47 protein-coding genes (2 of these 47 only partly in view) are annotated in these 57671 nt (G+C 62.8%); 20 read left to right on the forward strand and 27 right to left on the reverse strand.

From position 1 onward, the window contains the following. Positions 1-1850, reverse strand: partial view of a thiamine pyrophosphate-binding protein gene (locus tag DXT74_RS18870; protein WP_194426752.1) — the 5' portion only. It extends 64 nt beyond the left edge of the window; the window shows 1850 of its 1914 coding nt (coding positions 1-1850); its start codon is at positions 1848-1850; its stop codon lies beyond the left edge, outside the window. Between the two features lie 498 nt (positions 1851-2348). Between DXT74_RS18870 and folE the strand changes: the two genes are divergently transcribed. The 4 genes from folE to DXT74_RS18890 all read left to right on the forward strand — a co-directional run bounded on the left by folE (position 2349) and on the right by DXT74_RS18890 (position 6940). Next, positions 2349-3044 (forward strand): GTP cyclohydrolase I, encoded by a 696-nt coding sequence (gene folE / locus DXT74_RS18875; RefSeq protein ID WP_043633935.1) that lies wholly within the window; start codon positions 2349-2351, stop codon positions 3042-3044. 447 nt (positions 3045-3491) lie between these two features. Next, positions 3492-3917, forward strand: a complete 426-nt coding sequence (locus tag DXT74_RS18880) for a BLUF domain-containing protein (protein ID WP_043633938.1) — start codon at positions 3492-3494, stop codon at positions 3915-3917. A gap of 730 nt (positions 3918-4647) precedes the next feature. Next, positions 4648-5811, forward strand: coding sequence for a fimbrial protein (locus tag DXT74_RS18885; RefSeq protein ID WP_194426753.1), 1164 nt, complete (start codon positions 4648-4650; stop codon positions 5809-5811). Between the two features lie 424 nt (positions 5812-6235). Further along, positions 6236-6940 carry a fimbrial protein gene (locus DXT74_RS18890; protein WP_194426754.1) on the forward strand — a complete coding sequence of 235 codons (705 nt, stop codon included), beginning with the start codon at positions 6236-6238 and terminating at the stop codon, positions 6938-6940. A 283-nt stretch (positions 6941-7223) separates the two neighbouring features. Here DXT74_RS18890 and astB read toward each other — a convergent pair whose 3' ends face one another. From astB to DXT74_RS18920, 6 genes are all read right to left on the reverse strand, one after another. Continuing rightward, on the reverse strand, positions 7224-8570 hold the full coding sequence (gene astB / locus DXT74_RS18895; protein ID WP_194426755.1) for an N-succinylarginine dihydrolase: 1347 nt from the start codon (positions 8568-8570) through the stop codon (positions 7224-7226). Next, positions 8567-10027: a succinylglutamate-semialdehyde dehydrogenase gene (gene astD, locus DXT74_RS18900; RefSeq protein WP_194426756.1), complete on the reverse strand. Its 1461-nt coding sequence runs from the start codon at positions 10025-10027 to the stop codon at positions 8567-8569. Before astD ends, astB begins: the two co-directional genes overlap by 4 nt. Beyond that, a complete protein-coding gene (astA, locus tag DXT74_RS18905) occupies positions 10027-11061 on the reverse strand; it encodes an arginine N-succinyltransferase (RefSeq protein WP_043633954.1) in 1035 nt (344 codons plus the stop codon). The genes astD and astA overlap by 1 nt, the downstream gene beginning before the upstream one ends. Next, a complete protein-coding gene (gene aruF / locus DXT74_RS18910) occupies positions 11058-12089 on the reverse strand; it encodes an arginine/ornithine succinyltransferase subunit alpha (protein ID WP_043633958.1) in 1032 nt (343 codons plus the stop codon). The genes astA and aruF overlap by 4 nt, the downstream gene beginning before the upstream one ends. 162 nt (positions 12090-12251) lie before the next feature. Then, a complete protein-coding gene (locus DXT74_RS18915; protein WP_194426757.1) occupies positions 12252-13466 on the reverse strand; it encodes an aspartate aminotransferase family protein in 1215 nt (404 codons plus the stop codon). A gap of 383 nt (positions 13467-13849) precedes the next feature. Then, complete coding sequence (locus DXT74_RS18920) at positions 13850-16471, reverse strand: family 20 glycosylhydrolase (RefSeq protein WP_194426758.1); 2622 nt, start codon at positions 16469-16471, stop codon at positions 13850-13852. Between the two features lie 297 nt (positions 16472-16768). Between DXT74_RS18920 and DXT74_RS18925 the strand changes: the two genes are divergently transcribed. Beyond that, complete coding sequence (locus DXT74_RS18925) at positions 16769-17437, forward strand: DUF3313 domain-containing protein (RefSeq protein ID WP_043633966.1); 669 nt, start codon at positions 16769-16771, stop codon at positions 17435-17437. A 61-nt stretch (positions 17438-17498) separates the two neighbouring features. Here the strand turns inward: DXT74_RS18925 and DXT74_RS18930 are convergent, their stop codons facing one another. From DXT74_RS18930 to rimP, 8 genes are all read right to left on the reverse strand, one after another. Further along, the gene (locus tag DXT74_RS18930; protein WP_194426759.1) at positions 17499-18038 is read right to left on the reverse strand and encodes an STM3941 family protein; all 540 of its coding nucleotides are present in this window, start codon (positions 18036-18038) and stop codon (positions 17499-17501) included. An 85-nt stretch (positions 18039-18123) separates the two neighbouring features. Next, positions 18124-20268 carry a polyribonucleotide nucleotidyltransferase gene (gene pnp, locus DXT74_RS18935; protein WP_194426760.1) on the reverse strand — a complete coding sequence of 715 codons (2145 nt, stop codon included), beginning with the start codon at positions 20266-20268 and terminating at the stop codon, positions 18124-18126. 193 nt (positions 20269-20461) lie between these two features. Next, the gene (gene rpsO / locus DXT74_RS18940; protein WP_194426761.1) at positions 20462-20731 is read right to left on the reverse strand and encodes a 30S ribosomal protein S15; all 270 of its coding nucleotides are present in this window, start codon (positions 20729-20731) and stop codon (positions 20462-20464) included. 120 nt (positions 20732-20851) lie between these two features. Beyond that, positions 20852-21775: a tRNA pseudouridine(55) synthase TruB gene (gene truB, locus DXT74_RS18945; RefSeq protein WP_194426762.1), complete on the reverse strand. Its 924-nt coding sequence runs from the start codon at positions 21773-21775 to the stop codon at positions 20852-20854. Beyond that, complete coding sequence (gene rbfA, locus DXT74_RS18950; RefSeq protein ID WP_081556312.1) at positions 21772-22191, reverse strand: 30S ribosome-binding factor RbfA; 420 nt, start codon at positions 22189-22191, stop codon at positions 21772-21774. The genes truB and rbfA overlap by 4 nt, the downstream gene beginning before the upstream one ends. A 169-nt stretch (positions 22192-22360) precedes the next feature. After that, complete coding sequence (infB, locus tag DXT74_RS18955) at positions 22361-25288, reverse strand: translation initiation factor IF-2 (RefSeq protein WP_043633986.1); 2928 nt, start codon at positions 25286-25288, stop codon at positions 22361-22363. A gap of 39 nt (positions 25289-25327) precedes the next feature. Then, positions 25328-26806, reverse strand: coding sequence for a transcription termination factor NusA (gene nusA, locus DXT74_RS18960; RefSeq protein ID WP_114152467.1), 1479 nt, complete (start codon positions 26804-26806; stop codon positions 25328-25330). A gap of 52 nt (positions 26807-26858) precedes the next feature. Then, positions 26859-27284 carry a ribosome maturation factor RimP gene (rimP, locus tag DXT74_RS18965; protein WP_043633992.1) on the reverse strand — a complete coding sequence of 142 codons (426 nt, stop codon included), beginning with the start codon at positions 27282-27284 and terminating at the stop codon, positions 26859-26861. Between the two features lie 313 nt (positions 27285-27597). Between rimP and DXT74_RS18970 the strand changes: the two genes are divergently transcribed. The 7 genes from DXT74_RS18970 to DXT74_RS19000 all read left to right on the forward strand — a co-directional run bounded on the left by DXT74_RS18970 (position 27598) and on the right by DXT74_RS19000 (position 35963). Continuing rightward, on the forward strand, positions 27598-29280 hold the full coding sequence (locus tag DXT74_RS18970) for a long-chain-fatty-acid--CoA ligase (RefSeq protein ID WP_114152468.1): 1683 nt from the start codon (positions 27598-27600) through the stop codon (positions 29278-29280). A 131-nt stretch (positions 29281-29411) separates the two neighbouring features. After that, a complete protein-coding gene (locus DXT74_RS18975; protein ID WP_231138223.1) occupies positions 29412-30539 on the forward strand; it encodes a PilT/PilU family type 4a pilus ATPase in 1128 nt (375 codons plus the stop codon). A 7-nt stretch (positions 30540-30546) separates the two neighbouring features. Then, entirely contained in the window at positions 30547-30897 is a 351-nt protein-coding gene (locus DXT74_RS18980; protein WP_081556308.1) for an arsenate reductase, read from the forward strand. Then, on the forward strand, positions 30894-32027 hold the full coding sequence (gene dapE / locus DXT74_RS18985) for a succinyl-diaminopimelate desuccinylase (protein WP_194426763.1): 1134 nt from the start codon (positions 30894-30896) through the stop codon (positions 32025-32027). Before DXT74_RS18980 ends, dapE begins: the two co-directional genes overlap by 4 nt. A 147-nt stretch (positions 32028-32174) precedes the next feature. After that, on the forward strand, positions 32175-32804 hold the full coding sequence (locus DXT74_RS18990) for a MarC family protein (RefSeq protein ID WP_043634009.1): 630 nt from the start codon (positions 32175-32177) through the stop codon (positions 32802-32804). Positions 32805-33092: 288 nt separating this feature from the next. After that, on the forward strand, positions 33093-34454 hold the full coding sequence (ccoG, locus tag DXT74_RS18995) for a cytochrome c oxidase accessory protein CcoG (RefSeq protein ID WP_114152515.1): 1362 nt from the start codon (positions 33093-33095) through the stop codon (positions 34452-34454). A gap of 114 nt (positions 34455-34568) precedes the next feature. After that, entirely contained in the window at positions 34569-35963 is a 1395-nt protein-coding gene (locus DXT74_RS19000; RefSeq protein WP_194426764.1) for a PLP-dependent aminotransferase family protein, read from the forward strand. Here the strand turns inward: DXT74_RS19000 and DXT74_RS19005 are convergent. From DXT74_RS19005 to DXT74_RS19030, 6 genes are all read right to left on the reverse strand, one after another. Beyond that, positions 35960-36352, reverse strand: a complete 393-nt coding sequence (locus DXT74_RS19005; protein WP_194426765.1) for a hypothetical protein — start codon at positions 36350-36352, stop codon at positions 35960-35962. The genes DXT74_RS19000 and DXT74_RS19005 overlap by 4 nt on opposite strands. Positions 36353-36400: 48 nt before the next feature. After that, positions 36401-37534: a branched-chain amino acid ABC transporter substrate-binding protein gene (locus DXT74_RS19010; RefSeq protein ID WP_043634023.1), complete on the reverse strand. Its 1134-nt coding sequence runs from the start codon at positions 37532-37534 to the stop codon at positions 36401-36403. Positions 37535-37609: 75 nt separating this feature from the next. Continuing rightward, positions 37610-39091 (reverse strand): aldehyde dehydrogenase, encoded by a 1482-nt coding sequence (locus tag DXT74_RS19015; protein WP_194426766.1) that lies wholly within the window; start codon positions 39089-39091, stop codon positions 37610-37612. Between the two features lie 12 nt (positions 39092-39103). Continuing rightward, on the reverse strand, positions 39104-39979 hold the full coding sequence (locus tag DXT74_RS19020) for a dihydrodipicolinate synthase family protein (protein ID WP_194426767.1): 876 nt from the start codon (positions 39977-39979) through the stop codon (positions 39104-39106). A gap of 74 nt (positions 39980-40053) precedes the next feature. After that, a complete protein-coding gene (locus DXT74_RS19025) occupies positions 40054-41298 on the reverse strand; it encodes an FAD-binding oxidoreductase (RefSeq protein WP_194426768.1) in 1245 nt (414 codons plus the stop codon). Positions 41299-41300: 2 nt separating this feature from the next. Further along, complete coding sequence (locus DXT74_RS19030; protein ID WP_043634037.1) at positions 41301-42302, reverse strand: 4-hydroxyproline epimerase; 1002 nt, start codon at positions 42300-42302, stop codon at positions 41301-41303. A gap of 373 nt (positions 42303-42675) precedes the next feature. Here DXT74_RS19030 and DXT74_RS19035 point away from each other — a divergent pair, with 373 nt between their 5' ends. From DXT74_RS19035 to hcnC, 4 genes are all read left to right on the forward strand, one after another. Then, positions 42676-43371 carry a GntR family transcriptional regulator gene (locus DXT74_RS19035; protein ID WP_043634040.1) on the forward strand — a complete coding sequence of 232 codons (696 nt, stop codon included), beginning with the start codon at positions 42676-42678 and terminating at the stop codon, positions 43369-43371. 538 nt (positions 43372-43909) lie between these two features. Continuing rightward, positions 43910-44188 (forward strand): (2Fe-2S)-binding protein, encoded by a 279-nt coding sequence (locus tag DXT74_RS19040; RefSeq protein ID WP_275888038.1) that lies wholly within the window; start codon positions 43910-43912, stop codon positions 44186-44188. Continuing rightward, positions 44185-45582: an NAD(P)/FAD-dependent oxidoreductase gene (locus tag DXT74_RS19045; RefSeq protein ID WP_043634046.1), complete on the forward strand. Its 1398-nt coding sequence runs from the start codon at positions 44185-44187 to the stop codon at positions 45580-45582. Before DXT74_RS19040 ends, DXT74_RS19045 begins: the two co-directional genes overlap by 4 nt. A gap of 2 nt (positions 45583-45584) precedes the next feature. Then, positions 45585-46856 (forward strand): cyanide-forming glycine dehydrogenase subunit HcnC, encoded by a 1272-nt coding sequence (hcnC, locus tag DXT74_RS19050; RefSeq protein ID WP_043634049.1) that lies wholly within the window; start codon positions 45585-45587, stop codon positions 46854-46856. Positions 46857-47109: 253 nt separating this feature from the next. Here the strand turns inward: hcnC and recR are convergent, their stop codons facing one another. From recR to hrcA, 6 genes are all read right to left on the reverse strand, one after another. Further along, positions 47110-47712 (reverse strand): recombination mediator RecR, encoded by a 603-nt coding sequence (gene recR, locus DXT74_RS19055; protein ID WP_043591737.1) that lies wholly within the window; start codon positions 47710-47712, stop codon positions 47110-47112. A gap of 5 nt (positions 47713-47717) precedes the next feature. Further along, entirely contained in the window at positions 47718-48173 is a 456-nt protein-coding gene (locus DXT74_RS19060; RefSeq protein WP_194426769.1) for a hypothetical protein, read from the reverse strand. Between the two features lie 70 nt (positions 48174-48243). Continuing rightward, entirely contained in the window at positions 48244-48582 is a 339-nt protein-coding gene (locus DXT74_RS19065) for a YbaB/EbfC family nucleoid-associated protein (RefSeq protein WP_019100549.1), read from the reverse strand. Positions 48583-48589: 7 nt separating this feature from the next. After that, on the reverse strand, positions 48590-50500 hold the full coding sequence (gene dnaX / locus DXT74_RS19070; RefSeq protein WP_194426770.1) for a DNA polymerase III subunit gamma/tau: 1911 nt from the start codon (positions 50498-50500) through the stop codon (positions 48590-48592). A 73-nt stretch (positions 50501-50573) separates the two neighbouring features. Next, a complete protein-coding gene (mltB, locus tag DXT74_RS19075) occupies positions 50574-51584 on the reverse strand; it encodes a lytic murein transglycosylase B (protein ID WP_043634060.1) in 1011 nt (336 codons plus the stop codon). Between the two features lie 240 nt (positions 51585-51824). Beyond that, complete coding sequence (gene hrcA / locus DXT74_RS19080) at positions 51825-52847, reverse strand: heat-inducible transcriptional repressor HrcA (protein ID WP_043634063.1); 1023 nt, start codon at positions 52845-52847, stop codon at positions 51825-51827. A gap of 309 nt (positions 52848-53156) precedes the next feature. Between hrcA and recA the strand changes: the two genes are divergently transcribed. The 4 genes from recA to alaS form a co-directional block, all read left to right on the forward strand. After that, positions 53157-54209 carry a recombinase RecA gene (gene recA / locus DXT74_RS19085; RefSeq protein WP_043634066.1) on the forward strand — a complete coding sequence of 351 codons (1053 nt, stop codon included), beginning with the start codon at positions 53157-53159 and terminating at the stop codon, positions 54207-54209. A gap of 8 nt (positions 54210-54217) precedes the next feature. Further along, a complete protein-coding gene (recX, locus tag DXT74_RS19090) occupies positions 54218-54673 on the forward strand; it encodes a recombination regulator RecX (RefSeq protein WP_043634069.1) in 456 nt (151 codons plus the stop codon). 2 nt (positions 54674-54675) lie between these two features. Beyond that, positions 54676-55134: an SRPBCC domain-containing protein gene (locus DXT74_RS19095; RefSeq protein WP_194426771.1), complete on the forward strand. Its 459-nt coding sequence runs from the start codon at positions 54676-54678 to the stop codon at positions 55132-55134. A 76-nt stretch (positions 55135-55210) separates the two neighbouring features. Beyond that, positions 55211-57671 carry the 5' portion of an alanine--tRNA ligase gene (alaS, locus tag DXT74_RS19100; RefSeq protein WP_194426772.1) on the forward strand. 173 nt of this gene lie beyond the right edge of the window, so 2461 of the gene's 2634 nt are visible here — the first part of the coding sequence; its start codon is at positions 55211-55213; the stop codon falls past the right edge of the window.

Below are 57671 nucleotides of genomic sequence, written 5' to 3' on the forward strand. Positions count from 1 at the left end.
GGAGTGTGGAAGCAATCAAGCCGCGGCTGGTTGCGGTAGCGGGCGTTGGCCTGCTGCGGCGTGGGCGGCGGCTGGTCCAGGCCCACGGTCTGCATGTCCAGCACATAGGCGCGGCCGGCCAGTGCGTGATCCAGCCCGCGCCGCACCGCGGCGCGCACCGCCTCCGGATGCGCCACCACTTCGCCCTCCATGCCGCCAAAGGCTTTGGCCAGGGCGACGAAGTCCGGCTTGGGCCGGTGGATGCGCAGGTATTCCGGATCCTGGGTGCGCGCATGCCAACCGTAGCCGGCCGCGTCGCCGTACATCGCCTCCACTTGTTGCAGCCCCATTTGCAGGGTGTGGTATTCGTGGTTGTTGGTGATGATGTAGAGCACGCCCAGCTGGCGGTGCTGCGCGGTCCACCAGGTTTGCGGGTAGAACAGCGAGGAGCCGTCGCCAGTGGCCGCCACCACGAAACGGGTGTCGATGCCTTGGCATCCTTGCTCCTCCAGCTTGATGCCCAGGGTGGCGGGCATGGACCAGCCCAAGGAGCCGCCGCCCACGCAGTAGTAGCTGATAGGCGCGGCGGCCTCTTCGGTGAACGGCAACAGGTACTGGAACGGCGCCGGGTCCGACACCGCTTCGTGCACGTAGACGAACTGCTTTTCCAGCCCGCGTTCGCGGATTTCCAGGCGCAAGGCGTCGGCGATCACCACCGCCCAGATTTCTTGCTGCCGCATCGCCTCGCCCAGATACCTATCCCATTGCTCACGCCGCGCTTCGGCCTTTTGCCGCAAAAGCTCATTGCGTTGCCGCGCGGCCGCCGACGGCTGATCGCCGATCTCCCGGTTCAGCAGCGGCAAAGTGGCCTTGATGTCGCCGAACAAGGCGCACTCGCCGTAGTAGTTCTTGCCGATGTCCCAACTGTTGTTGCTCAGGTAAACCTGACGCACCGAGGGTGGAATCAAGGGGCCGTCGCTGTACTTGAACACGGTGACCTGGGCCTGATTGCTGAAACCGCACAAAAAAGCCACGTCATGACCGGCAAAAACCTTCTGCAAGTCTTTTTGCCCGCCGGGCAGTTCGCCTTGCCAGTGGTAATCTCCATTGGGGAAGTTGGCCAGGCTGCTGAAGGTTTGCAGCGACACCGGCGCGCCGATCAACTCCGCCAGCGCCTGCAGTTCCGGCCAGGCCTCCGCGTAACCCGCGGCGTCGCCCACCACGATCAGCGGGTTCAGCGCCTCGCGCAGCATGGCGGCCGCTTGGCGGATGGCGTCGGCGTCGGCGGTGAAGTGCGGGGAGATGCGGGTAATGCCGGGCAGGCGGTCGCCGTCGCCGATGCGCCTCATGGTGAACTCCCAGGGAATGGCGACGAACACCGGCCCGTTGGGCGGCGCCATCGCCTCCTTGAAGGCGCGCTGCAACACCATGGGCAGCTCTTGCTCGGTGCGCACCTCATGCGCCCACTTGGTGTACTGCCGGGCCAGGTCCACCAGGTTGGAGGCCAACAAAGGCTCTTGGGTGACCAGCTCGTTCTGCTGCTGGCAACACAGAATCACCAGCGGCGCCTGCGAACGCCAGGCGTTGAACAGATTGCCGATGCCGTGGGCTATGCCCGGGGTGACATGCACCACCACGACGCCGGGCTTGCCGGTCATCCGCGCCGACCCCATCGCCGCGCCCATGGCGATGTTCTCATGCAGGCACTCGATGTACTCCACCTGGTTTTCCGGGTAGGACGTACCGTCGATGATGGGGATTTCATTGGTGCCCGGCACGCCGAAAATGCGATGGATGCCCAACTCGCTCAATGCGTCGAACACATAGTCCCGGGCCCAGCGTTGCTGGCCGTTGCCTTGTTGACTATTCATACCGCCCCACCCCTCTTCATAAGTTGTCGTCGTTATGTGAGTGGTAATCCAGGCGGGCGGAAATTCAATCCGAATAATCTCTGTGTCGAAAACACCAATGCACACGAAGGGAGCCGCGGCCTTCACCCTCGTCTCCTGCGCGGCCAAGGCTTGCGCCGCCACGGCAAGGTCTCGCCGCCCCATGTCCATCCCCGTCCAAAAGGACAGCAAGATCATGTACAGCCGGCCTCCATCATTGACTTTGCATACCAGCCAAATTAAGGACTTTTCACGTCAAGCCCTGATGGGCTAAGGGTTTCTACTAGGCTCATCGGCTGCGGATACGCTCCGGCGCTTGTGCTAACATGGAGCGTTCCTGTCGCATCGGCCAGGCTCCAACCACGCCGCCCTGCGGGGAAGCGCCCACCGCCTGCCCCGTCCCAAATCATGCGCAATGGATAGAGCCGCCGGCCATGGCGGCGCCAAAATGATAAATAAGCATCCGAGACTGCCAACACAATGAACAAGACCAATACCGTTGACCATCTGCCGGTCTCACAGCGCATCCGCAGCCGCCTGCAGCAAGCCGGCGTCCGTTTTCACGCCAACGACAATATCGCCGCCTATATCGAAGACGGCGAGCTGGACCAGTTGCAAACCGAGGTTCAGGAAAAACTGAAAGCGGTGCTGGAAAGCCTGGTGATCGACACTGAACACGACCACAACACCCAGGACACCGCCAAGCGCGTGGCCAAGATGTTCATCAAGGAAGTCTTCCGCGGCCGCTATGTGGCGATGCCGGCCAGCACCGAATTTCCCAATGTGGAGCAGTTGAACGAGCTGATGATCGTGGGCCCCATCACGGTGCGCAGCGCCTGCTCCCACCACCTGTGCCCCATCATCGGCCGCGTCTGGGTGGGCGTGATGCCCAATGAACATTCCAACCTGATCGGCCTCTCAAAATACGCGCGGCTGATAGATTGGGTGATGACCCGCCCGCAGATCCAGGAAGAAGCGGTATCGCAGATTGCCGACCTGCTGATGAAAAAACTGCAGCCGGACGGCCTGGCCATCGTGATGGAAGCAGACCACTTCTGCATGCACTGGCGCGGAGTGAAAGACAGCAACAGCAAGATGACCAATAGCGTGATGCGCGGCTCCTTCCTGAGCGATGCCAATCTGCGCCGCGAATTCCTGTCCTTGATGCACAAATAAAGCGCCTGTTCAAAGCTTCGAGGGCAGCAGCGAGGCAAGAGCTTGCGGCCGCATCCAGAAACGCTCAGTTTTACGATGCACAATAGACCTTGAACCGATTCCGTGAGTCAGTTCAAGGTCTTTTTTAGTGCCTTGCAACCTTGCGTAGATACATAGGAAACCGCGTATCTACATTGCATTTCAATGAGCGCATGTAAGATCGTGAACAGGCTCTAAGAACCTGTTCACGGTCTGCTGCGCTGCGGCGATACGGCGTTAAAAACAAGCTCAAAATGCTCATGTACCGTGTGTACACTCCGCTTTTTCGCTCGTTTTCGCCTAGTCTCGCTCTTGCTCGCGAGATCGTGAACAGGCTCTAAGGCCAGCGGCAAGACGCCGCGCACCAGCTAAGATGAAAGCGGGGCCTCGCCAGTCTGGCGCGGCGTCTTTCCATCGAAGGGGCACATCATGCTGGTACGCCTGACTTATTGCAGCCGCGCGCACAAATCCATAGACAGCGATCTGGTGGACGACATCATGATCGCCGCTCGCAAATACAATCCGGCTCAGGGCATCACCGGGGTGCTGTGCTACAGCAAGGACGTGTTCGTTCAATCTCTGGAGGGTGGCCGCGCCGAGGTCAACCTGCTGTACCAGAAACTGGCCCACGACCCGCGCCATCAATGTCTGACCCTGCTGGATTATCAGGAAGTGGAGCAACGCCGCTTCGCCAATTGGAGCATGGCGGAGGTGATGATGGAAAAACTCAACGCCTCGCTGCTGCTGCGCTATTCCGCCCAGGCTAGGCTGGACCCGTTCAACCTGCCCGGCGCCAGCACCGCCCTGCTGCTGGAAGCGCTGGCCGAAGCCGGCAGCACCCAGATCCGCCACTAAGAGCCGCTAACAAAACTTCGCAGAGAACCTGAGCCAAGGCGCGCCGACGCAGGCAGTACCAGTTGTACGGCAAGGAGGCGCAACGCAGGATCAGGGGTTTTGTTAGCGGGTCTAAGCAGCGCTTACGATCTGTCGGGGGCCGTGTGACGCGGCATAGTGAGGGCGTCTTCGAAATGCTCATACACCACGTGCACACTCCAAGCTCTCAGAACCTGTTCAAAGTCTGCTGCGCTTCGTGAAGCCTTGCAGGGTGAGTACAAGCTCAAAATGCTCATGCCCCCCTCAAGCCTTGCGCTTTTTCGCTCGTTTTCGCCTTGTCTCGCCCTAGTTCACGAGATCGTAAACACATTCATCAGTCACGCGACGGGAACGGCCGGCGTCGGCTCGTCTTGGCTCAGATCCTCTGCGAGCTTTTGTTAGCCGCTCTAAACACCTCGGGCTCCGGGGCCCGAGCGCCGGTCCATTGACTGAATGAGCCGCTCCATGGCCATTTTGCCCCTTCCGCTGTTTTCGCTGTGTTTCGCCCTGAATCGCAAAAATTTTAGCCGGCTCTTAAGGCGCTATTTTTAAGTAGATTCCTAATGAGCTTTACGTAAATTCTTACAGAATTTAGCACCATGCCGCCCATAGAATCTCCTTGCGCTTTTAAAACGACGTCCTCCCATCCTCCATTGCCCATATAGGTAAAGGTAAGAACATCCGGACTTACCACCTCGGTGTATTCCTATGTATGGAATCGCTTTTTGGAAAACTCACTGCCGGTAACAGTTTTTTCTTTTCAGAGTTTTCTTATATTCCAATGAAAATGACGATAAAAACCATTTTGGCATCCACGCTTGCCACAAGCTGGCTGGCGCTAAGCGGAATCACCCACGCGGGCGTTTGTACGAATGCCAGTTTTAGTATTCCCACCTTCCACTTTAGCAAGACGTATCACAACGCAGCGGAAAACCCGGCGGCGGGCACTCTGCTACCAAACGTCCACAGTTGGCAGCTTGATAAATACAGCGCCACTTGTTTTTGCTCTACTAGCAAAACCCCTCGCCGGACCTATTTTTTCACCCGAATCTGGCTAGAATCAGCCGGCGGGGAGACGATCAACGGCAAAGATATCCAGTTTTTTAGGATTAATCCCTATGTTGAAGTGGGAGTAGAGCTATTTTTGGGCGGGGCGGTTCAACGTTATATGCCGCTGCCCTGGTGGAACCCCCTCACCAATGATGAGGCTCAAGGAGAAGACTCCTGCACATACAATACCGCGGTGAGCAGCTATATGGTGGATCGCCATAACCTGGATACCGGCACCCGCGGACGGGTGCACCTGCGAATCAGCAAGCCTTTTTCCGGGACCGTCAACGTGCCGGCTTTCGTTGTATTCCAGCTTCTGGGCGCGACGGACAGTTCCGCCGAATATAACGCTTTCCCACTGGAAAATTTAGTCATGAGCCTGAACGTCTCGATGCCACAAAGCTGCACGCTGGCGGCCGGACAAGTGGCCAGCATCGACTTTGGCGCGCTGCCGCCCGAGGCGCTGGCCACGCCCGGCGGCGCTGATAAAAACGCGGTCAAACGCACGTTCCAAATCCAGTGCAATAATATTGCTTCCGGGGCCGCCGTCCAGCTATCGCTGGAAGGCCAGCCTCAAGGGCAGGACCCGCGCTACCTGGCCACCTCGCATTCAGCGGTGGGCATCGCCATGGAAAGCAGCGGCAAGCTGGTGCCGCCCACGCCGCCGGGCGCCACTCCGGCCGGCTCTCAACACATCCCCATCGCGCTGGACTATCAAAGCCAGCAAGCGCAGTTCCAATTACTGGCCTGGCCGGTGAAGATGACAACGCGGCCCTCGCCGGCGCCGTTCCAGGGCTCCGCCACCTTGAGGTTTGATTTTGAGTAAGCACGATACGCGAGAAAACACGGCCAGGAGTGCCGGAACCCTCGCTTATCAGCCAAGCGGCAGGCGGACAGGCGCCTTGCCCCGCCTGGCGGGGGCCATGCGCCCTACCGCGCTGTTGCTGTGCGGATGCCTGAACCTATGGCTGGCGTCCTCGGTGAACGCGGGGCCTTGGGAGACGTATAATAATGCGTGCCATAACCTAAAAGACGCACTGGGCACTAATATTACCTGGGTTGAGGTGGAATCCATCCGGCCTTTTGCCTCGGTGCCAGTGAACGGGGTGCTGGGCCGCGCCAAAATCAGAGGCCCCTCCCTCACTTGCTCAGGCCCGCTTCCCCCACCTGTCGCCAATTTCGCCTTGCAAATACGCCCTGGCACCGGGGAGGCTGGTACGGTTTGCGGAACGGGGTTGGATGGCGTGGGCGTGCGCTTCATCGACACAGATGGCCGAGCCATTTTGTGCAGCGGCTGGGGGGAGTTCCGGCGTTTTAGCGATGTGCAAGCAGGCCAAGTCTTACAGCTTGATGTCCCAGGGGCAATGGAGTTCATCCGCACCAAAGCCATGAGTTCGCTCAAGCCAGGGCGTTATCCCATCAAGCTTTCCCCCTTTTTTGTGATAGATTCTTACTGGCCGGGCTTCACGAGCAGCACAGTGTGGTCCTTCAACCCGCAAGTCGACCCCAACTCACCTCCGCTTATCCTCTCCCAGTGCAGTTTAGCCGGCGTGACCACTACGGTGGACTTCAAGACGCTAACCCTGGCTCAAATCCTATCCAGTCAGCAGGAGAAGCCTTTTACCGTGAGCATAGGCGGCTGCGGAGATCAGACCGCGGCAGAGGTGATCAATCAATACGGCAGCTTCAGTTTTAGCTCCGCCACCATCCTGGCGGACGGCAGCTTGGGCAATGAGAGCTGTGCGGATTGCGCAACGGGGGTGGCGATTGAGGTGCTAAAGCAGGACGGCGCCAAAGTGGATTTGAACCGTCTGTACAAATTAAGTCAGGGCCAATTCACCGTCAACGGCGAAACCGTTACCCATTTTTTCCGCGCCCGCTTGAAAGCCACGCCCAGCACGCTCTCTAGCGGCGCGATCAAGAGCGTGCTGGTGGTGGTTTTGACGCAGGAGTGACGGTTTGACGTTTCCGCCCGCTTAGAGCCTGTTCACGATCTCGCGAGCAAGAGCGAGACAAGGCGAAAACGAGCGAAAAAGCGGAATGTACACGTGGTACATGAGCATTTTGAGCTTGTACTCACCGTGCAACGCTTCACGACGCGCAGCAGATCGTGAACAGGTTCTTAGAGTGGCTAACAAAACTCCGTTTTACGGCTGAGGCAAGGCGCGCCGACGCAGACAGTACATTGAGTACGGCAAGGTCGGGATAACGCAGCATCAGGGGTTTTGTTAGCCGCTCTTAGCCCAGCTGGAAGGGATACACCGAGCCCAGACCCAGAATGCCGCTCAACTCGTCCAAGGCGGTGCGGCTTTCGATCAGCAGCTGCGGATCGGCCAAGTCATCGCTGCTCAGGCGGTCGCGGTAGTGGCGATCCACCCAAGCGTTGAGCGTGGCGAACAGCGCGTCGCTCATCAGCACCCTGGGGTTGACCGCGGCAATCTCCGCAGCGGACAGCGCCACGCGCAGCCGCAGGCAGGCGGGGCCGCCGCCGTTCTGCATGCTTTGCTTGAGGTCGAACACCTTCACCTCGTCGATGGGGCCGCCGCTGGCGACCAGCTTGCCGAGGTAAGCCCAGACGCGCCGCTGATTGCGGCACTCCTCCGGCACCACGATGATCATTTTGCCGTCCGGCTTGGACAGCAGTTGGCTGTTGAACAGATAGCTCTTCACCGCCTCCTCTACGCTGACCTCCGCCGCCGGCACCTCCACCGACACGAAGCTGCCGCCGGCGGCGGCCAGCTTGGCGCTCAGCTCGGCCAGCACCTTGTGCTGATCGAGGAAGGATTTCTCGTGGTGGAACAGCACCTGGCGGTTGCCCACCGAGATCACGTCGTTGTGGAACACGCCGGCGTCTATGGTGTCCGGGTCCTGCTGCGCGTAGACCACGCGCTCCGCGCTCAGGCCATGCAGCCGCGCCACCGCCTGGCAGGCTTCCAGAGTCTGCCGCGCCGGGAATTTGGCAGGCTTGGGATAGCGGGCGTCGAAAGCCGCCGCGCCGAACACGAAGAACTCCACGCCCGGGCCGTCGTACTCGGCGCAGAAGCGGGTATGGTTGGCCGCGCCCTCGTCGCCGAAGTGCATCTGCGCCGGCAGCGCCGGATGCACGGCGAAGCGGGCTTCGTCGGCGAACATCGCCCGCAGCAGCCGGCCGGTGGTTGGGTGCTCGATCGAACGGTGGAATTTATTGTTCAAATTGGCCGGGGTGAAATGCACGCGGCCGTCGGCGGTATCGCCGGACGGGCTCACCGTGGCGGCGTTGGCCGTCCACATGCAGGAGGCCGAGCTGGCCGCGGCCAGGATGGCCGGCGCTTCCTTGGCGGCGCGCGCCACCACTTCGGCGTCGCTGCCCGCAAAGCCCAGCAGGCGCAGGCTGGCCACGTCCGGACGCTCGTGCGGGGCCAACACGCCCTGCTTGAAACCCAGGTCGTGCAAAGCCTTCATCTTGGCCAGGCCCTGCTTGGCGGCCAGCTTGGGATTGGACGCGGCGCTGACATTACTGGTGGACGCCACATTGCCGAAGGACAGGCCGCTGTAATTATGCGTCGGGCCCACCAGACCGTCGAAATTCACTTCATAGGCGTTCACAGCGTGATCCCCGGCGAAAGTTGAGCCGGCACGGCCAGGCTGTCGCATTCCAGCGAGGCCACCGGATAGGCGCAGTAATCCGCGGCGTAATAGGCGCTGGCGCGATGGTTGCCGGAGGCGCCCACGCCGCCAAAGGGCGCGGCGCTGGACGCGCCGGTCAAGGGCTTGTTCCAGTTCACCACGCCAGCGCGGCTTTCCAGCAGGTAGCGCTCGTACAGCTCGCGCTCGTCCGACAACACGCCGCCGGCCAGGCCGAAGCGGGTGTCGTTGGCGATGGCGATGGCCTCATCGAAATCGGCGTAGCGTATCACTTGCAGCAGCGGGCCGAAGTATTCCTCATCCGGACGCGCGGCGGCGGTGGTGTCGATGATGCCCGGGCTCAGCAGCGCCGCGTCCGGCGTCAGCCGGCGCATTTCCAGCAACGCCTTGCCGCCGGCGGCCAGCATCGCGGCCTGGGCTTGCAGCAGCGCCTCGGCGGCGGCGCTGGAGATCACCGCGCCCATGAAGGGCGCCGGCTCGGCGTCGTATTTGCCGACGCGCAGCTTGGCCGCCACCTCCACCAGCCGCGCCAGCAGCGCATCGCCCCATGCGCCTTGCGGCACCAGCAGCCGGCGCGCGCAAGTGCAGCGCTGGCCGGCGGAAACGAAGGCGGACTGGACGATGTGGTGGACGGCGGCATCAATATCCTGAACGCCTTCCACGATCAACGGGTTGTTTCCGCCCATTTCCAAGGCCAGGATCTTGTCCGGATGGCCGGCGAAGTTCTTGTGCAGCAGCGCGCCGGTGGCGGAGCTGCCGGTAAAGAACAGGCCGTCGATGCCGGCATGGCCGGCCAGAGCCGCGCCGGTATCGCGCGCGCCTTGCAGCAGCGCGATCACGCCCGCCGGCAGGCCGGCTTCGGCCCACAGCCGCACCGTTTCCTGCGCCGTCCACGGCGTCAGTTCCGACGGCTTGAAAATCACCGCGTTGCCGGCCAAGAGCGCCGGCACGATATGGCCGTTGGGCAGGTGACCGGGAAAGTTGTAGGGGCCGAACACCGCCACCACGCCGTGCGGCTTGTGGCGCAGCACAGCCTGGGCGTCGCCCATGGCGGCGGCGCGTTCGCCGGTGCGCTCGTGATAGGACTTCAGCGAGATGTCCACCTTGTTGACCATGGTGGTCACTTCGGTCAGCGCCTCCCACAACGGCTTGCCGGTTTCCTGGGCGATGACGCGGGCCAGCGCGTCCTTGTTGGCGCTCAGGAGTTCGCCGAAACGCTTGGCCACCGCCACGCGCGCGTCCAGCGGCGTGCGCGCCCAGTGCTTGAACGCGGCCCGGCCTGCGGCCACGGCGGCGTCCACCTGGGCGGCGTCGGCGGCGCGCCCCTGCCACAGCGGGCTATTGTCGGCCGGGTTGGTTTTGCTCAGCGCCGCGCCGGCGCCTTCTTGCCATTGTCCATTGATGAATAAGCTGCTCACTATGCATTCTCCTTGGGATAGAGCGCGACGCAACGCAGATGGCCGCCCTCTTCCACATTCAGCGCCTGCGCCTGTTCCGGCGTCAGCAGGATTTCATGGGTGGGCGCCAGCGTCTCGGCCAGGATGGCGCGGAAGCCGGCCAGCGAGTCGTTGGACACCAGGTAGAAGTTCTTGTCGCCTTCCGGCAGCGGGTCCGCCAGCCGCGCGGCGGCCACCGCGCTTTCCTTCACCGCGCGGATTTCGCTGGTATAGGCCTGCACCGTCGGGCCGGCGTCGAAGATGTCGACATAGCCTTCGTAGCGGAAGCCTTCGGACTCCAGCATCGCCACCGCCGGACGGGTGTTTTCGTGAGTCTGTCCGATCACCGCCTGCGCCTCCGGCGGCAGGAAGTCGATGTAGACCGGGTGCTTGGGCATCAGCTCGGCGACGAAGGCTTTCTGGCCGACGCCGGTCAGATAGTCGGCGTGAGCGAAGTCGATGGAGAAGAAATGACGGCCCAGGCCTTCCCAGAACGGCGAGCGGCCGGCTTCGTCGGACACGCCGCGCATCTCGGCCACCACCAGCTTGCCGAACAGCTGCGGGAACTGAGCCAAGAACAGGAAGCGGCTCTTGGACAACAGGCCGCCGTTGCGGTTGGCGCGGTAATCCGGGTGCAGGAACAGCGTGCACAGCTCGGAATAACCGGTATGGTCGTTGGACAGGAACAGAGTGTCGTGGCGCGAATACACGCCCAACTCCTCGGAGGCGTGGACGATGGTCCCCACGCGGTAGTTGTACCACGGCTCCTTCAGGCCCACCGCGGCCTCCAGCGCGCAGATGCCGGCGATGGCGCCGGTGGCGCCGTCTTCCATCACGAAGACATAGCCTTGGTCGGCCTTGTCCAGCTCGCCGGCGAAAGACAGCACTGAGCGGGCGATGCGGCGCGACAGCCGCTCTTCGTTGACCGGCAGGGAGGTCAGGCCGACGCCGGCGCTGCGCGCCAGATTCATCAGGCCGTCCAGGTCTTTGTGAGCTACGGGGCGGATGAACATCATGCTGCGGACTCCTTCTGCTGCAGGCCGGCCACCTGGACCTGGCCGCCGCTGGCGAGGCCCAGCGCGCGGGCGGCGTCGGGATTGATGAAGGCGACCCCGTCCACCACCGCCACGCGGCACACCGCGGCGGCGAATTCGCTGGATTCGAGATTGCTCAACAGCTGCGGCTGCGCCTGCTCCGGCAGGCTGGCCAGCACTTCCACCGGATAACAACGGCTGGTTTCCAGCGTTTTCAGCCGGTCCACTTCGGCGGTGAGCACCGCGCCGCCGTCGAAGATATCGATGTAGTTGTCGGCCTCGAAGCCCTCGTTGCACAGCAATTGGCAGGAGCGCTCGAAACTGGCGTGGATTTGGCCGATGGCGTGCTGCGCCTCGTCCGGCAGCAGCGGCACATAGATAGGGTAGCTGGGCATCAGCTCGGCGATGAAGGTCTTGCTGTGGCTGACGAAAGCCTGCTCCACCTGCAGGAAATCCATATTGAAGAAGCGGCGGCCGATGGCGTTCCAGAACGGCGATTGGCCGGCGTCGTCGTGAATGCCCTGCATCTCCGCGATCACGCGGCGGCCGAAGCGCTCGCGCTTGCTGGCGATGAACAGCAGCCGGGCGCGCGACAGCAGCTCGGCGGCCAACGGCTCCAGATGGCTGTCCACGTAGAAACCGCACAGCTGCACCATGCCGGTCAGGTCATGGCACATATTCAGCACGTGCACGCGGTTGTTGACCTTCAGCGCGCGCGAGGCGTGCACGAAGATCTCGCTGCGGTAGCTGTAGAAGGGCTCGTCGAAACCAGCGGAAGCGTTGATCGACGCGGTGCCCAGCACCTGGCCGCCTTCTTCCAGCACGAACATATAGTATTCGCAGCCGGAATCGCCGGTGGCTTCGTGTTCGAAGGCGGATACGGACTGCTGAATGCGTTCGAACAGCTTTTCCCGGTTGTTGGGCAAGCTGGTGACACCGATGCCGCTGGCCACCGCCATGCGTTCGATGGCGGGCAGATCGGAGGTGCGGACAGGACGCACGGTAAGCATGGGACATCTCCCCTAATCGCTGAAATCCGGCCAGGCCGCGGCGGGACCGCGGCGCAGCATCGCCCGCGCGCCAGCCGGGGGCAGGAACGTGGGGGATAACAGTATTTGTGTCTGGAGCAAGGGCGGCCGCGGCGGCCGCCCGGAATCAGTGCCGCGAGGCCCTTATTGAGCGGAGGTCAGCTCGGCGATGGCGGCCTCGAAACGCGCCAGGCCTTCGTCGATGTCCTTATCCTCGATCACCAGCGACGGAGCCAGACGCACCACGCTCAGGCCGGCCACCAGCAACATCAGTCCCTGCTTTTCAGCGGCTTTCAGAAACTCCTTGGCACGGCCGGCGTAAGCGTCGGTCAGTACGCAGCCCAACAGCAGGCCCATGCCGCGCACGGTCTTGAACACTAGGTATTTGGCGTTGATCGCGTTCAGGCCGTCGACGAAGCGCTGATGCTTGGCGCGCACGCCGTCCAGCACCGCTGGTTCGTTGACCAGTTCCAGCACCTTGTGCGCCACCGCGCAAGCCAGCGGATTGCCGCCGTAGGTGGAGCCGTGGGTGCCGATGCCGAAGCTCTTGGCTACTTTCTCCGTAGTCAGCATCGCGCCGATCGGGAAGCCGCCGCCAATACCCTTGGCGGAGCTGAGAATGTCCGGGGTCACGCCGTATTCCTGGTAAGCGAACAGCGAGCCGGTGCGGCCCACGCCGCTTTGCACTTCGTCGAACACCAAGAGCGCATTGTGCTGGTCGCACAGCTCGCGCGCGGCTTGCAGGAAGGCCTTGTCGGCCGGCATCACGCCGCCCTCGCCCTGGATGGGTTCGATCACCACCGCACAGGTCTGGTCGGAGATGGCCGCCTTGAGCGATGCGATGTCGTTGTATTCGAAGTGGGCGATGCCGCCCGGCACCGGGCCGAAGCCTTCGGTGTACTTGGGCTGGCCGCCCACGCTGACGGTGAACAGGGTGCGGCCGTGGAAGGAGTTCTTGCAGGCCAGGATCTGGTTCTTTTCCGGGCCGAAGTGATCGGACCCGTATTTGCGCGCCAGCTTGAAGGCGGCTTCATTGGCTTCCGCGCCGGAGTTGCAGAAGAACACGCGCTCGGCGAAGGTGGTCTCGGTCAGCAGCTTGCCCAGCTTCAAGGCCGGCTCGTTGGTGAACACATTGGACACGTGCCACAGCTTGGAAGCTTGCTCGGTCAAGGCCGCCACCAGCTGCGGGTGGCAATGGCCCAGCGAGTTGACGGCGATGCCGCCGGCGAAATCGATGAATTCGCGGCCGCTCTGGTCCCATACGCGGGAACCCAGGCCCTTGACCGGGATGAAACCGGCCGGACCGTAATTGGGGACCATGACTTGGTCGAAATCGGCGCGCGTTACAGTATTGCTCATCTTGATGGTTCCCTTCCTGCTCTATCGTCGTTTCTTATCCGTATCATGAAATCCCAAGCGGCGAGCCGGACCGGTCGTGATGCCGGCTTTATCGACGATTTCATGAAGTTTCAATGATTCTAAGGTAAGCCCGTCGCAAATCCATATCCGGTTTGCGACACCGCCGTATACATTCCTTGATACAGCGCAATAAATTTTGTCCGACAACATCCATTACAGAGGGCAACTGTGTCCAATCCTGCTGTAAACGCCGCCCTCCGGCTTGAAGCGGAATGAGCAAGATAGATCAACACCATTGCCTTAATCAACGCCTGAGCGTCTATTCGCAATGAAAAACGCCCGGGCCAACAGCCCGGGCGTCCTTGTCTTGCTCGCATCGGCGCTCAGTCGCCGCCTCGCGACTCCTGCCGGCTAAAGCGCGCGCCATCGCCGCTAACGCCGCGCCAGTAGGACGCTTCCGCGCCCTGGCCCGGCCGGTACGGCGCCCAGTTGCGTCCGTCTGGCGAGAACTGCAGCGCCTGGCCGGGGAATTCCGTCAACACCCCGGCCGACCCGCTCTCCAGGCCCGGCGGCGCGATGCGCAGGCCGATGCCGGCGCCTTCCAGCTTGGCCGCCTCTCGCCAGCCCAGCACCGCGGCGAACTGCTGCCAGTCCCGGTTCAAAGCCGCGCGGTCCACCAGATGGCTGACGCCTAGCTGATAACGCTCGCCCTGACGGTAAGGCCGTTCCCAGCCCGCGCGGTGCCAGGCCCGCTCGGCCAATGCCAGCAGCCGCGGATAGGCCATGTATTCAAACTGGGCGTCGCTGCGCATCACCTCGCTCCAGGCTTGGCCCTGAATGCCGGCGAAGCGCGCTGGCGCGGCCTCGCTGGGCACTTCAAAAGCCTTGCCTTGGCGATCCGTCATCACCTCGGCGTTCTGCGGCAGATTGTCCGGCGCGAAACTGAACACCTTGTAGCTGTCCGTGGCGCGCGAGGCCCAGTAATAGCCGCGCTCCTTGGGGTTAAGCTCATAGGGGAAGTCGAAGTACAAATAATCCGGCATCGCCAGCACGGTCTGGAAACCCTTGTTGGCAAACTCGTGCGCCTCCTTCGCCGCGCCCCAGAACAAGGTGTCCCACTCGGTCACCATCACCTTGGAGGTGGCGAAGCTCTTGGGCGATTTCGCCCCCTTCAAACCGTCCTGCCAGGCCCCCATCGTGGCTATCCCATGCCGCGCCAGGATGCGGCTGACGTCTTCGGCAAACTGCAAGGGCAGATCGGCGACGGTTTTCCCCGGCTGCTCCGCCAGCAAGGCGCGGCAGGCCGGCGAACGCGCCCAGGGCTTGTCCTGTTCCGCCAACTTGATCTTGCCCTTGCCTGGGTCCTGGCCGGACAGGTCCTGGAAGCCGCCGCCCAGCAGGATGTTCTTGGCCTCGTCGCCGCCAAAGTGCCAAGTGGCGAGCGGCGCGCCGGCTTCGCGGTGCATGGCGGCCACTTCCGACACCACTTTGTCAACAAAGCGCGGCACCCCGGGCACGCAGGGGTTGACATAGGTGTGACGGTCGTAGAATTGCACCGACAAGGTATTGGAGCGGTCTTGCGGATCGATCAGCCGGTAAGCCGAAGCCGCCTCCGGCTGACCCAACTGGCTGAGATGTCGGTAGCGCCGTTCCATCGCCATCACCGCCGCGCGCGCATGCGCCGGCATGTCGATTTCCGGAATCACCTCGATAAAGCGCGCCTTGGCGTAACGCAGCAATTCCACATACTGTTCGCGGCTCAAATAGCCGCCGCCGGAACGGTTGTCCGGGCCGGAACCCAGTTGCGGCAGCAGGCAGTGGTCCTCGTTCAGATCATGGCAGCGGCGCGCGCCGACCTCGGTCAATTCCGGCAGGCCGTTGATCTGCAAGCGCCAGCCTTCGTCGTCGGACAGGTGCAGATGCAGCTTGTTGAGCTTGTAGGCGGCCATCTGTTCGATCAAGCGCTTAAGCGTGGCCGGCTGGCGGAAATTGCGCGCCACGTCCACCATGAAGCCACGGTGGCCATAACGCGGCGCGTCTTCCACCGTCAGCGTCGGGATCTCTCCCCCACCTTGCGGGATCAGGCCCAGCAAGGTCTGCGCGCCGTAGAACAGTCCGGCGGCGTCATGCGCGTCTATGCGCGCGCCGCCGCGCTCCACTCGCAGGCGGTAGCCGCCGGCAACGGCGATGTCGGCCGGCAAACCCTTGACCACCGCGCCGCTGACCGGCAGGCCCTGACCGGCCAGGCCCAGTTGGCTGCTGCGCTGGGCCAGCGCCGCGCGCGCGTCCGCGGGCAAGGCCGGCAGCCGCCAGCTCAGGCCGCCGGCAGCCGCCTTGCCGCCATCCCGCTTGACGCGCAGCGCGGCGGGAATCACCCGCGCGGCCACGTCGGCGGCGCCCAGTTGCGGACCGCGGCGCGCAAACTCGCGGTAGCGTTCGGCAGCGTCCATCAAAGGCCGCGCCTCCCCCGCCGGCGACTTCCATTCATCACCCGGCAACGGCAGCAAATAGCTGGCGTCGTCATCGTCATTGCGCGCCAGCACCGCCGGCTCCTGACCTTCCGCCGTCAGGTAGGGCCGCGGCAGCACGTCGCTGTTATGCAACATCCAGTACTCGGCCACCAGCGGGAGCTCCAGTTTGGCGCCGGCGGCGATGCCGGCGAAGCCGGGCTTGGGGGTCAGCCGGTACAGGTCGCCGGTCAGATGGCTCAGCTCGAAGTCCGGGCTGTCCAAGCGCAGCAGCCGGCGAATGCTGTGCAAATACAAGGTCCAATCCTTGGGCGGCACCGCAGCCGAGCCGTGGTTACGCAGAATCAGCCGCCCTTTCAAACAGCTGCCCCAGTCCGCGCCCAACTCCACGCAGGGCGCGCCGGCGGCGGCCCCCTTATTGCTGTCCACCGCTACAGCCAGAGACAGGTCCTGCGCCAGCGCCGCCACATCCGGCTGCGCCCACGCCAGCGCGCTGGCCGACAACAGGCCCGCCGCCAATAGTTGTTTCGTCCTCATGCTCACCTCTGCGATTTGCGTGGCGCGCCGCGCGGCGGAATCCCTACCGCCGCGCCTCCCATTCGTCATCCGCATGCCACCGTGGGCACAGGCTAACTGGTATTAATGTGGTATTCAATGCTCAAGATCAAAATCGTGCTCTCCCGCCTCGGACTGCTAGCATGATGATGGCGGAATGCAAATATCTGTGAAGCCGGGGAACGCCGGCGTCATGCCGACGGTCTAGCCGCGGTTGCCGCCGAATCCGCCGCCGCGGGCGGATGGCGCGCTATCACTCAACACCAACAGGAACGCATCATGCGCAAGACTCTATCGCTCGGCCTGCTATTGCTGGCCGCTCTGCCTGCAATGGCTCAGGACGCAGCAGACCCGCAAACCTTGTTCAGCCTGCCGCTGACCGCGTTCAAAGCCTCGGACCGCGACGCCTCCCAACGGCTGTACCGTGCGCCGGACGCTCAGCTGAACACTTACAAATCCATTGTGGTGGAGCCGCTGTATTTCATGCGCCACCAGCCAGACGGCGACTGGCAACTGCTGCAAAGCGGCGAGGAAAACCGGATCGCCGCTTATTTTCAGCGACGGATGACCGAAGAGTTGCATAAGGTCGGCATCCCTGTCAGCCGCGAAGCGTTGCCGGACAGCGCCCGCCTGCGCGTGGCGGTCACCGGCATGGCTCAGGAACGGCCGGGCGTGGAGCCGCTGGACATCTTGCCGATCAAGGCGGTGTTCAATCTGGGCCGGCTGGCCGCCGGCAAGGAGCCTTATCTGACCAAGGTGGCCAGCATGGGACAATTGGAAGACGCCAATAACGGCAAACTGCTGGCCGGCAGCGTCAATCTGCGCAAAAGCGACAAAAGCCGCCAGCGCGGCGAACCAGTCAAATTGGAGAGCCTGGAAAGCCTGATCGACGACTGGTGCCGCGATAGCGCCAAACTGCTGGCGCGAGGCATGGCGGTCAAGCCCTGAATAATCTGGGTGCCCAGCAAGAGAAACGCCGAGCCCAGAGGCTCGGCGTGAACATCGGCGGCTAGCGCCAACCGGAGGATGCAGAACCGTAGCGCTGATGGTATCGCTCAAGGAGCGCCAGCACCTCGTCAAAGCTCGCTTGCAAGGCGCTGGATGAAATGGCGATCGGGCTGCCGTAGCATATTGAATTAAAGCGGCTGAATAGCCGCGCCACCGGCCCCAGCTTGTTCAGATATACCCCCGGGGCCCTCACCTTGACGATCAAAAACTGCTGGCCGCGCACCGCCGAAACCTCCCAATCGGCAATGTCCGACCAGGGAATCAAGCCTACTGCGATCAGGCTGGAGTGATCCCACAAACCCTGCGCGTTGAAAATCAGGGCGGGCTTGTCCTGCATGCATTGACGCAGTCCAAACAGGCAGCAACAGCCAAAGAAAATCATCGCCGCGCCCCCCGCGCCGTAACGCAGGATCAGGCTGTCTTCGGGGTCGGGCTCGGTCCACATGAAATAGCCGATGACGACAAAGGCCAGTCCGGCGACGATCAAGAGCAACACTTTGCCGCCGCTGAACTCAATACGCGTCTCATCCATCGCGCTCATCTCGCAGTCGTAAAAAACCCCCTGCCTTGGCAGGGGGTGATGCTAGCCGGCGGCCGTTCCGCATCGGAACGGCGCTCAGGCGGGCTTACTGGGTTTTCAGGCCGAAGGAGTCGGCAGTTGCCTGCGCGGTCTTGGCTTCTTCTTCCAGCAAAGCCTTGATGGACAGGCGGATGCGGCCGCGGTCGTCCATTTCGATGGCCTTGACTTTCACTACCTGGCCTTCTTTCAGATAGTCGGCCACATTCTTGATGCGCTCGTTGGCGATCTGGGAAATGTGAACCAGACCATCCTTGCCCGGCAGGATGGACACGATGGCGCCTACATTGTTGTCGAGGATCTTGACCACGGTGCCTTCGTACACCTTGCCCACTTCCACTTCAACAGTGATCTCTTCGATGCGCTTCTTGGCGGCTTCCGCGCCTTCGTTGCTGATCGAAGCGATGGTGATGGTGCCGTCTTCCTCGATGTTGATCTCGCAGCCGGTGTCCTTGGTGATGGAGCGGATGGTTTCGCCGCCCTTGCCGATCACTTCGCGGATCTTGTCCGGGTTGATCTTCATCACGTACAGACGCGGAGCGTGAGCGGACAGCTCTTGCGGGCCGTCCACGGCTTCCTTCATCAGGCCCAGGATGTGCATGCGGCCTTCCTTGGCCTGATCCAGCGCCACCTGCATGATTTCCTTGGTGATGCCCTGGATCTTGATGTCCATCTGCAGCGCGGTCACGCCTGCGGCGGTACCGGCGACTTTGAAGTCCATGTCGCCCAGGTGATCTTCATCGCCCAGGATGTCGGTCAGCACCGCGAAGCGATTGCCTTCCAGGATCAGACCCATGGCGATACCAGCCACGTGCGCCTTCAGCGGCACGCCGGCGGACAGCAGCGACAGGCAGCCGCCGCACACGGAAGCCATCGACGAGGAGCCGTTGGATTCGGTGATTTCCGACACCACGCGCATCGAGTAACCGAACTCGGATTCCGGCGGCAACACGGCCACCAGCGCGCGCTTGGCCAGGCGGCCATGACCGATTTCACGGCGCTTCGGCGGGCCCATGCGGCCGGCTTCGCCGGTGGAGTACGGCGGGAAGTTGTAGTGCAGCATGAAGCGCTCGGTGTACTCGCCGGCCAGCGCGTCGATGATCTGCTCGTCCTGCTTGGTGCCCAGGGTGGTCACCACCATGGCTTGGGTTTCGCCACGAGTGAACAGCGCGGAACCGTGGGTGCGCGGCAGCACGTTATTGCGGATGCTGATCGGGCGCACGGTGCGGGTGTCGCGACCGTCGATGCGGGCTTCGCCGGCCAGGATCTGACCGCGAACGATCTCAGCTTCCAGACCCTTGAAGATGCCCTTGATCTCATTGGCCTTCAGGGTATCGGTGTTTTCGTTGATCAGGCTGGACTTAACCGCGTCCCAGGCTTCGTTGATCGCCACGGTGCGGGCTTGCTTCTGACGCAGGCGGAAAGCGTTGGCCAGTTGCTCGCCGGCGATGGCGCGCACTTGGGCGATCAGCTCTTCATTGGCAACCGGAGCGGCCCAGTCGAACATCACCGGATTCACTTCGTCGGCCAGGTCGTTGATGGCCTTGATCGCGGCTTGCATTTGCTCGTGGCCAAACACCACGGCGCCCAGCATCACGGCTTCCGGCAGCTCTTTGGCTTCGGATTCCACCATCAGCACCGCGCGCTCGGTACCTGCAACCACCAAGTCCATTTCGGAGGCGGCCAGCTCGGTGCGGGTCGGGTTCAGGATGTATTCGCCATTGGCGTAGCCAACGCGCGCGGCGCCGATCGGGCCGGCGAACGGCAGGCCGGAAATGGCCAGAGCGGCGGAAGCGCCGATCATCGCCGGGATGTCGGAATCCACTTCCGGGTTCAGCGACATCACGGTGGCGACGATTTGCACGTCGTGGAAGAAGCCTTCCGGGAACAGCGGGCGGATCGGACGATCGATCAGGCGGCTGGTCAGCACTTCCTTCTCGGACTGCTTGCCTTCGCGCTTGAAGAAGCCGCCCGGGATCTTGCCTGCGGCGTAGGTGCGCTCGAGGTAGTCCACGGTCAGCGGGAAGAAGTCCTGGCCCGGCTTGACGTTCTTGCCGCCAACCACGGAGACCAGCACCACGGTGTCTTCAACGGTGACAATGACGGAGCCGGACGCCTGGCGTGCGACTTCGCCGGTTTCCAGAGTCACGGTATGACGGCCGTACTGGAAAGACTTAGTGATTTTATTGAACACAGGGTTTCCCTATTTCTTGGTGTGTGACAAATAATCGCAAGCCGAAAAAACAACGGGAACCCCTAAAAATTCTGACCAAGGCATATGGATCCGAATTTTTAGAGGCTCCCCCCGTTGTTACAGCAGTAATGCTCGCGATCTTGATGCGGCATGAAAAAGTCGCAGCACGCTGCGACTTTTCCAAAACCCAACCTTACTTGCGCAGACCCAGACGGGCGATCAATGCGCGATAGCTATCGGCATCGTTGCGCTTCAGGTAATCCAGCAGACGACGACGACGGCTAACCAGCTTCAACAGACCACGACGGCTGTGGTGATCCTTGGTGTTGGCTTTGAAGTGCGGGGTCAGGTCGTTGATGCGAGCGGTCAACAGAGCCACTTGCACTTCGGACGAACCGGTGTCGCCTTCGCTGCGCTGGAAGTCTTTAACGATGTCTGCTTTTTGAGCGGCGGTCATTGCCATTTTGGGGTAACTCCAAATTATCAGTAGGGGTTTTTCAACCCGACAAGTGCAGCGAGCAAGCAAGGCCGAAACCCCGACAACCCATCAACACTCCGGTTGCGGCCCTAAGGCCGCCGGCGTTCAAGACGTTGCCGCCTTGCTCGCCAGGAGCCGGATCGGATGCAGGCGACCATCGTCGCGCGCTTCGCCCAGCCCCAGAAATTCCCGGCTTCCCTCGCGGTAAATCCGGAAACGCTGCATTTTCGCACATTTTTCGGCAAAACGCACGGGCTGCCCGTGCATGAATTTACCGGCTTCGTCGGCGGCCAACTCAGCTTCCGGCAGATGGCGCACCAGGATGTCCGCCGGCAGCAGCAAAGCCTCCCGCTGCGGCATGTCCAACGCCTCGATGTCGGTCAGCTGCAAGGCCTCGTCCAGCGAAAAACCGCCGGTGGCGGTACGGCGCAAACCGGTCAAATGCGCGCCGCAACCCAAGGCTTCGCCGATGTCGCAGGCCAGGGTGCGGATATACGTGCCCTTGCTGCACAGCACCTCGATCACCGCGGTGTCGCCGTCCAGGCTGATCAGCTCCAGCCGGCGAATATTCACCCGCCGCGCCTCGCGTTCAATCTCAATGCCGGCGCGCGCATACTCGTACAAGGGCTTGCCCTGATGCTTGAGCGCCGAATACATCGGCGGCACCTGGGAGATTTCGCCTCGGAACGCCGCCATCGCCGCCAGCAAGCCCTCGCGGTCGAAAGCCACCGGGCGCTCGGACACTACCTCGCCCTCTACGTCCCCCGTGGTGGTGACCACGCCAAACTTCACCGTGGCGCGATACCCCTTGTCCGCATCCAGCAAATAGGAGGAAAACTTGGTCGCCTCGCCCATGCACACCGGCAACAGGCCGGTGGCCAGCGGATCCAACACACCGGTATGGCCGGCCTTGGCGGCGTTCAGCAGCCAGCGCGCCTTTTGCAAGGCGCCGTTGCTGGAGATGTCGTAGGGCTTGTCGATCAGCAGCACGCCGTCTATCTGTCGGCGATTGCTGCGCGGCTTGCTCATTCCTTGCCCTCGGCGCCGTCCCCGCTGGACGGGGCTTCCTGACCGCCGAATTTTTCGGCGTCCTCGCGCGCCACCTGATTGATCAGGCTGGTCATGTGCATGCCGCGCTCCACCGATTCGTCATAGACGAAATGCAGCTGCGGCGTGGTGAAGATCTTGATGCTGCGGCCCAATTCGGAACGCAGATAGCCGGCGGAGCTTTCCAACGCCTCCTGTGTAGCTTCCCGCGTCTTCTCGTCCATCACGGTGTAGAACACCTTGGCGTGCGAGTAGTCCCGGGTCACTTGCACCAGGGTGATGGTGATCCAGCCTGCGCGCGGATCTTTCAAACCCTTGCGGGTCAGTTCCGCCAATTCGCGCTGAATCTGTTCAGCGATGCGGTCGGAACGGGAGAAACCTTTTTTGGCTTTTGCCATATCACTTCCAATCAACTTTGCGCGGCGTCGCCGCCGCTCAAGGCCACGAAACCCACGAAATGACACGGTCTGGACCGCCATGTCATTTCGTGGTTTTCGCGGCGAAATTAAAAAAGGCGAGCGCCCGCCGACCTCACGGTCAGACCGGCGCCCGCCCCTGGCGTCTCGCTTACAGAGAGCGCGCCACTTCCACGATTTCGAACGCTTCCAGCTGGTCGCCTTCTTGGATGTCGTTGAAGTTTTTCAGCATCAGGCCGCATTCGTAGCCCTGCTTCACTTCCTTCACGTCGTCCTTGAAGCGCTTCAGGGAGTCCAGTTCGCCGGTATGCACCACCACGTGGTTGCGGATCAGACGGATCGAAGCAGTGCGCTTGATCATGCCGTCGGTCACCATGCAACCCGCGATATTGCCCACCTTGGACACCGGGATCACCTGACGGATTTCCACCGTGCCCAGGATCTGCTCTTTCTTCTCCGGAGCCAACATGCCGGACAAGGCCGCTTTCACTTCGTCCACCGCATCATAGATGATGTTGTAGTAGCGGATGTCCACGCCTTCGCTCTCCGCCAGCTTGCGGGCGGCGGCGTCGGCACGGGTGTTGAAGCCGATCACGATGGCCTTGGAGGCGATCGCCAGGTTGACGTCGGATTCCGAGATGCCGCCCACGCCGGAGTGCAGGATGCCCACGCGCACTTCGTCGGTGGACAGCTTTTGCAAGCTGCCGGCCAGCGCTTCGTAAGAACCTTGCATATCGGCCTTGATGATGATGGACAGGGTTTGCACCTCGCCCTCCGCCATCTGCGCGAACATATTTTCCAGCTTGGCCGCCTGCTGTTTGGCCAGACGCACGTCGCGGAACTTGCCGGCGCGGAACAAGGCGATTTCACGCGCCTTCTTCTCGTCGGTCAGCACCATCGCGTCCTCGCCGGCCTGCGGCACGTCGGACAGACCCAGGATTTCCACCGGAATCGCCGGACCGGCGGATTCGATGGCCTTGCCGTTTTCGTCCATCATGGCGCGAACGCGACCGAAAGCGGTGCCAGCCAATACCACGTCGCCCTTCTTCAGGGTGCCGGACTGCACCAGCAGCGTGGCCACCGGGCCGCGGCCCTTGTCGAGGCGAGCCTCGACGATGATGCCCTTGGCCGGGGCGTCCACCGGAGCTTTCAGCTCCAGGACTTCGGCTTGCAGCAGAATGGCTTCCAGCAGCGCGTCAATGTTCAGGCCCATCTTGGCCGACACTTCAACGAACTGGGTGTCGCCGCCCCAGTCTTCCGGCACCACTTCGTGCGATACCAGTTCCTGGCGGATGCGTTCTACGTTGGCGCCCTGCTTGTCGATCTTGTTCACCGCCACCACCATCGGCACCTTGGCCGCTTTGGCATGGTGAATGGCTTCGATGGTTTGCGGCATCACGCCGTCATCGGCCGCCACCACTAGCACCACGATGTCGGTGGCTTTGGCGCCGCGGGCACGCATCGCGGTAAACGCTTCGTGACCCGGGGTATCCAGGAAGGTGATCATGCCGCGCGGGGTTTCCACGTGGTAGGCGCCGATGTGCTGGGTAATGCCGCCGGCTTCGCCCGCGGCGACCTTGGCGCGGCGGATGTAGTCCAGCAGCGAGGTCTTGCCGTGGTCGACGTGACCCATCACGGTCACCACCGGGGAGCGCGGCAACTCGGCCATTTCCACGGTTTCGCCGCCGCCCAGCTCCAGATAGGCTTCCGGATCGTCGGCCTGAGCCGCCTTCGGCACATGGCCCATTTCTTCCACCACGATCATCGCGGTTTCCTGGTCCAGCACCTGGTTGATGGTTACCATCATGCCCATCTTCATCAGCGCTTTGATGACCTCAACGGCCTTAACGGCCATCTTGTGCGCCAAGTCGGCAACGGAAATGGTTTCCGGTACCAGCACTTCGTGCACGATAGGTTCAGTCGGCGCTTGGAAAGCGTGCTGATTGTTCTGCTTGTGACGGTTTTTGCCGCCGCGGGATTTCCAGTCGTTGCCGGCATCGCCGCCCTTGGTCCTCAGACCGCGGCCGCCCTTCTTGCCTTCATCCCAGCGATCGCCGCCCTTCTTGTTGCCGCCGCCCTTCTTGGCGTCGGGACGGCCGGCCACCGTGGCCGGAACCACAGGAGCGCCGGGCGCGCCGGCTGCAGCCGGACGCGGACCGCGGTTGTCGCCCGCCGGACGCGGACCACGGTTATCGCCTGCCGGGCGCGGGCCACGATTGTCGCCAGCCGGACGCGGGCCGCGGTTATCGCCTGCCGGGCGCGGGCCGCGATTGTCGCCCGTCGGGCGCGGACCGCGGTTGTCGCCTGCCGGACGACGATCGTCGCGGCGCGGTTCGTCACGGCGCGCCGGCTCCGCGGCGCGTACCGGCTCGGGAGCCGGCGGCGGCGGAGGCGGCTGCAACGCGGCCTGGCGGGCAGCCTGACGGCGTTCTTCGCGCTCGATCTTTTCGCGCATCAGCGCTTCCTGACGGGCGCGGAACGCGGCTTGACGCTTTTCTTCCGCTTCGCGGGCGGCAATCTCTTCCGGGGTCAGGATGGACGCCACGGTGGGACGCTGCGCCGGCGCGGCCGGCTTGGGAGCGGCCGGCTTGGCGGCTTCCTGACGCGGCGCTTCCGCCGGCTTGGACTCGGGCTTGGCTTCCGCCGCTTTCGGAGCGGGTTCCGGCTTAGGCTCGGGCTTGGCTTCCGCTTTCGGCTCGGGCTTGGCCTCTACCACCGGCGCCGGTTCCGGCGCCTTCACCGGCTCGGCCGGGCGGGATTCCGCCGCGGCGGCGGGCTGAGCCGCGGACGCCTCTTCCGGGCGCACCACGAAACGCTTCTTGCGGGTCTCCACCTTGACGGTGCTGCCGTCGGCGGTCTTGATCTCGCTGGTAGACTTGCGCGTCAGGGCGATGCGCGACTCTTCGTCGCGCGCGCCGTGGGAACGCTTCAGATAGTCTAGAAGCTGGGTCTTGTCTTGCGCGGATAGCGCGTCATCCGGCGAACGCTTGCTCACGCCCGCCGCGCCCAGCTGCTCCAGCAGGCGCTCCGGGGTGAGATTCAGCTCACTGGCAAATTGTTTTACGTTTGTCAAAACCATGCGTCTTCCCAAATTCTGTAAATTCTTTCCGGACAGGCCTTACTGGTCGAACCAGTGCTCGCGCGCCTTCATGATGACGGCGCGGGCGGTCTCGGCTTCCATGCCGGTCATGTCCACCAGATCGTCCACGGCCAAATCGGCCAGGTCGTCGCGGGTGATCACGCCGCCTTCGGCCAGCTTGCGAACCAGCTCGGCGTCCAGGCCCTCGATATCGCGCAGGCCATCGGAAACGCTTTCCACCTTTTCTTCGGACGCAATAGCCTGTGTTAAAAGAGCGTCACGTGCGCGGCTGCGCAGATCGTTGACCAGCTCCTCGTCAAACCCTTCAATCTCCAGCATTTCCGCAATTGGCACATAAGCCACTTCTTCCAAAGCGGCAAAGCCTTCTTGCACCAGTACGGTGGCGACATCCTCGCTCACGCCCAGGGCGCTCACGAACAGATCCCGCACGGCGGCGTCTTCCGCCTGGTGCTTCTCTTCAGCCTCGGCAACGGTCATGATGTTGAGGTACCAGCCGGTCAATTCGGCGGCCAGCTTGACGTTCTGGCCGCTACGGCCGATGGCCAGCGCCAGCTGTTCCTCTTCCACCACCACGTCCATGCTGTGGTTGTCTTCATCCACCATGATGCGGCTGACCTCGGCCGGCGACAGCGCGTTGATCACGAACTGAGCCGGTTCCGGCGCCCACAGCACGATGTCGATGCGCTCGCCGCCCAGCTCCTGGCTGACCGACTGAACGCGCGAACCGCGCATGCCGATGCAGGTGCCCTGCGGGTCGATGCGCGCGTCGTTGGCTTTAACCGCGATCTTGGCGCGCATGCCGGCATCGCGCACGGCGGCCTTGATCTCCAGCAGGCCTTCGTCGATTTCCGGCACTTCCAGCTCAAACAGCTTGGTCAGGAAATCCGGAGAGGTGCGCGACAGCACCAGCTGCGGGCCGCGACCCAAACGATCGATGCGCAACAGGAAGGCCTTGACGCGGTCGCCCACGCGCAGGTTTTCCTTGGGGATCATCTGATCGCGCGGCAGCACCGCTTCCAGCTTGCCGCATTCTACGATGGCGTTACCCCGCTCGATGCGCTTGATGGTGCCGGTCACAAGGTGCTCGCGGCGCTGCAGGAACTCGTTCAGCAGCTGCTCGCGCTCAGCGTCGCGGATGCGTTGCAGGATCACTTGTTTGGCGGTTTGAGCGCCGATACGGCCAAACTCCACCGCTTCCATCGGTTCTTCGATGAACGCGCCCACTTCAATGCGCGGATCGCGCTCACGCGCGTCGATTACGCCGATTTCCTTGCTTTCCGATTCCAGCAGCTCGTCCTCCACCACCAACCAGCGGCGGAAGGTCTGGTATTGGCCGCTGTGACGGTCGATTTCGACGCGCACGTCCATCTCGTCATCGGTAAACTTTTTCTTGGTTGCCGAGGCAAGCGCCATCTCAAGGGCGGAAAACACCACATCCTTGCTGACATTCTTTTCGCTCGCCAGGGCATCCACCAGCAACAAAATCTCGCGACTCATTCATTCCTCTCCGATTTTTGTCCTTTTGCGTGGCTTTATGGCCGTCCAGACATCAAAACTCAGGCTCCAGCCTGGCTTTGTCGATATTGGCAAACGGAATTGCCACGATACGGCCATCCACATCCAGCTTCACAGAGTCTTCCTCGACCCCGGCAAGACGACCGGTAAATTTCTTCTGCTGCTCGATCGGCATGCGCGTCTTGATCTTGGCAAGCTTTCCGGCGAAGCGGACGAAATCAGCCTCTTTCTTCAGCGGACGGTCCAAGCCCGGCGAAGATACTTCGAGTCGCTCGTAGTCGATGTTCTCGACCATGAAAAGGCGGGTAAAGTGATTGCTCACCTGGACGCAATCTTCCACGGTGATGCCACCCGGCTTGTCGATAAAAACGCGAAAACCGCCCCCCGGGGTCATTTCGAAATCGACCAACTCATAGCCGAGACCCGGCAGGGTGCTGTCCAGCAGCAAACGAACATCCATTGCTTTTTCCACAAATAAAAAATGGGCGAAACGCCCATCCCTAACCGACGCGATTGTAACCTATTCCATTGAAAAAGAAAACCGGCGAACCACCCGCCGCCAACGGACTCGGGCGGCTGTTTGCGCCGGACTTCTTTGCGAGCGGTTCTAGTTACGGTACATTACCGGGCACTCAAACAGCAGTTTGACGTCATGAGCGGCCAAGCCGCCGCGACATAACAAATATTATAGTTACCAAAAGGTACGATGCCCGCCGGCGCGCGACACGCTGGCGCGACTCTCGTTAACCAGCACGATGGAGAAACCGGGATTTATGGAAAAGGTGTGGCTCAAAAACTACCAGCCGGGCGTAGCTCACGAAATCGACATCAATCAGTTTCAATCCGTGGTCGAGGTTTTCGACCGCAGCGTAAAAAAATTCCATGACCGTCCCGCTCTGGCCTGCATGGGCAAAGAGCTCAGCTACCGAGAGATGGACCAGCTCTCCGGTCAGTTCGCCTCCTATTTGCAGCATGAGCTGAAGCTCCAGAAGGGCGACCGCGTGGCGGTGATGATGCCCAATCTGCTGCAATATCCGGTTGCGGTGTTCGGCACCCTGCGCGCCGGCGGCACCGTGGTCAACGTCAACCCGCTGTACACCCCGCGCGAGCTGGAGCACCAGTTGAAGGATTCCGGCGCGGAAACCATCGTGATTTTGGAAAACTTCGCCAATGTGCTGGAGCAAGTGCTGCCGCGCACCCAGGTCAAGCACGTGATCGTGGCCTCCATTGGCGAGATGCTGGGCTTCGCCAAGGGCATGCTGGTCAATTTTGTGGTGCGCAAGGTCAAGAAAATGGTGCCGCCGTGGCGCCTGCCCGGCCATGTCCGCTTCAGCGACGCCCTGTCCCGCGGCGCGCGCTCGCCCTACCGCCCGGTGCAGCTGGGCCATGACGACATCGCCTTCCTGCAATACACCGGCGGCACCACCGGCGTCTCCAAGGGCGCAATGCTGCTGCACCGCAATATCGTCGCCAATATGCTGCAGGCGGGCGAATGGGTGAAGCCGGTTATTCGTCCGGGGCAAGAGATCATCGTCACCGCGCTGCCGCTGTATCACATCTTCTCGCTGACAGCCAACCTCATGGTGTTCACCGAGGTGGGGGCGCTCAACATCCTGATCACCAATCCGCGCGACATCCCTGGCTTCATCAAGGAAATGGGCAAGTACCCGGTTACCTGCATGACGGGGGTCAACACCCTGTTCAACGCGCTGCTGAACAATCCCGAGTTCGCCAAGCTGAACTTCTCCACCTGGCGCCTGGCGCTGGGCGGCGGCATGGCGGTGCAAAAAGCGGTGGCGGACAAGTGGAAACAAGTGACCGGTGTCACCCTGGTGGAAGCCTATGGCCTGACCGAAGCCAGCCCGGCCGTGTGCATGAACCCTCTGGACCTCCCCGCCTACAACGGCGCCATCGGCGTGCCGGTGCCCTCCACTGAGATGCAACTGCGCGACGCGAACGGCAATGAAGTGGCGCCCGGCGAACAGGGCGAGCTGTGCATACGCGGCCCTCAGGTGATGAAAGGCTATTGGAACCGCCCGGACGAAACCGCCAAGGTGCTGAGCCCGGACGGCTTCCTCGCCACGGGCGACATGGCCATGCTGACCCCGGACGGCTTTGTTAAACTGGTAGACCGCAAAAAGGATATGATTCTGGTATCCGGCTTCAATGTTTACCCTAACGAGATCGAAGACGTGGTGGCCGGCCACGCCGGGGTGCTGGAAGTGGCCTGCATCGGCGTGCCGGACGACAAGTCCGGCGAAGTGGTCAAAGTGTTCGTGGTGCGCAAAGACCGCGCGCTGACGGAAAAGGACATCATCCAGCATTGCCGCGACAACCTCACCGGTTACAAAGTGCCCAAGCTGGTGGAGTTCCGCGACGAACTGCCCAAAACCAATGTCGGCAAGATTCTGCGCCGCGCGCTGCGGGACGAAAACAACAGCGTCAAATCCGCCTGACGCATGCCGACACCATGAAATCGCCGCCGCCCGTCCTGTCGGGCGGCGTTTTTTTTGGACGCGAGACGGCTACACTTTAAAAAACCGTTTAATTGATAAACCTTGCCGCTTCCGGGTGCACGATTATGTTGATGCTGCCGTTTTTCAAATTGATGGCCGAACGCCGCGCCAGCGATCTGTTCTTCACCAGCTTCTCTCCGCCGATGATCAAGCAGAACGGAGAACTGCTGCCGCTGAATGAAAAACCGCTGACCGCGGACATGGTCAAGCAACTGGCCTACAGCTTGATGAGCGAAGAGGAGATAAGCGTCTTCGAGCAGGAGCGGGAAATGAATCTGGGCCATCCCGTGCCCGGCCTCGGCAGTTTCCGCATCAATATCTTTTGGCAGCGCGGCTCGGTGGGCATGGTAGTGCGCTACATCCTGCCCAATATTCCTTCGTTGGATCACTTGCAGCTGCCGCCGATACTCAGCGAATTGATCAAGCTCAAACGCGGCCTGATCCTGGTGGTAGGCTCCACCGGCTCCGGCAAAAGCTCCACCGTGGCGGCGATGCTGCAAACCCGCAACCAGACCATGAGCGGCCACATCCTCACTGTGGAGGACCCGATCGAGTTTCTGTTCCGCCACGACAAATCCATCGTCAACCAGCGCGAGGTGGGCTTCGACACCCTCTCCTATGCCCGCGCGCTGAAGAACGCGATGCGCGAGGCGCCGGACGTGCTGATGATAGGCGAGATCCGCGATCCCGAAACCCTGACCCAGGCGGTCACTTACGCCCAGTCCGGCCATCTGTGCATTTCCACGCTGCACGGCAACAACAGCTATCACATGCTGAGCCGAGTCATCAATTTCTTCCCGGCGGAAAGCCGCGCCGCCTTGTTGATGGACCTCTCCTCCGCGCTGAAGGCAGTGGTTTCGCAGCGCTTGATTCCCACCGTGGACGGCGCCCGAGTGCCGGCAATTGAAATCCTGATCAACACCCCGCGCATTTCGGAGTTGATCCGAAACGGAGAGATAGACAAAATCAAGGAAGCCATCGAAAACAGCATGAGCGATGGTTCGCAAACCTTCGAACAGGCGTTGTACCGGCTCTACAGCACGGGACGCATCAGCCTGGACGAGGCCCTGAGAAACGCCGACTCGCCCACCAACCTGTACTGGTTGATCAATCAGAGCAAGGAAAAAGCGGCGAGCGGCGACGATAAGCAAGCCGGCGGCGAGCCGCCAAGCTTCGACAGCATCAAACTGGACCTGTAACCCACCCATGATTACTCTTTACGGCATCCCCAACTGCAGCACCGTCAAAAAAGCGCGCCAATGGCTGAGCGACAACGGCCTCGACTACCACTTCCATGATTTCAAGAAACAAGGCGCGGACGCCGCCAGCCTGGAACGCTGGGCCGCCGCGGTCGGCCTCGCCAAGCTGATCAACCGCCAGGGCACCACTTGGCGCCAGCTGCCGGACGAGGTCAAGGCCGGCGCCGATCAACTGCCGGCCGCGCTGGCCTTGATGCAGGCCAACCCCTCAGTGATCAAACGCCCGGTGCTGGACGCAAACGGCAAGATCAGCGTCGGCTTCGTCGAAGCCGACTGGGCGGAGCGCCTGCTGAAATGAGCGCAACCCTGGAACTGGCGCGGCAACTGATCCGGCTGGACTCGGTCACCCCTCGCGACCAAGGCTGTCAGGAACTGATGATAGCCCGGCTGGAAGCCATCGGCTTTCGCGTGGAACGCATGCGCTTCGGCGACGTCGATAATTTCTGGGCGCGCCGCGGCGGCGACGGCCCGCTGGTCTGCTTCGCCGGACACACCGATGTAGTGCCCACCGGCCCGCTGGAACAATGGGACAGCCCGCCCTTCGAACCCACTGTCCGCAACGGCTTGCTCTACGGCCGCGGCGCCGCCGACATGAAAGCCTCGCTGGCGGCCTTCGTCACCGCCTGCGAAGACTTTGTCGCCCTCCACCCCGGACACCCCGGCTCCATCGCCCTCTTGATCACCTCGGACGAGGAAGGCGTGGCGGTGGACGGCAGCGTTAAGGTAGTGGACGCACTGGAAGCGCGTGGCGAAACCATAGACTATTGCATCGTCGGAGAACCCACTTCGGACCAAGCTCTGGGCGACACCATCAAAAACGGCCGCCGCGGCTCACTGTCCGGTCAGTTGATCGTGCATGGCATCCAGGGGCACATCGCCTACCCGCATCTGGCCAAAAACCCGGTGCATCTGATGGCGCCGGCGCTGGCGGAACTGGCGGCGACGCGCTGGGATGAGGGCAACGCCTTTTTCCCGCCCACCAGCTGGCAGGTCTCCAACATCCACGCGGGCACCGGCGCAAGCAACATCATCCCCGGCCATTGCGAAATTCGCTTCAACTTCCGCTTCTCGCCGGAGAGCAGCGCGGAATCGCTGAAGGAGCGCGTCTGCGCCATTCTGGACCGCCACGGCCTGGGCTACGAACTGCACTGGCAGTTGTCCGGCCAGCCCTTCCTGACCCAGCCGGGCAAGCTTACCGATGCCCTCGGCCGCGCCATCGCCGCCGTCGCCGGCCGCCAGGCCGAGCTATCCACCACCGGAGGCACCTCCGACGGCCGCTTCATCAAACGCATCGCGCGCGAACTGGTGGAGTTCGGCCCGGTCAACGCCACCATCCACAAGCTGAACGAATGCGTGGAAGTGGCCGACATCGAGCCTCTGTCCGCAATTTACCGCCGCACGCTGGAGCAATTGCTGAACACGGACTGAGCTGAATTCCGGCTATGCTGAAACCGGTTGCGCCCAATTGGGCCAACCGGTTTTTTTACGTGGAGACGCTCCTGTCTGACGCAGTGCCGACGCTTCCCGTCTCCCGCCTGAATGCGCAGTCCTCCAGCGAAAGGTATGATCCGAACCATGGAAGTCGAAATCGCAAAAATATTCATCGCGCTGCTGGTGCTGGTCAATCCGCTGGGCGCCATCCCCATCTTCATCAGCCTGACGCCCACCTCCAATCAATTGGAGCGCAAGAAGATCGCCAAGACCACGGCCATTGCCGTGGCCATCGTGCTCTGCCTGTTCGCCGTCGTCGGCGAGACCTTGCTGCGTTTTCTCGGCATCAGCGTCGGCTCCTTCCAAGTGGGCGGCGGCCTGCTGGTGATGCTGATCGCCATCGCGCTGATGAACGCCAAGCCAGGCCCCACCAAAACCACCAAGGTGGAGCGCGAGGAGGCTGAAAGCAAGACCAATATCGCCGTGGTGCCCTTGGCGATTCCGCTGATGACCGGGCCGGGCACCATCTCCACCGTGATCATCTATGCGACCACGGCCTCGTCATGGGTACAGGTGATTTACCTTTTGGTAAGCAGTTTGCTGGTGGCCATCACCTGCTACGGCGCGCTGGTGCTGGCCTCGCCGCTGTCGCGCCTGCTGGGACAGACCGGCATCAATATCGTCAACCGAGTGATGGGCATGCTGCTGGCCGCGGTGTCGGTGGAAATCATTGTGGACGGGATTTATCGTCTTTTCCCGCAGCTTGCCAGATAAAATCCCGTAAACCCCACAAACTCGGCAGGATTATTGTGCGGAGGCCATCAGCACAGTCTCACGCATCCAATACAGCATGAAGCGGGATCGGCCAGTGGAAGCACCCGTTTCATGCAGGGAAAACTCATTGTTTTCACTTGAAGTTTCCCCAAATACCCGTCAAGCCCCAGCCCTGATCTGTATATAGACAGACTGCGCTGTATACACATTTTCAAGAGCAACTGTTCATTGTTTGTACCGATCCCAAGCAGTACTAATAAGGGGTTTTCATCCAATGGTCATTTTGCCATGTCTAGCCAGCAAGCCGTCCCCATCAAAATCTATCCGCGCCTGACCACCGGCCGCTTCAACAATGTTCGGGTGTTCATGGTTCTCGCCACCCAACTGGTGTTCTTCGGCCTGCCTTGGTTGCAGTGGAACGGCAGGCAGGCTGTGCACCTGGACCTGGAACAACACCGTTTCCTGATTTTCGGCCTCACTTTCTGGCCGCAGGATTTCATCTTTTTCGCCGCCTTGTTGGTGATCTGCGCGCTGGGCCTGTTCCTGTGGACCGCGCTGGCGGGCCGGCTTTGGTGCGGTTACAGCTGCCCGCAGACAGTCTACACCCAGATCATGTTGTGGATCGAACGGCTGACCCTGGGCGATCACAACGCGCGCCGCAAGCTGGACGCCGCGCCGATGAGCGTCAACAAATTCACGCGCAAAACGCTGGCGCATGGACTGATGGGTCTGTTCTCGCTGATCACCGGCTTCACCCTGGTGGGCTACTTCACCCCCGTGCGCGAACTGGCCGCCGCCGCGCCCAGCCTGGCCTACGGCCCGTGGGAAAGCTTCTGGATACTGTTCTACGGCGGCTTCACCTGGCTGCTGGCCGGCGTGCTGCGCGAGAAAGTCTGCCTGCACATGTGCCCGTACGCCCGCTTCCAGGGCGCAATGTTCGACAACGACACCCTGATCATCTCCTACGACAACCGCCGCGGCGAACCGCGCGGCAAAAGCAAGCAAGCGGCGGACAAGGCGCGCGGCAGCTGCATTGATTGCGGCATCTGCGTGCAGGTTTGCCCCACCGGCATCGACATCCGCAACGGCCTGCAATACGAGTGCATAGGCTGCGCCGCCTGTATCGACGCCTGCGACCAGGTCATGGACAAGATCCATGCGCCGCGCGGGCTGATCCGCTACACCAGCGCCGCCGCGCTGGAAGCCGCCGGCAAGCCCAACCGCCCCAGCAGCAGTCATCGCCCGCGAGTCATCGTTTACTCCAGCCTGCTGGCCGGCATCATCGCCCTGTCCACCACCGCGCTGATCTTGAAAAAACCGTTCAAAGTGGATGTGCTGCGTGATCGCGCGGTTCTGGTGCGCGCCACCGACGACGGCCTGCTGGAAAACAGCTACAACCTGAAGCTGATCAACACCAGCGAACAGGCGCAGCGCTTCAAGATCCAAGTGGAAGGCCTGCCCAGCCTGAGGCTGGACAAGCCCGGACAGGTGGTCGAAGTCGCGCCCACCCAGACGGAGACCGTCACCGTGCGGGTGCAGGCCGAGCCCGAGCACGCCACTCGCGGCGCGCACGACATCTACTTTGTGGTCAGCTCGCTGAGCCATGACGGTAGTATGATCAGGGAAAAATCCAGCTTCATCGGCGAATGAATCTAGGATCCGCCGACGTTTTTTCAGCGCAACGCAAACATCGGCGATCCTAGGCAGTCCATCAGGAGTCAAACCGCGGCGCAACGCCGCCGCGGTCCAACCGCCAGGAATACAATGAGCAAGACCAGTCAACTGAGCCAGCGCTTTCGCCATGCCATCGAGCAAGGCCATCTGCGCCCCGGCGATCGCATGCCTTCGCTGCGCAAACTGTGCCTGGACCACAAGGTCAGCATCACCACCGCCCAACGCGCCTATGCCGAATTGGAGAAACAAGGCCTGATCGAATCCCTCCCCCGCTCCGGCTTCCGGGTGCTGGGTCTGTCTTCGCTGTCGCTGCGCCAAGCGCCGCCGCTGCCGGACCACCCTGGGGAGTTCCGCGCCGAGCACCTGACCATGGCGCTGCCCATGCCTTGGGGCTGCCCGTTCATGAACCCGGTGCTGATCAACACCACGCCGCTGACCCGCGCGCTGACCCGCGCGCTCAGCGATTACCGCTACGCGCTGTCCAGCACCGACAGCGAAGGCTACGAAGGCTTGCGCCGAGAATTGGCGCTGCGCTACCTGGCCCAGGGCGTGGAGCTGGACGGCGAGGAAATGCTGATCACCTGCGGCGGCATGGAGGCGCTGAACCTGGCGATCCGCTCGGTGGCCCGCCTCAGCGGCAGCGACTGCATGCTGGTGATCACTCCGGCCTTCCCGCCCATCTTCGAACAATTGGAACACCTGGAACTGCGCGCCGTCGGCTTCAACTGCCCGCCAGGGCAGCCGCTGGACCTGGAACGGCTGGAGGCGCTGCTGATCCAGCACCAGCCGGCCGGCATCATCGCCATGCCCAATTTCCAGCACCCCACCGGCCAGGTGATGAGCGATTCGCAAAAAGCCGCGCTGCTGGCGCTGGCGGAGCGTCACCGCGTGCCCATCATCGAGGACGACACCTATCGCGAGCTGTACTTCGGCGAAGGCGCGCCGCTGCCGCTCAAAGCTTTTGACCAGCGCGGCAGCGTGCTGCACTGTTCCTCCTTCAGCAAATCGCTGGCTCCCGGCTATCGCGTGGGCTGGATCGCAGCAGGACGTTTCCGGGACAGCATCCTGGGCCTCAAGCTATGCAGTTCGCTGGCCACGCCGCTGCCCAGCCAGATGGCGCTGGCCCGGCTGCTGGCCGGCGGCCATCACGAGGATATGCTCAGCCTGCTGCGCCAGCGCCTACAAAACAATCTGGCCGCGCTGCAACAGCAAATCGCCGCTCACTTCCCCGCAGACTGCCGGGTGGCCAGGCCTCAAGGGGGCTACTTCCTGTGGGTGGAGCTGCCGCCCGGCATAGACGGTCGCCGGCTGCTGCCGATGGCGATGCAACAAGGGCTGCACTTCGCGCCGTCACAGATGTTCCACACCCCGGGGCAGGACACCGGCAACGCGATGCGGCTGAACTTCAGCTTCTTCGATCCGCTGCAACATCGTTCCGGCGTGCCGCTGCTGGCCGAGCTGCTCAGCCCGACCAAGGTACGCTAAGCCTCGTCAGGCCCGGCCACGCGCTGGGCCAAGTGCTTGCGCTGCCCCAGAAGGGGCAGCAGCAAGGTGCGGCAACAAGGGGGGATGGACAGGGCGAGGAAAAAACCGTTCCAACCCCAAACATCGATCACCTTGGCCAAAAGATAGCCGGACAAAGCCGCGCCCAAAACACCGAACGCGCCGATAAAACCGGTGCGGCGCGCGCCGAACTCCTCGTCCAGCACCCCGTGGTCTGGATAGCGCAGCAGGATGCGCTCGCGCAGCTTTGGCTCAATCACAAGATCCAGCCGGGTTATCAGGGCGTGGTCCGGTTTGAATTGCGAACTCCAGTCAGGACGGGAAGCCAGCAAGCCGCGGCTGCCCGCCACCCGTTCCCGAGCGAAGCTCAACCAGTCGTCCAACTACCCTTGGGAATACCGCATCATTCAAACCTCCTTTCACTGCATCACCGCTCTTGTCGTCCACTGGCCGTTCTTGACCTCGGAAATCGTCACCGCCGCCTTGTTGAGATCGCCTTTGGCGTCAAAGGAAAAATCCGTGCTGACCCCGGCGTAGCTAAGCTTGGCCAAGACCGGCATGAAACGTGCCGGTTCCACCGAGCCCGCCTGCTGCATCGCGGCGGCCACCATCATCATGCCGTCGTAGAACTGCGGCCCCAGCCGCACCACGTCCTGTTTGAAGCGCGCCTGATAACGCTGGCGGAAAGCCTTGCCCGCCGGTCTGTCGTTCAACTGGCCGCCGGGAATGCCGGCGAAGTGGCCGCCCGCGCTGTCGCCGGCCAAGCTGAGGAAGGTAGGCGTTTGCAGCATGTCGCCGCCCAACAGCCTGGCGTCCAGACCCAGCCGCTTCATCTGCTTGACCATAGGCGCGGCCTGAGCGTCGGCCCCGCCGTAAAAGATCACTTGGGGCCGCAAGGGCTTGACCGCGGTCAGGATGGCGGAGAAATCACTGGCCTTGTCGTTGGTGTACTCGCGGCGGGCGATCTTGCCGCCGCTGGCTTGCACCGCCTTGGCGAACTCGTCGGCGATGCCCTGACCGTAGGCGGTGCGGTCGTCTATCACCACGATGCTGGCCGCCTTCAGCGTTTGCACCGCGAAGCGGCCCAGCGCCGCCCCCACCTGACTGTCGCTGCCCACCAGCCGGAAGGCGGTGCGGTAGCCCTGCCGGGTATAAACCGGGTTGGTGGACACCGACAACTGCGGAACGCCGGCGGCGGCGTAGATGCGCGCCGCCGGGATGGATACTCCGGAGTTGAAATGACCTAACACCGCCTTGACGCCGGAGTCGACGAAGCGCTGAGCCACCTGAGTGCCGATGCGCGGATCCGCCTGATCGTCCTCCGCCAAGAGTTGGAAGCGCACCGGCTGGCCGCCGACCTGCAACTTGCGCGCGTTCAATTCGTCCACCGCCAGCCGCGCGGCGTTTTCATTGTCCTTGCCGTAATGCGCCTGCGGTCCGGACAAGGGCGAGGCGAAGCCGATCTTGACCAGGGTTTCGGCAGCGGCCGGCCAGGCGCTTATCAGCAACACGGCGCCAGCGAGCGCCGCCCGCAAGGGGATAATGGGTTTCATCTCGTCTCTCCTTTGTTTTGACATGGGTGCTGCCGAAGGCAGCCCGGCGCCGCGTGGGCGACACCGGGCCTGACTCTAGTTCACGTACCAGATGGTCTTGGTCTGTTGATATTGCTCCAGCGCTTCCAGGCCTTTATCGCGGCCGCCGAAGCCGGACTGCTTGAAGCCGCCGAAAGGCGTGGTGATGTCGCCTTCGGAAAAGCCGTTGACCGACACCGTGCCGGCGCGCAAGGCGGCCGCGACGCGCTGCGCGCGCTTGACGTCGCGGGTGTACAGCGAGGCGGCCAGCCCGTAGACGCTGTCGTTGGCCAAGCGCACCGCCTCTTCCTCGCTGTCGAAGGTGCTGACCGCCAGGATGGGCCCGAAGATTTCCTCTTGGAAAATACGCATCTTGGCGCTGACCTGATCGAAGATGGTGGGCTCGATATACCAACCGCTGCCCAGCTCGGCATGGATGCGGCCGCCGTGGACCAGCCGCGCGCCCTCGGCCTTGGCCGCTTCCAGATAGGCTTTCACCCGCTCGAAGTGGGCTTGCTCCACCAGCGGGCCGACCTGAACCGTAGGATCGGTGGGCAGGCCCAGCTTCCAGCCGGCCAGCCGCCGCTTGAGCTTCTCAAGCAACTCGTCCTTGACCGCGGAAGCGACAATCAAGCGCGAGCCGCAGCTGCAGTTTTCGCTCATATTCCAGAACGCCGCGGCCAGCACGTCGTCGACAATCTCATCCAGCGCGGCGTCCTCGAACACCAGTTGCGGGCTCTTGCCGCCCAGTTCCAGCACCACTTCCTTCAGATTGCTCTCGGCGGCGTATTGCAGAAACAAGCGCCCCACTTCGGTGGAGCCGGTGAAGGACACCATGTCCACATCCGGATGCCGGCCCAGCGCCTCGCCCACCGCCTGCCCGGAACCGGTGACCAGGGTCAGCGCGGCGGCGGGGATGCCGGCCTGATGCGCCAGCTGGGTGATGCGATAAGCACTGAGCGAGGTCTGCTTGGCCGGCTTCACCACCACTGAATTGCCGGCGGCCAGCGCCGGAGCCACTTTCCAGGCGTACATCTGCGCCGGGAAGTTCCACGGCAGCACCGCGCCCACCACGCCTATCGGCTCCTTGACGATGAAGCCCAGCGCTTCCGGCCCGGTGGGCGCCACCTTGCCGTAGCACTTGTCTATCGCCTCCGCGTACCAGGCGAAGGTGTCCAGCGTGGCCGGCAGGTCGGTGTTCAGGCATTCGGTGATCGGCTTGCCGGCGTCGATGCAGTCCAGCGCCGCCAGTTCCTCCACGTGTTCGCGCAACAACGCCACCCACCGTTGCATCGCCTGCTTGCGCTCGGCCGGCGGCCGGCGCGACCATTCGCCGGACTCGAAGCATGCGCGCGCCGCCGCCACCGCGGCGTCGACGTCGGCGGCGTCGCCGGCGGCGACATGGCCGATCAAGCTATTGTCCATCGGCGTCATATTGTCCAGCCGCGCCCCCCTGCCCTCATGTCCGGGGATCAGCAAGCCGGCCCATAAGCGCCCTGCTCGGGCGCTCTCGAATACTGCTTCCTTGCTTAATGGCATCTCGTTCTCCCGTTAGCGATCAAACGCGGCCAGCGCGTCGAGAAAAGCCTTGGCTTCCGCGCCCGGCAAGGGCAGCAAAGGCAGACGCACATCTCCGGCGTCGACGCCGTGACGGCGCACGCCCAGTTTGGCCTTCTGGTTGTAACCGCCGGACTCCATCGCCTGGATCGCCGGATACATCGCCGCCATCAGCGCGCGCACTCGCGTCCAGTCTTCGACCTTGGCGGCGTTCAACATCGCCACCTGCTCGCCGGGGAAGACATTGGCCGCGCCGCTGATCCAACTGCGCACGCCCCAAAACAGGAAATCCGCCGCCTGGTCGTCGCAACCGCAGATCACTTCGAAATCCGGCAGCCGTGCCTGAATCAGCGCCAGGGCACGGCTGAAATCGCCGCTGCTTTCCTTGATGCCGACGATATTGGGCACGCGGCTCAACTCAATCACGCTGGCGACGTCGATGGAGACGCCGGCGCGGGCCGGAAAGTTATAGAGAATGATGGGCAGCGCACTGGCGGCGGCCACCCCCTTGAAGTGAGCGATGATGCCGGCCTGATCCGGCAGGCTATAAGCCGGCGGCGCCAGCATCAGCGCCTCGTAACCCAGCTCCGCCGCCTGACGCGCGCGCGCTATCGCGCCGCGGGTGGACAGGTCGTTGGCGCCGGCGATCAAGCGCAACCGGCCCTTGCCCGCCTTGGCCACGCACTCCAGCACTTGGCTGCGCTCGCCTTCGTCCAAGGCGTAGTATTCGCCGGTGGTGCCGCAGGCGACGATGCCGGCGACGCCTTGTTCGATGAAGCGCTCGACCAGTTGCCGCAGCGCCGCCAAATCCAGGCGGCCGTCGCGGTCGAACGGTGTAACGATGGGGACCAGAATGCCTTGTTGTTGCATAGGGTGTTTCCTTTGTGCTTGAGGGTGGACGGAAGCCGCGCGGCTCACTTCAGGGTCGCGATGGGGCCGCGGCGCTAAAAACGCGCCAGGCGGTACGGGTGCAAGTCCAGGCCGCTGGGACGCTGCAACACCATGTCGCGCAGCAGCGCGCCAGTGGTAGCGGCCAGCGTCAGGCCCAGGTGGCCGTGACCGAAGGCGAAATACAGGCCGGCGCGATCCGGCGCAGGGCCGATCACCGGCACGGTGTCAGGCAGCGACGGCCGGTTGCCCATCCACAACGTCATCTCCTCGGTGGAGAAATCGCCGACAATGCTGCGCGCTTTGTCCAGCAGGATCTCGGCGCGCCGCCAATCCGGCGCTGCGTCGCGGTGCGCCAGCTCCACGGTGCCCGCCAGCCGCAGCCCGCCGTCGGCCAGCGGCAGAATCACAAAGCTTTCGCTGGCGCACTGGATGAAATGACGCAAGGCCACGCCGGCCTTGGGCAAGTTGACGTGATAGCCGCGTTCGCTTTCCAGCGGCACCCGGTAGCGGCACTGGCGGGTGAAACGGTCGCTCCAAATGCCGGCGGCGACGATCACCTGCCCGGCAGCCAGCATGCGGCCGTCGGCGCAGACCACGCCGTCCACCTTGCCGCCGCGCTCGCTCAAGGTGGCCGCTTCCGCTTGTTCGAAAACGCCGCCGGCGGCGACGAAGGCATCGAGCAGGCCTCGGCTAAATAGATAGGGATCGTCGACATGGGACCAGGCCGCCACCTTGACCGCGCGCGCCCATCCATCCCGCAGCGCCGGCTCGCAATCCTGAACGGCAGCCTGATCCAGCGTCTGCCAGGCCACGCCGTGCTCGGCCTTGCGTCGCCAAGCCGGCAAGGCCTGTTCAAGTTCGGCCGCATCGCGGTACAAGGTCAGCGCGCCATGCCGCCGCCACATGCCGTCCAGGCCGGCCCGCGCCACCAGCGGCGCGTAGTCGGCGGCGGCTCGGTTCAACAAGGCCGCCAGCGCGCGGGTCAGCGAAGCCACCCGCGCCGGCCGGCTGGCCAGCGCAAAACGCGCCAGCCACGGCGCCAGCGTCGGCAGATAACGCCAGCGCACCGCCAGCGGCCCCAGCGGGTCCAGCAGCCAGCCAGGCAACCGCCGCCAGACGCCGGGCTCGGCCAGCGGGATCACATCGCTGACCGCCAGCGCGCCGGCGTTGCCGTAGCTGGTTTCCCGCGCCGGCTCGCCGCGGTCCAGCAACAACACATCCAGGCCGGCCAGCCGCAATTGCAAGGCCGTGACGATGCCCACGATGCCGGCGCCGACGACAATGACTCGCTCGCTCATGCTCAGGCCACCTCGAAGCCATGAACATAGGGATCGGCGTCGTCCAACAGGATGCGGTTGTACGCTGTGAAGCGCGCCCAGCCCTGCACCGAAGGCACGATTGCCGGGTAATCTCCAACCTGGGTCTCCGCCAGCACTCGGCCAACGAACTGGCTGCCGATAATGCTCTCGTGGACGAAGCTTTCACCAACGGCGAGCAGGCCGCGCGCATGCCGCTGCGCCAGCCGCGCCGAAGTGCCGGTGCCGCATGGAGAGCGGTCTAGCGCCGACTCGCCGTACAGCACGGCGTTGGCCGCGCTGGAGCCGGCGTTCTTGGGCGCGCCGGTCCACTGGCAATGACGGACGCCGCTGATATTCGGGTCCAACGGGTGGACGATGTCGTAATGCCGGTTCAGGTATTCGCGCAGTTCACGCCCCATCTCCACCAGTTGCGCCGGCGAATAATCCGCCATGTCGCGGTAGCCCGGCTGCGCCTCGACGATGGGATAGAAGTTGCCGCCGTAGGCGATATCCACCCGCAAGCGACCCAACGCCGACACCTCCGCCTCCACGTCGCGCAAATAGAGAAAAGACGGCACATTGGTCAGCGTTACCGCGGCGACCTTGCCGCCCTCCATCCGATATTGAGCCGCCACCTTGCCCGCTGGCGTGTCCAGGTTCAACACCCCGGGCTCGGCCGGCCTCACCAGCCCGTGTTCCAGCGCCATGGTGACCACGCCTATGGTGCCGTGGCCGCACATCGGCAAACAGCCGCTGGTCTCGATGTACAGCACCGCGATATCGCAATCCGCCCGTGTCGACGGATACAGGAAGGCGCCGGACATCTGCGCATGGCCGCGCGGCTCGAACATCAAGCCGGTACGTATCCAGTCATAGCGACGAATGAAGTCCAAGCGCCGCTCCGCTTGCGTCTCGCCTTCCAACTTCGGGCCGCCGTTCACTACCAGCCTTACGGGGTTGCCGCAGGTATGGCCATCCAGACATTCGAATTCGCGCACCGCCATGTTCTTGCTCCTCGCATGTGATGTGGCCACTCTACCCCCGCCATTTTTTGAATACAATTTTTACAGTTCAAGATGGAGAGGCGCCAGCGTAGAGAAAGCATTGATTTACATTAAATTAGATTTTTTATTCAATAAAATCATTGTTTTATGTTTTGTTGCTTTTTATCATCTTGCATTGCAGCATGTTTTATATCATGGAAAATCGTGATAACCATGCAAAAAATCATCAATATTTGAATACAAAAACACACACCAATCCGTAAACAGAACCTACAAAGATCAAAGCCGGCCGCAATCAAGCCGCCCTTGCCTTGCCATTGCCGGCCCACTCCGCGCCTGTGATAATTTGAGGATTCCAACCGTCGACACCGCCATGCCTCGAACCACCGCCCCGCGCCAAACCCTCACCGCCACCACGACCGACACGCTGCGCCAGCGCATCTTGCTGGGAGAATGGCCGGCCGGCACTCAACTGCGCCAGGAAGCGCTGTCCAAGGAACTGGGCGTCAGCCGGGTGCCGCTGCGAGAGGCGCTGCGGCAACTGGAGGCAGAGGGCTTGGTGGCGATTACCGAGCGGCGCGGCGCGGTGATCGCCCAACTGTCGCTGCCGGAAGTGATGGAGTTGCTGCGGGTAAGAGTGCTGCTGGAATGCGATATGTTGCTGGAGGCCGTGCCGCGGCAGACTCAGGCGGATTTGGATGCGGCCGGGGCGCTGCTGACGCAATTTGAAGAAGCGCTGCGCCGACGGGATGTCGGCGCCTGGGGCATCCTGAATTCACGCTTCCACCTAGCGCTTTATCAGGCGGCCAACCGGCCGCAAACCCTGGCGCTGATAGAGCAGCTTCACAACCGCACCGACCGCTACACGCGGATGCAGATTCTGCTGACCAATTTCAGCGACCGCGCCCACCGCGAACATAGCGAAATGCTCGAATTGTGCCGTCGCAAGGATGCAATCAGCGCCGCAGCCTTCTTGCGACAGCACATTCTGAACGCGGAAGAAGCTCTGGAGGCCTGGTATCAGGAGCACCAGAGCGAAACCGGCCGCAACGCGCGCAAGCGGCCCTGAAACCCACCTGGAAAAATTCCGCAAGGGCTTGGTTTCAAACAAAAAAGTCCTGAAGCACACTATATCCAATGACTAAAATAATGATATTGACATCATTTTTCAAGCCATTTGATTATAATCAATTAATGTACAGTTTTGAAAATGCTATACGCATTAAAATAACAGAAAAACATATTATTCCAACGGTTTAACAACACGCAAAACCCACACAACCATTTGTTTTTTAATTGAAAACAAATAGACCACTCTCTTGCCGCACTCACTGACGCAGCCAATCTGTATACATCTGATTACAGAAATCTGTACATTGCCTGTATCCATACAATGCGATAACAATGCTGCGACAATTTAAAAGCGATTCATCATAGTTAGACTACGGCAGACGCCATATAGTCTGATTGTCTGACTAAAATCAGACGCGACAAAATCGCTCGCAGCCGGAAAAGACTGTCCACTCTCCGGCACCTCTTTCGTGTCAGCAGAACCAGAACGAGCTATTTCGATGCCAAATTTAGACAGAAAATATGACATTCAGAAATTGAATGCAGATCAAATCGCCATCAACATCAATGGCAACACCGTCGTCGCCGCGCAGGGCGAGACCGTACTCAGCGTGCTCAACGCCGTTGGCTTGCGCCGCGTCAGCCGCAACGACAGCCAGCAAACCATGGGTTCCTACTGCGGCATGGGGGTATGCCACTGCTGCCTGGTGCGCATCGACGGCCGCTACAAACGCCGCGCCTGCCAGACAGTGGTGCAAGCCGGCATGACCGTGGAGACCGCGGCCAACCGCATCGAACTGGAGGGCCTGCAATGAGCATGCGCCCCATCATCGTCGGCGGCGGCCCCGCCGGCATGGCCGCAGCCATCGAGCTGGTCAACCATGGCCAGCCCTGCACGCTGATAGACGAAGCCTCGCGTCTGGGCGGCGTGGTTTATCGCGGCCCCTTGCGTCAAGGCGTGACCCTGGACTACCTGGGCGAACGCTACCGCGACGCCATGCAAGCTCTGCATTCGGAGTTCGCCAAGGTCAGCCACGCGGTAGAAGTCAAACTGAACACCCGCATCGTCGGCGGCGAAGCCGGCCAATGGCTGTACGCGTTGAATGAACAAGAAAAGGTCGAGAAGATCGACTTTGAGCAATTGCTGCTGTCCGCCGGCTGCCATGAGCGCAGCGTGCCCTTTCCAGGCTGGACCCTGCCCGGCGTGATCATGCTGGGCGGACTGCAATTGCAGATCAAAAGCGGCGTGGTCAAGCCGCTGGGCCGCACCACCATCGTAGGCACCGGCCCCTTGCTACCGCTGGTGGCCTGTCAATTGCACCGCGCCGGCGCAGAAGTCCAAGGCGTCTACGAGGCCAGCTCCTTTGGCCGCATCGCCAAGGAAACCCTGGCCATGCTGAACAAGCCGCAGCTGTTCCTGGACGGCCTGAGCATGCTGGCTTACCTGAAACGCCACGGCGTGCCGCTGCACTACGGCTGGGGCGTGGTGGAGGCAAGCGGCCAGCAAGAGGTGCAGGAAGTCACCGTCGCGCCGTACGACGACAACTGGACGCCGGATCTGAACCGCGCGGTCAGCCTGGCCACCGAAACCCTGGCGGTGGGCTACGGCTTCATTCCGCGCACCCAACTCACACAGCAAATGGGCCTGCGCCACGCTTACGACGCCGACGGCTTCCTCAAACCGGAAATCAACGGCTGGCAACAGAGCAGCGAAGCCCACATCCATCTGGCCGGCGACATCGGCGGCCTGCGCGGCGGCGAAGCCGCCATGCTGAGCGGCCGCATCGCCGCCCAGTCCATGCTCAAACAAAGTGGCGCGATCAGCGCCGAACTGGCCGAGAAAAATCGTCAGCGCTATCTGACGGAGTTGAAGGCGGTGCTGCGCTTCCGCGTGGGCATCGACAGCTTTACTCAGCGCGGCAGCGGCCAGTTGACGCTGCCGCGGGAAGACACGGTGATCTGCCGCTGCGAGAACGCCCTGCGCAAGGATATCGACTCCGCGCTGGAACAAGGGGTGCAGGACTTGATCAGCCTGAAGATGCGCACCCGCGTCAGCATGGGCGACTGCCAGGGCAAGATGTGCGTCGGCTATTGCAGCGACCGCCTGCGCGAGCACACCGGCAAGGCGGACGTGGGCTGGATCCGGCCGCGCTTCCCGCTGGACCCCTTGCCGTTCTCCGCCTTCCAAACCGAAACCGAAGAGGCCTGACCATGAGCAGACAATACGACATCGTGATTGCCGGCGGCGGCGTGATCGGCGCCTCTTGCGCCTACCAGCTGTCCAAACGCAAAGACCTGAAAATCGCGCTGATCGACGCCAAGCGCCCCGGCAACGCTTCACGCGCCTCCGCCGGCGGCCTGTGGGCGATCGGCGAATCGGTGGGCCTGGGCTGCGGCGTGATTTTCTTCCGCATGACCTCGGCCAAAAACAAGCGCGAGGCAGCCGGCGCCGCCATCGCCGTGGACGCCAGCACCCCGCACATCCTGCCGGAGTCCTTCTTCAATTTCGCGCTGGCCTCCAACGCGCTGTATCCGGCCCTGCATCAGGAGTTGATCGAAAACCACGGCATGGATTTCAAATTCGAGGAGACCGGGCTGAAGTTCGTGATCTACGACGAGGAAGACCAACTCTACGCCGAACACATCGCCGCGCAGATTCCCCACCTATCCGATCAAGTGCGCTGGGTGGACCAGGCTCAGCTGCGTGAAAACGAGCCCTATATCAGCCACGAAGCCACCGGCGCGCTGGAATTTCTGTGCGACCACCAAGTCAGCCCCTTCCGCTTGACCGACGCCTACACCGAGGCGGCTCGCCAGAACGGCGTTGACGTGTTCTTCAACACCAATGTCACCGGCGTGCTCAAGCAAGGCTCGCGCGTCACCGGCGTTCGCACGCTGGAAGCCGGCGAATTCCACTGCCACACCCTGATCAACGCGGCCGGCTCCTGGGCCGCCGAGCTGAGCCAATGGGCAACCGGCGTCGGCATTCCGGTCAAACCGGTCAAAGGGCAGATCGTGTTGTCGGAAAAAATGCCCAAGCTGCTGCGCGGCTGCATCACAACCAGCGATTGCTATATCGCGCAGAAAGACAACGGCGAGATCCTGATCGGCAGCACCACCGAGGACAAGGGCTTCGACGTCACCAACACCTATCCGGAAATCGCCGGCCTGGTCAAAGGCGCCATCCGCTGCCTGCCCGAGATGCAAAACATCAACATCAAGCGCTGCTGGGCCGGCCTGCGCCCCGGTTCGCCGGACGAGCTGCCCATCCTGGGCCCGATGCAAGGCGTTGACGGCTACCTGAACGCCTGCGGCCATTTCCGCACCGGCATTCTGACTTCGGCCATCACCGGCGTCATGCTGGACGCGCTGGTGCGCGGCGAGACGCCGCCGCTGGACGTCACCCCCTTCCTGGCCGACCGTTTCAACGCTCCGGCCACCCAACCGACGGCACAGGAAGCCGTGGAACCGGCGCTCTCCTAAAACGCGAAAGCCCGCACGCATGCGTGCGGGCTTTCACACTGATTCAGATGTTCCTCTGTTACAGGCCGGCTAGTCCGGCCTGCTTTTTTTTGCCCTCCTGGCCAGCCCTTCAAAGCGGCTCACAGTCTCGCAAGCAAAGACGAGACAAGGCGAAAGCGAGCAAATAGCGGAATGGCCAAGTGGCACATGAGCATTCTGAGCTTGTACTCACCGTGCAAGGCTCCACGAAGCGCGGCAGACTTTGAACAGGTTCTTACTGGCCAATGCCGCGGCGCTCATATACCGCCTGCGCCAAAGTGCCCAGGTCGACGTATTCCAGTTCGCCGCCCACCGGCATGCCGCGCGCGATGCGCGTCACCTTCAGGCCACGCTCCTTCAGCAGCTCGGCGATCATATGCGCGGTAACCTCGCCCTCCGCGGTGAAATTGGTGGCGATGATCACCTCCTGCACCGCGCTGTCCGCCGCCCTCACCAGCAGCTTGTCCAGATTGATGTCTCGCGGGCCGACATTGTCCAGCGGCGAGATGCGGCCCATCAACACGAAATACAAGCCATCGAAGCACTTGGCCTGTTCCAGCGTCAGCAGATCCGCCGGCATCTCCACCACGCACAGCAAATCCTGACGGCGCTCCTCGTCGGCGCAGATCGGACACAGCGGCGTTTCGCTGAAAGTATTGCAACGCTCGCAGTGGGTCAGCTGAGTCAAGGCCCGGTCCAGCGCGCGCGCCAGCTTGTCCGCGCCCTTCTTGTCGCGTTGCAGCAGATGGAAGGCCATGCGCTGCGCGGTTTTGGGGCCGACGCCCGGCAACACTTTCAGAGCGGAGATCAGGTGATCTAGAGCGGGAGGGTTCTTCATCGCTTTCACAATCGGTAAAAACGGCGGCGCAAACGCGCATGCCGCCAGGCAAAGACCAGACGGAAAATGCCGTAATGCAGTGTCAAAAGCCAGGGGGCGCGCGGCGCGAAGCCGACGCGATCCACTACTTCGCAGCCATCGGGCAAGGCGCGCACCCGTCGCCGGTGCAGCCAGCGCCGCTGGGTCAGCATGGTCGAACGCTCGTCGAAGGCGCCCGGTTCCAGCCGCGTCAGCCCCAAGTCATCGTATTCCACCGGCAGCAGGCCAAACAGCAGAATCCAACAACGTCCGATTTGCGCCGGAGCCGTCAACCCGACAGGCAGGGCCTTGCCCGGCAAGCGCATGTGGAGCCAGGGCCACAATTCGTCGTTGACGCCTGCGGCGCGGGTGGCGTGCGCCCACACCCTGTCGGCATTCACGCTCAGCCGGCTGCGCACGGTGAAATGGGCGAATCGGCGCATGGCTACCCCGGGATCAACGCAAAAATGGCCCGGCGCGCGCCGAGCCATCCGGATGCCGAAATCGTCGCGATCAGAACGGCAGCTTCATGCCGGCCGGCAGGTTCAGACCCGCGGAAAAACCGGACATCTTTTCCTGGGTGGTGGCTTCCACCTTGCGCACCGCGTCGTTGAACGCGGCGGCGATCAGGTCTTCCAGCATTTCCTTGTCTTCCTTGGCGTCGTCCAGCAGGCTGTCGTCCAGGCTGACGCGCTTGACGTCGTGAGAGCAGGTCATCACCACCTTGACCATGCCGGCGCCGGATTGGCCCTCCACTTCCACCTTGGCCAGTTCTTCCTGCGCCTTTTTCATATTGTCCTGCATTTGCTGGGCCTGCTTCATCAGGCCGGCGATGCCACCTTTGCCAAACATAATCGTTTCACTCCTTCACGGGTTGAATGGTTTCGATGAGCAGCGTCGCGTCGAATTCGCGCACCATTTGCTGCACCACCGGATCGTTTTTCATATTCTCGCGCGCGATGTTCAACTGCTCCTGCCGATGGCGAGCGTCTTTCATCGCCGGCGTTTCCAGGCCCAGCTCCTCCACCGTCACGGCCAATTCCACCGGCCGGCCGAAGCGTTCGCTCAGCGCTAACTTGAGCTTGTCCTGATAATCGCGGCTGGTCATGTGGCGGAAGCTCTCCGGCACCGCCAGCGCCAGGCGATCCTGGCTCCAGTCCTTCAATACCGCATTATGGGCCAGCATGCGCGCCGCGCCCAGCTTGGCGCCCAATTCGGTCACCAAGGCCTGCCAGTCGCCGTCAAACTGATAATCGACCGCTTCCTCCGGCTCTTGCTGCAGATAGGACGGCATCTCCTCGTCCGCCGCGGCGCCCTGATCCCAAGGCACATCGTCGGGGCTGACGTCGCCGTCGCTATCATCGTCCTCGTCATCCGCGGCTTCCGGCTTGGCCGGCGGCGCGGCCGGGCGGGCCGGAGCAGCTTGCTGCGCGGCTTGCGGAGCCGGCCTGGCTTCCGGCGCGGCAGGCTCGGGTTCGGGTTCGGGTTCCGCCGCCGGGGCGCTTTCCTGTGCCGGGGGCGGCGCGGACTGACGCGGAGCCGGCGAACTCAGGCCGGCGGCCTGCAAAGCGCGCGCGGCCGGCGAAATCCCCCCAGGCGCGGCCGGGGCCGACTGCGCTGGCGGCTGTTGCGGCCGCGTAGACGCGACGGCGGCAGGCCGCGACGGCGCGGACTCCGGCTGCGTGTTGGCCGGGTGGAAGGCCAGCATGCGCAGCAGGCTCATATTGAAACCGGCGTGCTCGTCCGGCGCCAGCGCCAAGTCTTTGCGGCCATGAATGGCGATCTGGTAATACAGCTGCACGTCCTGCGGCGAGATGGCGTCCGCCAGCGCCTGCAACGCGTCGCGTTCCGGCTCGTCCTGGGCGATCGCCTGCGGCACGGTCTGCATCAGCGCCAACTGCTGCAGCAAGACCGCCAATTCGCTCAACGCGCCTTCAAAGCTGACGCCGCGCTCGGCCAGGCTGTCGGCTTGCGCCATCAGCTGCGGGCCGTCGCCGGCCGCCAACGCCTGCAGCAAGGCAAACAGGTAACGGCGGTCCACCGCGCCCAGCATCGCGCGCACGCCGTCTTCCTTCACGTCGCCCAGTCCGTAGGCGATGGCTTGGTCCAGCAGCGACTGCGCGTCGCGCATGGAACCGGCGGCCGCGCGGCCCAGCAAGGCAAGCGCCGGCGCTTCGTAGGCGATGCCTTCCACATCCAACATATGGGCCAGATGGCCGGCCACTTGCTGCGGCGTCATATTGCGCAGCGAGAACTGCAGACAACGGCTCAACACCGTCACCGGCACCTTCTGCGGATCGGTGGTGGCCAGGATGAATTTGACGTGGGCCGGCGGCTCCTCCAGCGTCTTCAGCATCGCATTGAAGGCGCTCTTGGACAGCATGTGCACTTCGTCGATGATATAGACCTTGAAGCGGCCGGAAGTTGGCGCGTACTGAGCGTTTTCCAGCACTTCGCGGATATTGTCGATGCCGGTGTTGGACGCGGCGTCGATCTCCAGCAAATCGACAAAGCGGCCGGTGTCGATCTGACGACAGGCCGAGCATTCGCCGCAAGGCTCCGCGGTGGTGCCGGTTTCGCAATTGAGGCTCTTGGCCAGAATCCGGGCGATGGTGGTCTTGCCCACCCCGCGCGTCCCCGTCAGCAGATAAGCGTGATGCAGACGCTGTTCTTTGAGGGCGTTGGTCAAGGCGCGCACCACGTGCTCCTGGCCGACCAGATCGGCAAAGCGCTTGGGACGCCACTTACGGGCAAGGACTTGATAGCTCATGGGGGCGGATTTTAATGGCAATTGCCGCGCGTGGCGACAGGTTTCGCGCCGCCGCGGCGCGCGGCGCGCGGCGTCACGGCTGGGCGGCGGCCTGGCCCGCCAGGTAGCGCTGGCGCAGCTGATCCGCGATTTCCTGCACCGCCTTGGCGTACAGCGTGCTGCGGTTGTAGCGGGTAATCACGAAGAAGTTGTTGAGGCCCAGCCAGTATTCGGTCACGCCGGGCGCCGTTTCCAGCGGCACCAGCACTGCCGGCACGTCGTCGGCCACCGGCGACTGCGGCGTCACGCCCATTTTCTTCAACTCGCCCACGGTGTAATGCAGATTGAACTTGTCAGCGATCAGCTGATCGATCTGTGGCCCCGGCTGGACGCTGGCCGGCAGGATGACGTCGTCGCCGTGGCGCCAGCCGTGGCGCTGGAAGTAATTGGCCACGCTGCCGATCACGTCGTCCGGATCGCTCCAGATGTCGCGGTGACCGCTGCCGTCGAAATCCACCGCCCATTTTCGGAAGCTGGACGGCATGAACTGCGGCCAGCCCATCGCCCCGGCGTAAGAGCCCTTCAGCGTCAGCGGGTCCTTGCCCTCCTCCTTGGCCAGCAGCAGGAATTCGGTCAGCTCCTTGCGGAAGAATTCGGCGCGGCGCGGGTAATCGAAGCCTATGGTGGACAAGGCGTCCACCAAGCGGAAAGATCCGGTGTTGCGGCCGTAATGGGACTCCACGCCCAGAATGGCGACGATGAGCTCCGGCGCCACGCCATACTGCTGCTCGGCGCGCGTCAGCGCGGCGGCGTTGGCGCGCCAGAACGCCACGCCGTCTGCGATGGTCTTTTCTCCCACCGTGGAATTGCGGAACTGATACCAGGGCCGCGAGGTGGACGGCTTATCCAGTATCTTGATGATGTTGGGCTTGAGTTCGACGTTGGCGAATACAGCCTCCAGCTCCGGGCGGTTGAACTGGCCGCCTGCCACTTGCTCGTCGATGTAGCGCTGAACGTCCGGACGCGCCAGGAAAGCCGCGTCGGCCTGTGCCAGCTGGAAGGAGAACAGGGCCGCCAACGGGGCCAGTTTAAGCAGAGATTTCATGGGCTGGTTTCTGAATAAGCGTTTTTGACTTAGCCGCGCTTCTTTAAAAAGAGCGCGGCGCGAAAACTAAAAGCCGCCGAACGGCCGGCTCCTGGCGTTAGAGCCTGTTTACGAGCTCGCGAGCAAGAGCGAGACAAGGCGAAAACGACCGAAAAAGCGGAATGGTCAAGTGGTACATGAGCATTTTGAGCTTGTTTTTAACGCTGTATCGCCGCAGCGCGGCAGATCGTAAACAGGTTCTTAGACCCGGAACGACAAGGCGCTGGATACCAAGCGCGCGGTAATATCGACAATGGGTATCACCCGCTCGTAAGCCATCCGGGTGGGGCCGACCACGCCCAACGCGCCGACCACCTGCCCGTTGATCCGGTAAGGCGCCGTCACCACCGAGCATTCGTCCAGCGTCACAACGCCTGACTCCTCGCCGATGAAAATGTTCACGCCCTGCGCTTCCCGCCCTTGATTCAGCAGCTTGAGCAGCTCGGTCTTGCGTTCGAACACGCTGAACAACTGGCGCAACCGCGACAAGTCCTCGGACAGGTCGCTCACCTCCAGCAAGCGGCTGCCGCCGGCCACCACCACCGCGGCGCTGCTGGCGGTCATCGAACTCTGCCCCAGGCGGATCGCCGCCGACATCAGCTCGGCGATGTCGCCCTGCAACTGACGCAACTCGTCCGCCACCCGGCTGGCGATGCTGCCCAACCCCTGGCCGGCGTAATGCTGATTGATGAAATTGCCGGCCTCTATCAGTTCCGACGGCGTGTAGTCGCGCTCAGTCGTCAGCAAGTGGTTCTGCACGTCGCCGTCCAGCGTCACCAATATCATCAGCACGCGCCGCTCGGACAGGCGCAGGAATTCAATCTGGCGGAAAGCGATGTCGGAACGCTGCGGCGTGACGATCACGCCGGCGAAATGAGTCAGTTCGGACAACAGCGAGGACGCGGACTGGGCGACGCGCTGCGGACTGTCCGGCTGCAAATTCAGCTCCAACTCGTGCAGCGCCGCCTCTTCCAAGGGCTGGATGGTGAGCAGACGGTCGACGAACACGCGGTAGCCGCGCGCGGTGGGCACCCTGCCCGCCGAGGTATGCGGCGCCGCGATCAGCCCCATCGCCTCCAATTCCGCCAGCACGTTGCGGATGGACGCGGACGACAGTTCGACGCCGGGCAGCATTGACAGGGTTTTGGACCCCACCGGCTGGCCGTCGACGATATAGCGTTCGATCAGAACCTTGAGCAGGTGTTGCGCGCGTTCGTTCATCATGATGGCTTCATTGTACACAGGGTGGACACTTGTAAAAGTGGTCGCAATCACAACTTTTTCAAGCGAGATCGCGGTTTCCCGTTCCGAAGGACGGTATCGCCGGCAAGCGGCTCTGCCGTTGGCCAAGGCTTTATGAGATAATCGACGACATCTTTTCGACTATCGGCGCGGCAAGCGCGAGCGCGGCGGGGCAGCCCCGCCGGCGCCGCGCAAACCCCTGTCCGGCATCGGGTTTTTCCCGCCGCCATGGACGCGGGCCGCCGCTAGCCGACCATTCATTTTGTTTAGCGCCCCCACACTGGAGACAGCATGGCATCCGAAGACAAGAGCAAAGCGTTGGCCGCGGCCCTTGCCCAAATTGAAAAGCAATTTGGCAAGGGTTCGATCATGCGCATGAGCGACAACCAGATCAACGAAAACTTGCAGGTAGTCTCCACCGGCTCGCTGAGTCTGGACTTGGCGCTTGGCGTCGGCGGCCTGCCGCGCGGCCGCGTGGTGGAAATCTACGGCCCGGAGTCGTCCGGTAAAACCACCCTGTGTCTGCAAGCGGTGGCCGAGATGCAAAAATTGGGCGGCACCTGCGCCTACATCGACGCGGAAAACGCGCTGGACCCGCAATATGCGCAAAAGCTGGGCGTCAAGGTCGACGACCTGCTGATCTCGCAGCCGGACACCGGCGAGCAGGCGCTGGAAATCTGCGACATGCTGGTGCGCTCCAGCGGCGTCGATCTGATCGTGATCGACTCGGTGGCCGCCTTGGTGCCCAAGGCTGAAATCGAAGGCGAGATGGGCGATAGCCACGTGGGCCTGCAAGCCCGCCTGATGAGCCAGGCGCTGCGCAAGCTGACCGGCAACATCAAGCGCACCAACACCCTGGTGATCTTCATCAACCAGATCCGCATGAAGATCGGCGTGATGTTCGGCAACCCGGAAACCACCACCGGCGGCAACGCGCTGAAGTTCTACGCCTCCGTGCGCCTGGACATCCGCCGCACCGGCGGCATCAAGAAGGGCGAGGAAGTGATCGGCAACGATACCCGCGTCAAAGTGGTGAAGAACAAAGTATCGCCGCCGTTCCGCCAGGCCGATTTCGAAATCCTGTACGGCGAGGGCATCTCCCGCCAGGGCGAAATCATCGAACTGGGCGTCAAGCACGGCTTCATCGATAAATCCGGCGCCTGGTACGCCTACAACGGCCAGAAGATCGGCCAGGGCAAGGACAACACCCGCGAATGGCTGAAGGCCAACCCGGAAATCGCGGCCGAAGTGGAACGCAAGATCCGCGACGCGGTGGGCATCAAAGTGGAAATCACTGAAGGCCAACCGGACGAAGAGTTCGCGGACGACGCGCTCGACGCCTGATTCCCTGAATGGAAAAAAGCCTGAGGGCGCGAGCCGTCGATCTCCTGTCCCGCCGCGAATACACGCGGCGGGAACTGGAGCGGCGGCTCGCTCCGTTTGCGGAAAGCCCGGAACAACTGACCGCGCTGCTGGACGAGCTGGCCGAGCGCAGCTGGCAGTCCGATCAACGTTTCGCCCAACAGTTCGCCGACAGCAAGGGGCAACGCTACGGCAGCCGCCGCCTGCAGCAGGAAATGCGCCAGCGCGGCGTGGATGCCGAGCTGATCCGCGACGCGCTGCAAGGCCGCGACGACCTTGCCGCCGCCCAGGCGCAGTGGCTGAAGAAGTTTGGCCACTTGCCGGCCACGCCGCAGGAACGCGCGCGCCAGATCCGCTTTCTGGCCGGACGCGGCTTCCCGATGTCGGTGATCGGCAAGGTGCTCAGCGGCGTCGACGACGACGACTTTCCCGCCGACGAGGACTAAGCATGCAAACGCGCAGCATCGCCACCCATATCGACATCGACGCTGCGCCGTCCGTGGTCTGGCGCGTGCTGTGCGACTGGGCCGCCTACCCGGAGTGGAACCCCTTCATCGTCGGCCTGCACGGCCGCCAACAGATAGGTTCGCGCCTGGTGGTCAGCATTCACCCGCCCGGCCGGCCGCGCCTGACCTTCCGCCCGCGGCTGGAAGTCTTGCAAACGACGGATGAACTGGCGTGGCTAGGACGCGCGCTGCTGCCGGGCCTGCTGGACGGCCGCCATAGTTTCCGCCTGGAAGCGCTGGCGGACGGAGGCACCCGGCTGCATCACGGCGAAACTTTCAGCGGCCTCTTGCTGCCCTTGTTCGGCCAGGCGCTGCTGGCCGATGCCCGCAAGGGTTTCGAATTAATGAACCAGGCGCTCAAGCGCCGCGCCGAAACCCTTGCCAGCGCGGGCGCGGCTTGACACAATCAGCTGTCCGCGCCGCTCTGGGCTTGAGCCCCCAAAGCGGCCCAGAATTCGCAATCTTACGAAATCAAACATGAAAACCTCTGAAATTCGCCAGAAATTCCTGGATTTCTTTGCCGGCAAAAACCATCAGGTGGTGCCTTCCAGCAGCCTGATTCCCGGCAACGACCCCACGCTGATGTTCACCGTCGCCGGCATGGTTCAGTTCAAGGACGTATTCCTGGGCTTTGAAAAGCGCGACTACACCCGCGCCACCACCAGCCAGAAATGCCTGCGCGCGGGCGGCAAGCACAACGACCTGGAAAACGTCGGCTACACCGCGCGCCACCATACCTTCTTCGAAATGCTGGGCAACTTCAGCTTCGGCGACTACTTCAAGCAAGACGCGATCACCTTCGCCTGGGAATTCCTCACCGGCGAGCAATGGCTGAACCTGCCCAAGGACAAGCTGCTGGTCACCGTCTACGCCTCCGACGACGAAGCCTACGACATCTGGCACAAGAGCGTGGGCCTACCGGCCGACAAGATCATCCGCATCGGCGACAACAAGGGCGCGCCGTACGCTTCCGACAACTTCTGGACCATGGGCGACACCGGCCCCTGCGGCCCCTGCACCGAGATCTTCTACGACCACGGCCCGAGCGTGGCCGGCGGCCCTCCGGGCAGCCCGGACGAAGACGGCGACCGCTTCATGGAGATCTGGAACAACGTGTTCATGCAGTTCAACCGCGACGAGTCCGGCACCCTGCATCCTCTGCCCAAGCCGTCGGTAGACACCGGCATGGGCCTGGAACGGCTGTCCACCGTGCTGCAACACGTCAAGTCCAACTACGAGACCGACGCGCTGGCCTGCCTGGTGCGCGCCGCCGCGCGCGAAACCGGCGTTGCCTACAGCCAGGACGTGCCGTCGCTGAAAGTGATCGCCGACCACATCCGCGCCTGTTGCTTCATGGTCGCCGACGGCATCCTGCCGTCCAACGAAGGCCGCGGCTACGTGCTGCGCCGCATCGCCCGCCGCGCCATCCGCCACGGCTACAAGCTGGGCCAGAAAGGCCTGTTCTTCCACAAGATCGTCGCCGATCTGGTGGCCGAGATGGGAGACGCCTATCCGGAACTGCGCGAAAAGCAGGCGCATATCGAAGACGCGCTGCGCGCAGAGGAAATCAAGTTCGCCGAAACGCTGGAAATCGGCATGGGCCTGGTCGACTCCGCCCTGGAAGGCGGCAAGACCGAGCTTGACGGCGACACCATCTTCAAGCTCTACGATACCTTCGGCTTCCCGGTGGACCTGACCGCCGACATCTGCCGCGAACGCAACATCCACGCCGACCTGGAAGGCTTCGAGCGCGCGATGGAAGCGCAACGCGAGCGCGGCCGCGCAGGCTCCAGCTTCAAGATGACCGGCAAGGTCAGCTACAGCGGCTCGGACACCTGCTTCCACGGCTATGAATCCGCCAGCACGGACGCCAAGGTATTGGCGCTGTTCAAGGGCACCGAGGCCGTCTCCTCGCTGGAGGCCGGCGAAGAAGGCATCGTGGTGCTGGACAACACTCCGTTCTACGCAGAAGGCGGCGGCCAGGTCGGCGACGTCGGCGAGATTTCGCTGCAAGGCGGCATCGGCGCGCTGTTCGACGTCAACGACACCCAGAAAATTCAAGCCGCGGTATTCGGCCACAAGGGCAAACTGGCTCGCGGCCGCCTGGCCGTGGGCGACAGCGTGACCGCCACCATAGACCTGCACGCGCGCGCCTCCAGCGCCCGCAATCACTCCGCCACCCACCTCTTGCACGCGGCGCTGCGCCACGTGCTGGGCGACCATGTCGCGCAGAAGGGCTCGCTGGTGAATCCGGAGCGTACCCGCTTCGACTTCGCCCACGGCGAACCGGTCAGCGCCGAGCAAATCGCCGAGCTGGAGCGCGTGGTCAACCGCGTGATCAGCCACAACCTGCCGGTCAAGGCCGAAGTGATGAGCATGGAAGCCGCGCAGAAGTCCGGCGCGATGATGCTGTTCGGCGAAAAATACGGCGATGAAGTGCGCGTGCTGACCATGGGCGACTTCTCCGCCGAACTGTGCGGCGGCACCCACGTGCAACGCACCGGCGACATCGGCCTGTTCAAGATTGTGGCGGAAAGCGGCGTTGCCGCCGGCGTGCGCCGTATTGAAGCCGTCACCGGCGAAGGCGCCATCGCCCACATCCAGGCTCAGGACGCCTTGCTGAAAGAAGCCGCCGGCGCGCTGAAAGCGCAAACGCTGGACGAGGTGGCCGTCAAGATCGGCAGCCTGCAGGACAACGTCAAGAACCTGGAAAAAGAGCTGGCCAAGCTCAAGGGCCAATTGGCCGCCTCCGCCGGCGACAGCCTGGCCGACGGCGCAGCCGACGTCAACGGCGTCAAAGTGCTGGCGGTGGAACTGCCGGGGGCGGACAACACCGCCTTGCGCGAAACGCTGGACAAGCTGAAGGACAAGCTGGGCTCCGCCGCCATCGTGCTGGCCGCCAAGGGCGACGGCAAAGTGGCGCTGGTGGCCGGCGTCA

Origin of the sequence: Chromobacterium sp. Rain0013, from assembly GCF_015291765.1 — a bacterium.
GTDB classification, from domain to species: Bacteria; Pseudomonadota; Gammaproteobacteria; order Burkholderiales; family Chromobacteriaceae; genus Chromobacterium; species Chromobacterium haemolyticum.

Excerpts from the sequence above, each read along its gene's own strand:
- DXT74_RS19030 (WP_043634037.1), bottom strand. The coding sequence starts at position 42,302 with ATGGCGGTGCGCGAATTCGAATGTCTGGATGGCCATACCTGCGGCAAC.
- DXT74_RS19060 (WP_194426769.1), bottom strand. The coding sequence starts at position 48,173 with ATGCGCCGATTCGCCCATTTCACCGTGCGCAGCCGGCTGAGCGTGAAT.
- rbfA (WP_081556312.1), bottom strand. The coding sequence starts at position 22,191 with ATGGCAAAAGCCAAAAAAGGTTTCTCCCGTTCCGACCGCATCGCTGAA.
- dnaX (WP_194426770.1), bottom strand. The coding sequence starts at position 50,500 with ATGAGCTATCAAGTCCTTGCCCGTAAGTGGCGTCCCAAGCGCTTTGCC.
- folE (WP_043633935.1), top strand. The coding sequence starts at position 2,349 with ATGAACAAGACCAATACCGTTGACCATCTGCCGGTCTCACAGCGCATC.
- DXT74_RS18920 (WP_194426758.1), bottom strand. The coding sequence starts at position 16,471 with ATGAGGACGAAACAACTATTGGCGGCGGGCCTGTTGTCGGCCAGCGCG.
- rimP (WP_043633992.1), bottom strand. The coding sequence starts at position 27,284 with ATGGATGTTCGTTTGCTGCTGGACAGCACCCTGCCGGGTCTCGGCTAT.
- rpsO (WP_194426761.1), bottom strand. The coding sequence starts at position 20,731 with ATGGCAATGACCGCCGCTCAAAAAGCAGACATCGTTAAAGACTTCCAG.
- DXT74_RS18925 (WP_043633966.1), top strand. The coding sequence starts at position 16,769 with ATGCGCAAGACTCTATCGCTCGGCCTGCTATTGCTGGCCGCTCTGCCT.
- aruF (WP_043633958.1), bottom strand. The coding sequence starts at position 12,089 with ATGCTTACCGTGCGTCCTGTCCGCACCTCCGATCTGCCCGCCATCGAA.
- DXT74_RS19025 (WP_194426768.1), bottom strand. The coding sequence starts at position 41,298 with ATGAGCGAGCGAGTCATTGTCGTCGGCGCCGGCATCGTGGGCATCGTC.
- DXT74_RS19095 (WP_194426771.1), top strand. The coding sequence starts at position 54,676 with ATGCAAACGCGCAGCATCGCCACCCATATCGACATCGACGCTGCGCCG.
- DXT74_RS18990 (WP_043634009.1), top strand. The coding sequence starts at position 32,175 with ATGGAAGTCGAAATCGCAAAAATATTCATCGCGCTGCTGGTGCTGGTC.
- recA (WP_043634066.1), top strand. The coding sequence starts at position 53,157 with ATGGCATCCGAAGACAAGAGCAAAGCGTTGGCCGCGGCCCTTGCCCAA.
- DXT74_RS19015 (WP_194426766.1), bottom strand. The coding sequence starts at position 39,091 with ATGCCATTAAGCAAGGAAGCAGTATTCGAGAGCGCCCGAGCAGGGCGC.
- DXT74_RS18970 (WP_114152468.1), top strand. The coding sequence starts at position 27,598 with ATGGAAAAGGTGTGGCTCAAAAACTACCAGCCGGGCGTAGCTCACGAA.
- astA (WP_043633954.1), bottom strand. The coding sequence starts at position 11,061 with ATGATGTTCATCCGCCCCGTAGCTCACAAAGACCTGGACGGCCTGATG.
- DXT74_RS19035 (WP_043634040.1), top strand. The coding sequence starts at position 42,676 with ATGCCTCGAACCACCGCCCCGCGCCAAACCCTCACCGCCACCACGACC.
- DXT74_RS19000 (WP_194426764.1), top strand. The coding sequence starts at position 34,569 with ATGAGCAAGACCAGTCAACTGAGCCAGCGCTTTCGCCATGCCATCGAG.
- nusA (WP_114152467.1), bottom strand. The coding sequence starts at position 26,806 with ATGAGTCGCGAGATTTTGTTGCTGGTGGATGCCCTGGCGAGCGAAAAG.
- DXT74_RS18880 (WP_043633938.1), top strand. The coding sequence starts at position 3,492 with ATGCTGGTACGCCTGACTTATTGCAGCCGCGCGCACAAATCCATAGAC.
- DXT74_RS19045 (WP_043634046.1), top strand. The coding sequence starts at position 44,185 with ATGAGCATGCGCCCCATCATCGTCGGCGGCGGCCCCGCCGGCATGGCC.
- infB (WP_043633986.1), bottom strand. The coding sequence starts at position 25,288 with ATGGTTTTGACAAACGTAAAACAATTTGCCAGTGAGCTGAATCTCACC.
- DXT74_RS19020 (WP_194426767.1), bottom strand. The coding sequence starts at position 39,979 with ATGCAACAACAAGGCATTCTGGTCCCCATCGTTACACCGTTCGACCGC.
- DXT74_RS18915 (WP_194426757.1), bottom strand. The coding sequence starts at position 13,466 with ATGAGCAATACTGTAACGCGCGCCGATTTCGACCAAGTCATGGTCCCC.
- hrcA (WP_043634063.1), bottom strand. The coding sequence starts at position 52,847 with ATGATGAACGAACGCGCGCAACACCTGCTCAAGGTTCTGATCGAACGC.
- hcnC (WP_043634049.1), top strand. The coding sequence starts at position 45,585 with ATGAGCAGACAATACGACATCGTGATTGCCGGCGGCGGCGTGATCGGC.
- DXT74_RS18975 (WP_231138223.1), top strand. The coding sequence starts at position 29,412 with ATGCTGCCGTTTTTCAAATTGATGGCCGAACGCCGCGCCAGCGATCTG.
- DXT74_RS19010 (WP_043634023.1), bottom strand. The coding sequence starts at position 37,534 with ATGAAACCCATTATCCCCTTGCGGGCGGCGCTCGCTGGCGCCGTGTTG.
- truB (WP_194426762.1), bottom strand. The coding sequence starts at position 21,775 with ATGAGCAAGCCGCGCAGCAATCGCCGACAGATAGACGGCGTGCTGCTG.
- ccoG (WP_114152515.1), top strand. The coding sequence starts at position 33,093 with ATGTCTAGCCAGCAAGCCGTCCCCATCAAAATCTATCCGCGCCTGACC.
- dapE (WP_194426763.1), top strand. The coding sequence starts at position 30,894 with ATGAGCGCAACCCTGGAACTGGCGCGGCAACTGATCCGGCTGGACTCG.
- recR (WP_043591737.1), bottom strand. The coding sequence starts at position 47,712 with ATGAAGAACCCTCCCGCTCTAGATCACCTGATCTCCGCTCTGAAAGTG.
- DXT74_RS19065 (WP_019100549.1), bottom strand. The coding sequence starts at position 48,582 with ATGTTTGGCAAAGGTGGCATCGCCGGCCTGATGAAGCAGGCCCAGCAA.
- DXT74_RS18980 (WP_081556308.1), top strand. The coding sequence starts at position 30,547 with ATGATTACTCTTTACGGCATCCCCAACTGCAGCACCGTCAAAAAAGCG.
- mltB (WP_043634060.1), bottom strand. The coding sequence starts at position 51,584 with ATGAAATCTCTGCTTAAACTGGCCCCGTTGGCGGCCCTGTTCTCCTTC.
- DXT74_RS18885 (WP_194426753.1), top strand. The coding sequence starts at position 4,648 with ATGGAATCGCTTTTTGGAAAACTCACTGCCGGTAACAGTTTTTTCTTT.
- DXT74_RS18930 (WP_194426759.1), bottom strand. The coding sequence starts at position 18,038 with ATGAGCGCGATGGATGAGACGCGTATTGAGTTCAGCGGCGGCAAAGTG.
- recX (WP_043634069.1), top strand. The coding sequence starts at position 54,218 with ATGGAAAAAAGCCTGAGGGCGCGAGCCGTCGATCTCCTGTCCCGCCGC.